Consider the following 56,278-nt stretch of genomic DNA (forward strand, 5'->3'; position numbering starts at 1 on the left):
TAGCAAATGTACCCCGATCGGCGAGGGCGATCACATCTGTGAAGAGAACCCCACGTTGGTAGTACTGGAAGATTACCTGCCGGCGGAAGATTTCTTTTGGTGCGGTGGGAAATATTGGGAGGACAAACAATGAAGCCTAGTTTTGAAATTAAACATAACTTACTAACCCTGCCCAAAGAAAGAGAGACAGATGTGTATCATAAAGAATTAAATCTAATCAGCTGGTACGGGAAAGAAGAAAAACTGGATATACGGGGATGGTCTGACGACCATGAAAAAATGACTAAGGGAATCAGCCTCACAGAGGATGAATTCATAAAGATCGCCCATGCAGGGCTTGAAAAATTAGGAGGTAAATAAGATGGCACAGATCACAATAGTGTACAAAGATTTTGAAGAAATGAAAGCAGTGGCAAGAGAGATCCTAAAAGGAACAGACGCACAACCCAAAACTTTTGCGGCAGAGACACCAGATCCGAAAGAGAGTAGCCAGGCATATGGGCGGCAGACGGCATCACTTTCTTCGAATACTAATGTAGGAGTAGCTCCGGTACAGACTACTCCCGTCCAGAACCTACAGGCTCCGGTTACATCGGCAGTTCCTGTGCAGACTGCAGTCCCGACCAAGCAGCATGAGTATACAATGGACGATCTTGCAAGGGCCGCGATGACGGTGATGGATAAGGGGGGAATGGCAGATCTGCAGCAGCTTCTGGCGGGATATGGATGTGAATCTCTCCAACAGCTGCCGAAAGAGCAGTATGGAAACTTTGCAACGGCACTTCGGGGAATGGGGGCACAGATCTGATGGGGCATGAAGAAAGGGCACATGCACTGTTAAGTGCATCCAGTGCGCACAGATGGCTTTTATGTACACCAAGCGCAAAGCTGGAGGAGCAGTTTCCAGATACTACTTCGGAAGCCGCAAAAGAAGGTACTCTGGCGCATGAATTGGCTGAAATGAGAGTGCGGAATTACTTTGATCCCGGAGATGTTTCCAAGAGAAAGCTAACTTTCGCCATTAAAAGGATGAAAGAAGATACATTGTGGCAGGACGAAATGATGAGACATACGGATACCTATCTCGACTACATAAGAGATACAGCGGTTGGGCTTCCTGCAATGCCCTCTTTTCGTATCGAGCACAGAGTTGATTTTAGCGAGTATGTTCCGGAAGGTTTTGGGACGGCAGATTTACTCCTGATCCAGGGGGATCTGCTGCAGGTGATCGATTTCAAATACGGAAAAGGCGTCCCAGTGTCCGCAGAGGAAAATCCACAGATGATGCTGTATGCATTAGGAGCGTATGGATCTTATAAAGTACTTTATCCGATCAGGCGGATCAAGCTCTCCATCGTACAGCCAAGGATAGACAACATTTCTGAATGGACATGTACGATTGGCGACTTGCTTAAGTTTGGAGACTATGTCATAGAAAGGGCGGCGCTTGCTTTTGCGGGGGAAGGGGACTTTTCTCCAGGAGAAAAGCAGTGTAGGTTCTGCCGTGCGAAACATAAGTGCCGGGCCCGGGCAGAGGAAAATGTCCGTTTGGCGTTCAACCCTGATAAGGGAAAACTTCCGCCCCTCATTGGTAATGAGGAAGTAGGAAAGTACTTATCCCTGGGAGAGGACGTAAACAAATGGTTAGGTGATTTAAAAGAGTATGCCTTAAAAGAGTGTCTGGCCGGGAGAGAGGTACCAGGATGGAAAGCTGTAGAGGGCAGAGGTGTCAGGGAATGGACTGATATGGAGGCTGCCTTTGAGAAAATCACAAGATCAGGAGTGACAGAGGAGGCCCTGCTGTGGGAAAAGAAACCCCTTACACTGGCACAGGTAGAAAAACTGGTAGGAAAGAAAGACTTTCAGGATGTTGTTGGTGAATTTGTCATAAAAACACCGGGAAAACCGGCTCTTGTAAAGGAATCGGATAAAAGAGAAGCAATCACAAATAAAGTATCTGCCGCAGAGGCATTCAAGGAGGAAAAGTAAGATGGGAATTGGAGAAGCAACGAACGTAACTACGGGAAAAGCAAGATTAAGCTATGTACATTTATTTAAACCCTATGCCGCCGCGCAGGGGCAGGAAGAAAAATACAGCGTGACAGTATTGGTGCCAAAGTCTGATATGGATACCATGGCACGTATCAATGCGGCAATCGAAGCGGCGAAACAGAAAGGAACGGCCGAAAAGTGGAATGGCGTGTGCCCACCGATCGTGCCGACGCCAGTGTATGACGGCGACGGCGTACGCCCAAGTGACGGCATGCCATTTGGGGAAGAATGTAAAGGACACTGGGTGTTCACTGCAAGCGCGAAGGCAGACTATCCACCGGAAGTTGTGGATAAGATGGGGAATCCGATCATCAACCAATCAGAGGTGTACAGCGGCATGTACGGGAGGGTGAACGTGAATTTCTTCCCGTATGCGTTTGGGGGTAAGAAAGGGATCGGTTGTGGTCTGGGTCCGGTGCAGAAACTGGAAGACGGAGAGACCTTGAGCGGAGGGCGTGTGTCTGCGGCGCAAGCGTTCGGAACGCCCCAGCCGGCTGCAGCGCCAGCTGCTCCCGCATATGGAAATGCAGGAGGACAGATCAATCCGATTACCGGAATGCCAATGTAACAAGAGCAGGGAGCCTTGTGGCTCCCATCTATTTAAGAGGAGAAGATACGGATGAGGCATCATCTTTCGATAGATATAGAAACAAAAAGCAGTGTAGATATACAAAAGGCGGGGATGTACAAGTATGCACAGTCACCGGATTTCGGAATCTTATTATTCGCATATAAATGGGACGATGAACAAGTGGAACTGGTAGATCTTACTGCCGGTGAGCAGATCCCAGACTGGGTTCTGGATGAATTGGTCGATCCGGATACGATAAAGCATGCCTATAATGCGGCGTTTGAATGGTACTGTTTGAACCGTGCCGGATATGAGACCCCTCTTTCACAGTGGAGGTGCACAATGATCCATGGATTATACTGTGGGTACACTGCGGGTCTGGACGCAACTGGGCGTGCAATCGGGCTACCGCAGGATAAACGGAAACTGACAACAGGAAAAGCGCTTATCCGGTATTTTTGTGTCCCCTGTAAACCTACAAAGACAAATGGAAACCGGGTATGGAACTTACCGAAACATGCGCCGGAAAAATGGGTCCTTTTCAAAGAGTATTGTAAGCAGGATGTAGTAACGGAGCATGAGATCTTGAGAAGACTGGAACAGTATCCAGTTCCGGAAGAGGAAGAATTGTTATGGCAGATGGACATCCGGATGAATGCATTTGGCGTCCGGGTAGACGAAGAACTGATTGACGGCGCACTGTCCATCGATGAAATTTGTACAGAAAAACTGACAAACGAGGCAGCCGGGATCACAGGATTGGCAAATCCCAACAGCCCGGCGCAGTTAAAAACGTGGATTGAAAAAGAAATTTCTGGAGAAATTCCGGGGCTGACAAAGGAGAATGTAACAGAGCTGTTAGCTCGAAATGATATATCGGATGAAGTGAGAAGAGTGCTGCGGATACGCCAGCAGCTGGGAAAGACTTCCATCAAGAAATATGTGGCCATGAAGACCGCAGAAGGGGAAGGCGAGCGAGTACGGGGGCTGACACAGTTCTATGGCGCCAACCGGACCGGGAGATGGGCAGGACGTTTGGTGCAAATGCAGAATCTTCCGAGAAACTATCTAAAGACACTGGACGAGGCAAGAAAGCTGGTAAAGGCGAAAAATTATGAAGGCGTCCGTCTTATATATGGAAATGTTCCGGATACGCTTTCCCAGCTGATACGGACAGCTTTCATTCCATCAATGAATCACAAATTTGTGGTCACAGATTTCTCTGCGATCGAAGCGCGGGTGATCGCCTGGCTGGCAGGAGAGCAGTGGGTGAATGAGGTGTTTGCAACACATGGAAAGATTTATGAGGCCACAGCGTCCCAGATGTTCCATGTGCCGATCGAAAAGATCATAAAAGGGAACCCTGAATACAGCCTGCGGCAGAAAGGAAAGGTCGCGACCCTTGCATTGGGATACCAGGGCGGACCTAACGCACTGATCGCAATGGGAGCCCTGAACATGGGACTGACGGAGGAAGAACTTCCGGATATCGTTCAGAGATGGAGAAATGCTAATCCACGGATCCGGGATCTGTGGTATGCGGTGGAGGAAGCGTCGATCCAGACAATGATCACAGCACAGCCGCATGCGATCTATGGATTGATCTTTGCATTGGAAAGTGACCTTGTATATGGACAGCATTTCCTTACTGTACGGCTGCCGAGTGGACGGAAACTGTTTTATCCGAAACCATTTCTGGAGGAGAATCAGTTCGGAAAAGTGGCGATCCATTACTATACAGTGGGACAGCAGACGAGAAAATGGGAGGTTACATCCACTTATGGTGGGAAAATGACGGAGAATATCGTACAGGCCATAGCAAGAGACTGTCTTGCAGAAACCTTGCGGCGGATCGAGAAAAAAGGACTGCAGGTGGTATTCCACGTGCATGATGAGGTGATCATAGATGCACCAATGGGTGTGACAGTGGACGAGATCTGTGATCTGATGGCGGAGCCTATATCATGGGCACCGGGATTGATCTTAAAAGGCGCAGGCTTCGAAAGCCGATATTATATGAAAGATTAGAGGGATGACGGATGCAGCACAACAAGAAATTACACATCAGTACCGCAGGGACGAGAAAGACAAAACACTGGCCGGAATCAGAAGTGCTATGGTCTGAATTTGTGGACCGGGTGAAAAACCCTGTACGCAGTGCAGAGACAATGGAGGAATATCTGGCATACCCAAAGCACCAACAGGATGGGCTGAAAGATGTAGGCGGTTTTGTGGGAGGTACGTTTGAGAATAATATCCGGAAGGCGGCTTATGTGAAGGGGCGTGACCTGTTGACACTGGATCTGGATAATATTCCAGCCGGTGGCGCAGGGGATGTTGTGAGAAGGGTGTCCGGCTTGGGATGCGCCGCAGTAGTCTACAGTACAAGAAAACATGCCGGATATGCTCCCAGGCTTCGTGTGATCGTTCCTCTGGATAAAACTGCGACTGTGGACGAATATGAACCGGCTGCGAGGAAACTTGCGGCCCTGGTCGGGATGGAGTTCTGTGACCCGACTACATTTGATGCGGCGAGATTGATGTACTGGCCAAGCTGTTGTAAGGACGGGGAATATATATATGAAGTATTTGATCATCCGTTTTGTAGTCTGGACGGACTTCTGCGGATGTATGGGGATTGGACGGATATTTCACAGTGGCCGCAGGTGCCGGGAACAGCCGCGACCGAAAAGAGGAGGCTTGCGAAACAGGAGGATCCTACTACTAAGAGGGGGATCATCGGGGCGTTCTGCCGGACATATACAATTTCGCAGGCTATGGAAAAATTTATCCCGGGAATGTACGAGCCTACAGACGTGGAAGGCCGTTACACCTATACAGGTGGTTCTACGGTAGGTGGTGCGGTTGTCTATGACGGGGATCTGTTTCTGTATTCTCATCATGCAACGGATCCGTGCTCTGGGCTGCTTGTTAATGCTTTTGACCTTGTGCGTCTGCATATGTATGGGGATAAGGATCAGGAAGCAAAAGACGGGACCCCGGTAAATAAGCTGCCTTCTTTTACGGCCATGAGCCATTTGGCGGTTGAGGATAAGGAAGTTTCTGACCTGCTGGCAAAAGAGAAGATGGAACAAGCAAGGCAGGCATTTCAGGAAGAAGGGGGACAACCTGTACCGGAGGATGATCTGTCCTGGATATCCCGGCTCACACACGACGGAAACGGAAAGATTGAAAAGACGATCAATAATGCGGTGATCATCTTACAGAATGACCCGCTTTTAAAGGGAAAGATCGTGACGGATGAGTTTGCAAGCTGCGGCTTGATCCTGGGAAAAATTCCGTGGAGTAAGGACACGGAAAAACGGAGATGGAAGGATGAGGATGACGCAGGTTTCTATAATTATATGGAATTGTTTTATGGGATTACAGGCAGGGAAAAACTGGACAATGCCCTTCTGATCGTGAGCAGCCAGAACCGTATCAACGATGTAAAGGAGTACCTGAAATCCTTAAAATGGGACGGGCAGAAACGTCTGGATACACTTTTGAGCGTATATCTGGGCGCCGAGGATAATGGATATACAAGAGCGGTCATGCGGAAATCTTTATGCGCGGCAGTCGCGCGTGCCGTGACTGGCGGAGTGAAATATGATTACATGCCGATCTTTACAGGGCCGCAGGGGATCGGAAAGAGTACGTTCCTGCGGATCTTGGGGAAGGACTGGTTTTCAGATTCCCTGACAAGTTTTGAAGGGAAAGAAGCGGCAGAGCTTATACAGGGAACCTGGATCAACGAGGTAGGGGAACTGACGGCCATGACAAAGCAGGAGACGAATGCCGTCAAGCAGTTTTTAAGCAAGACAGATGATATTTATCGCGCCGCATATGGGCGCAGAACGAATAAATATCCCCGGCGGTGCGTATTTTTTGGGACTAGCAATGAAGAGGAATTTTTAAAGGATATGACCGGGAACAGAAGGTTCTGGCCAGTGGATGTAGGTGTGCATCCGGCAAAGAGATCTGTATGGCAGGAGTTGCCGGCAGAAGTGGATCAAATATGGGCGGAGGCATATACATACTGGATGTTAGGAGAGCCTCTATACATGTCAAAGGAAGAAGAACAGCTGGCAGAAGAGATGCAGGAAAGCCATAGAGAGGCGTCGGGGAAAGAGGGGTTGATACGTGAATTCCTGGACAGGCTGATCCCTCCAAACTGGGACTCTTTAAGCCTGTCGCAACGCAGGCAGTACTTCGCTGGAGGACTCCATCTACCGGAGGGGACAGATCTGACGGTACGGGATAAGGTGTGCGCCGTCGAAATATGGACGGAATGTTTTAACGGGGATGTGAAGCATTTAAAAAAAACGGATAGTATGGAGATCAATAGTATTTTGGCCTCCATGAAAGGATGGAAACGGAATAAAAGCATGAGACGGTATGGCCCGCATGGGGCGCAAAAAGGTTTCGAAAGGGTGTAAACCAAGTACGTAAACCTTTTAAGATAGTTGGTTTACGGACAAAAAAATCGGGTGTAAACCATGTAAACGATAAATCTTTAAAAGTTTACATACTTAGTTTACAGAGAAACCCCGTAAAATCAAAGGTTTTCTATTATATGTAAACCATGTAAACCAACTTTCTATAGTAAAGAAAAAATATATAAATTAGATATAGGGGGCACGTACCTAACACGCCTAATACGGGTACATATACGCGCGCGAGAGAGAGTTTACGGAGAAGAGGAGCAGATATGAGAGAAAAAGAGATCGAAAAAATCTTAACGGCAGAAATAAGAGAGCTGGGAGGCAGGACGTATAAATGGGTGAGTCCGGGAAATGCAGGGGTGCCTGACCGGATCGTGTTTCTTCCTGGCATACACCCGGTGTTCGTGGAACTGAAAACGGATAAAGGCCAACTTACGGAGCTACAAAAGATACAGATCAACAGGCTAAAGAAACTAGGGCAGGATGTAAGAGTCGTGTATGGGATAGACGGGCTGAGCCAATTTTTCCAGGACATGGGTTATGAGGAGGTCAGTAAAGCGTTGGATTGCCGGTATGAACTGTAGGAGGAGAGAAGGATGATATTTAAGCCACACGGGTACCAGGCGTACTGCATCAGCAAGATCATGGAGATTAAAAAGATCGGATTGTTCCTGGATATGGGACTTGGGAAGACAGTTACAACACTGACTGCAATCCGGGAGTTGAAGTACAATCAGTTCCAGGTCAGAAAGGTCCTGGTGATCGCGCCGAAGAAGGTGGCAGAGGGTACCTGGACAAAAGAAAAAGATAAATGGGATCACACGAAGATCCTGAGAGTGTCCCCGGTACTGGGAAGTCAGGCAAAACGGATCCGGGCATTAAATACGCCGGCGGATATTTATATCATCAACCGGGAGAATGTCTGCTGGTTGGTGGATTATTACCGGAACAGTTGGCCGTTTGACATGGTGGTGATCGATGAGTCGAGCAGCTTTAAAAGCCACAAGGCAAAAAGGTTTAAATCTCTGTCAAGTGTGGGACCGCATATCGACCGCATTGTGGAGCTGACTGGCACGCCTTCCCCAAACGGTCTGGAGGACTTATGGGCGCAGGTGTACCTTCTGGATGGAGGGGAGCGTCTGGGACGCAGATATACACAGTTTCGGGAACGATATTTTGATCCGGGGGACAGAGGCAGAGATGTGGTATACAACTACAAGGCAAAACCGGGAACGGAAGAAAGCATCCTGCAGAAAATCTCAGACATCTGCATCTCCATGAAGGCAGAAGATTATCTGCAGCTTCCGGAAGTTACCTACCATGAGATCCCGGTGGTGCTGGATGATAAATCGAGAAAGGCCTATGCTGATCTGGAACGGAAGATGGTGTTGGAACTTCCGGAGGATGAAGAAGAGATCAGTGTGACCAGCGCTGCTGCACTTAGCAATAAGCTTCTGCAGCTTGGTAATGGGGCCATTTACGACGAGGACCGGGATTACCATGAGGTACATAACTGCAAGATCGAGGCATTCATGGAGCTGATCGAGTCCCTTCAGGGAAAGCCGGCACTGGTATTTTATAATTTTCAGCATGACAGGATCCGGTTGTTGAGAGCGTTGGAAAAGTCAAAGCTGCGGATCCGGGAACTGAAAACCCCACAGGACGAGGATGATTGGAATGCAGGCAGGATCGACATCCTTTTGACACATCCGGCCAGCAGTGCCTATGGGCTAAACCTGCAACAGGGTGGAAACCACGTGGTCTGGTTTGGCCTTACCTGGAATTATGAGTTGTATACACAGGCGAACAAAAGGCTGCACAGGCAGGGCCAGAAGGAGAGGGTGATCATACACCATCTTGTCTGCACAGATACAAGAGATGAGGATGTTATGCAGGCACTGGAAAAAAAGGATGATGTGCAGAACTGGGTAATGAAGAGCTTGAAGGCAAGGATTAAAGCAATCAGGGAGAAACAGATATGACGGATAAGTTGAAAAAAAAGAAACTTACAGACTATTGGGAATGGAACCATCCAGTAATCTGTCCGGGGTGTGGAAAAGAGATCAGACCGGATGATGACATGAGCAAAGTGGAGTATGTGAGAACAAAGAGAAAAACAGAGATATTTTTTCATACCGCGTGTATGGATAAGGTGTGGAGGTGAGGATGTATGTTTACGGGAGTAGATATCGATCAGGCTATTAAATACTGGAAAAAAGGTAAAGAGGTCATTGTGATCGATCGGACGATACGATCACAGTCGGGCGGGTACGAAACATATTCATTGGAGTCGCTGTTCCAGAACTTGGAGCTATTAGTCGATGTACCGGCAGTAGAAAGACCAGAGTTTAACCAGGAAGTTATGGGGATGATCCAAAACAGCGTATCGGATCGGGAAGGAAAAGGGGAAAACTAATCCCCCCAGTGAGGCCGGAGTCGGAGACGGTTCCGGCCAGAAAGAAGAGAAATGGTAACCAGGAGAAGGCGCGGGACATGGCCGCAAGAGGAATGAAAGCACCGGAAATTGCTAAGGAGCTGGGGCTTAAATATAACACAGTATATTATTACCTGCACCCAGAAAAATGCAGCAGGAAAAAGACAAAAGCAGTAAAGCCGGATGAAAAGATAGCCACCGGTTGGAACGCTGATCGGCATGCCTGCAAGAGCTGCCAATATCGGGCTGAAAAGAAGGGTTGTGATTATTATCTTATCACAGACAAAGAGCGTGGCTGTGATCCGGCGGACTGTGACAAGTACGTTGAAGGGAAATAGGATAAACAAGAGAAAACAAACGAAGGGAGAAAGCCATGAGTTGGGCAGAAAAAGAACTAAAAAGGGCTAAGCTGAAAAAGAAGATTGATGAAGTTATGAAAAGCCCTGAGTACAAGAAAAGAGAGCAGGAACAGAATCTGCGGGTATTTTTGATCTACTGTATCATTTCTGTAGATTACCTGTACAGACAGGAAAAGTACGGTACGAAACGGATAAAGAGATTTTTAGATTTTGTAAAACAGCAAATGAAGTACATATCCGAAGATGAAGAATATGATTTTAAGTTGCTGAATGATGAACTGGAAAAGGAGACAGGTGTAAACGTAATGAAATATATGGGTTTTGGGGAGGACTGACAATGAAAATCACAATTGAAATTCCAGAGGAAGAGATAAAGGATAGACTGTTAGATGTAATAGCACGGCAATATTACGGGGATTACTCATCGGACAGAAATAATGTAAATAGAGTTACAGCGGAATGCGTGCGGCGGGTAATTTACGAGGATAAAGATCGGATTACAGACCGCATCGTTTCACAAGCAAGCAGTCACTTAAAAAACGTGGCATTCAAGAAAATGATGGAAAAAATGACGGAGGACTGACATGCAGGAAAAGAAGATGGACGAAAAGAAAGTTAGAGAAGCAATAGAAGAATTAAAAGATGATATCAATATTTATGAATTCATGATTAGAGATAATAAAGGCTTTACATCACTATGCGTTAAATTAAAAGCAAAAATAGAAAAACTAAAAACTGCAATCGAAGCACTGGAAAAGCAGTTGCCGAAGGAATACGAGATTAAGGACAGGACTCCATATTGTCTTAGTGAAATAGAAGGCTTTGAAATGGATGATAGTGATGATAATTACGAGTGTCCTTATTGCAGAAGTAATTTTGCGCATCAAAGAGAAGTTGTGGCCGTATATAACTCTCATCCGGTTTCAAAGAATGAGAATATTTTGGAGGTGGAGTGATGAACGTATTAGAGAAGATTTTGGAAGAGATTGAAGAAGAGATTAGGGACAGCATTCCATTTTCAGAACAGCGAGCAGATGGATTACGAAAAGCGAGAGATATTATCCGCAAGCATATGGACGACCTATCTCGTGAAAATAGCCAAGAAAACGCGAGATTACCACGAGATAATGATGGTTGGATTCCGGTAGAAGAGAGATTACCAGAACCAAGCTGCGATGTATTAGTACAATGGGAGAAATACGAAAGATATACTGACACAATATATACATACATGGATAAAATGTGGTTTGACAGTATGGACGAAAATGGAAATGCAATTTTTGAAACGATAGGGGGAACACCAAACGGTAAAATTATCGCCTGGCAGCCACTTCCAGAGCCATACCGACCGGAGAAAGAAAAGTCGTCATGCAAGGAACGCATTATGAGCAGATTTATGAAAGTAGAGTAGGAGAGGGCGGTGCAGAGTAATGGGCTGGAACACAGGATACCGAATAATGGAGCAAACAGTAATCGAGGTGTATAATGCCGGAATATTGACCCCCAATTTACTAGAGAAGTTAATGGAACCTTACAAACATACGGATTGTGATAGCGGAGGCTCGCGTGATTTAAAAGCAAATGACGGGCTTGGAGTAGAAGAAATTATATACAAAGTCATGGAGCCAGAGAAGTATAAGGACGTAATCAAAAACCCGAAATACTACGAAGGTGAACCTGAAAGATGGGAAAGCAACGAAAAAGCTTATGAACTTTTTTATTCTATCTGGAATGGAAAATGGGGGATATTCTAAGAAAGGCGGTGTGGAGGAATGACAGATACAGAAAGAGAGATAAAACGACTGATAAGCTATATTAGGTCGTGTCGAGTAGCAAATATAGACTGTACAGTAACAATAGACAAAAATCTGACACATGGTATCTTGAATGCCCTCGAAGAAATTCAGAAGTATCGGGAAATTGGCACCGTGGAAGAATGCCGGGAGGCGATGGAAAAAGTAGATTATGACGATTACGAACACTGCCCGAAATGCGGACAGGTAATAGATTGGAGTGAGAAAAAATGAAAACCAGAAAAGAAACACACATAGAAAGCCAGGAACATTACAACAGCATGGCGGAACATCCGCCGGATCCACATGCATCGGAGTGGTTTAAACGTCCTGCAGGGGTGCGAGGACTTATACGGCAGCAGGCAGAGCAGATCGAGCATAAGACAGTGGCGGAGTACATAGCAGAGAAGTACAAGATGGGGAGCGTTGCGGATGAACAAAAAAAGACTGCGAGAAATGACCTGGGATGATTACGGCATATCAAAAAACAGATATGATGAGTTAAAAGCGTTCTGCCTGCAATACGAAGAAAAGAAAGCAAAGATACATAGAGGGATTACCAGCGGGACAAATGACGGGATGCCGAAAAGCAATTACAAACATAACCAACTGGAAAACAATGCTATACGGAATGTAACGTACCAAAAGGACTGTGAAATGATTGAACAGGCAGCAGTTGCGGCATCGGAAGAGCTATATCCATACATAATAAAAAGCGTGACAAACGACCTATCTTACAGGTTCATCGAATACGATGAGTACATAGGAAGGATACCAGTAGGAATCAATGAATTCTATGCATATAGGCGACTTTTCTATTATTATCTGGATCAATTAAAAATTGGTGACAAAATCGACCTACTTCTGTGATATTATGGTAACATGATATAACGAAGGGAAATAAGGAGCACGCGGCAGCAGGCAATAAGCAGGCTGCCGTTATTTATTGGAGGAAGCTGTATGGAAATTATATCGATAAAGCGTGGAAGCGCACTGATACTAAAAACCAATGCAAGAATGAACAAAGAGGAAGCGGAAGACTGTAGAAAATGGTTCAAAGAAGTTATGGACATAGATGTAAAGATTATTGACAGCATTTTTGAAATAGTAGGAGTAGAGGAAGATGGCTAAAGAGTTTGCGAGATCATTCTATAATTCAAAGAAATGGAAACAATGCAGAGCTGCCTACATTGCACATAGGCAGGCGATTGATGGAGGACTCTGTGAGAGCTGCCATGAAGTACCGGGATATATCGTACACCATAAGATTGAACTAGCACCGGATAATATTAATGATCCAGACATTGCGCTAGGTTTCCATAATCTGAAATACGATTGCCATGCATGCCACCAAAAAGAAAATGCAAAGGATGGACCGGCAGCAAGGCTTGTACAATATGACTTCACGCCGGATGGAGAATTGTATGTATCCCCCCCCCTCAAATTGAAAAATTTTCAGACAGCGATTGACCACGGTCCTACCTACAAGTAACACAGAGGAAACTCGCGTGAGGGGGTGTAGGTGAAAATATCAGACAATTGCTAGAAATACACACAATTTCCTATAGAGAAAAAAGAAAGAGAAAGAGGGAGAAGCGTTGAATTATGAAGGAAAAAGTAAAGAAGAAATTATAAAAGCAGAGAAAAGAAAACTTGCAGGAATTTATTTGCGGCTTGATAAAAAAACAAAAAAATCAGTAGATTCATTAGTAGAAGAGGCGGCCTTTATGGCGGCCTCTCTGTATGAATTGAGAAAAATCATAGACGAAAAGGGCTACACAGAGGAATACCAGAACGGAGCGAATCAGAAAGGCGTAAAAAAATGTTCTGAGGTTGAGATATATAATACAATGATCAAAAACTATTCTTCTGTCGTAAAACAGCTTACAGATTTGCTGCCAAAAGAACAAACCAAAGGGATTGCACCGGTAAATGATGGTTTTGAGGAATTTGTAAATGGCAGAGATGATTAGATATCCGTTTGCATATAATCCTATATTGGAATATTGGGAAAAGATACAAGCAGGCGAAATTGAAGTAAGTAATAAAGTATACCGGACTTACAAAAAAGTTGTAAATGACATACATGATCCGGGAGAATATTTTTATAGCAGCAAGCGAGCTAACCACGTATTAGAGTTTGCAGAGAATTACTGTCGACATTCCAAAGGAAAATTCGGGGGAAAGCCGGTACGGCTGGAACTTTGGGAAAAGGCACACCTGGCAGCGGTGTTTGGTTTTATCGATATCGAAGGAAATAGAAAATACCGGGAATCTCTCCTGATTGTCGGAAAGAAAAATGGTAAGTCACTGCTGGCGTCTATAGTAGGACTATATATGCTGACTGCGGATGGGGAAATGGGACCGGAAGTCTATGCAGTGGCCACAAAGAAAGATCAGAGTAAAATCATCTGGCTTGAATCAAAAAGAATGGTGCGGAAATCTCCGGTATTAACAAAAAGGGTTCGATCACTTGTGGCAGAGCTGGATACAGATTTCAATGACGGTGTATTTAAACCGTTGGCATCTGATAGTGATACACTGGATGGGTTAAATATACATTGTGTTCTAATGGATGAGATTCATCAATGGAAACAGGGGAAAGCCTTATACGACATTATGGCGGACGGTGTATCAGCCAGAGAGCAGCCTTTAGTGTACATTACTTCTACAGCCGGAACCATCCGGGAAGATATTTATGATCAGAAATATGATGAAGCAGAAATGGTTATCAATGGGTATGACGATCCAGAAGGATATAAGGATGAACATTTTATTGCTTTTATCTATGAATTAGACAACCGGAGGGAATGGACAGACGAAAAATGCTGGCAGAAGGCAAATCCAGGCCTAGGGACGATTAAAAATAGGCAAACACTAAAAGACAAGGTTGAAAAAGCTAAAAAGAACCCACTCTTAGTAAAAAATCTTCTATGCAAGGAATTTAATATAAGAGAGACATCTTCAGAGGCGTGGCTGACTTTTGAGCAGGCAAATAACACGGAGACGTTTAACATAAAGAAATTAAAGCCAAGATATGGGATTGGCGGCGTGGACTTATCTTCTACAACCGACTTGACGGCGGGAAAGGTTATTTTCAAGATTCCGAACGATGAACATATTTATGTGCTGTCTATGTACTGGATGCCGGAAGATCTCGTAGAAAAGAGGGTAGCAGAGGATAAAATACCGTACGACATATGGATAGAAAAGGGATATGTCCGAACATGCAAAGGAAATAAGATTTCATACCGGGATGTAAAGGCGTGGTTTGTGGAAATACAGGAACAGCATGACATCTATTTAAGCATGATAGGGTATGATTCCTGGAGCGCTGCCTATTTCGTGGAAGATATGCAGGAATATTTCGGGAAAACAGCCATGATACCGGTAATACAAGGGAAAAAGACATTGTCGCAGCCTATGAAAAACCTAGGCGCAGATCTGGAAAGCAATCTGATCGTGTATAATAACAATCCGGTAGATAAATGGTGCCTGTGCAATACAGCTGTGGACATCGATAAAAATGGCAATATCCAGCCGATCAAAACGAGTAAGCCACGTCGAAGAATAGACGGGACGGCGGCGTTGTTAGATGCGTATGTCGTTCTGCAAAACAATATAAACGAATATATGTCATTGATTTAAACACCTGCATAGGTGTTATTTTTATGCAATGGAGGGAAATATGGGATTATTTAGAAAAAGAGAGCCAACACACAACCAAGCAGATAGAGCAGGAGAAAGAAGTGTGTTGAAAATGGTAACAACACAAGGAGAATTCTATTATGCCTGGAATGGGAAGCTGTATGAAAGCGATATAGTACGGGCATGCATAAGACCAAAAGTAAAAGCAATCGGTAAGCTGGTAGGAAAACATATCAGAGACGATCCAACAGGAGAATTAAAAGTAAATCCAGATGCAAATATCCGGTTTTTGCTTTCGGAGCCAAATCCGTACATGACCGGGCAACAAATGCAGGAAAAAGTAGCAAATCAGTTATGCCTAAACAACAATGCATTTATATTAATAGTCCGGGATGAAAATGGAAAAGTAATGCAATTATATCCTATCCCCTGCGTAATGGCTGAAATAAAATACAGTGATGCAGGGGAAACGTTTATAAAATTTCAGTACAGAAATGGGAAAAGCGGAATCTTTCGATATTCGGATATTATCCACTTGCGGCAGGATTACAACGAAGATGATATTTTCGGAGAAAGTCCCGCACCGGCGCTTTCCTCCATGATGGAAGTAATCGGGACTATCGACAAGGGAATTGTCCGTGCGATTAAAAACAGCGGAGTAGTACGATGGCTGCTGAAATTTACTCAGTCCATGAGGGACGAAGACATTAAGAAAAATGTAGAAAAATTTGTACAAAATTATCTGGCCGTGGAAACGGATACATTTGGTGCTGCCGGTGTTGACGCCAAAGCGGATGTGCAAAGGATTGAGCCGAAAGATTATGTCCCAAACGCTGCGCAGACAGATAGAACGATAGAAAGGATCTATTCTTTTTTTAACACGAATAAAAAAATCGTACAAAGTGATTACACAGAAAACGAATGGACGGCCTACTATGAAGCCGAAGTCGAGCCGGTTGTCGTTCAAATGCACCAGACGTATACGGTGGGAATTTTTACAAGAAAAGAAAGAGGTTTTGGAAACCGGATTGTTTTCGAAGCCAACAATCTGCAGTGCGCCAGCCTTACTACTAAACTTGCCTTCCAGGCGATGGTAGATCGCGGTGCAATGACTCCAAATGAGTGGCGAGAAACTATGAACCTTGCACCGATCGCAGGCGGCGACCAGCCAATCCGAAGACTGGATACACAGGTAGTTAATATGATGGAAGATTGCCTAAATAAAATGAATGGCGAAAACTACACGCAGATTACAGCATTGATGGGGCAGATATTAGAAATATGTGGAGGAGGTGAGAAGGGTGAAACATAGAATTGACGTGCGAGGAGCGATCATACCAAATGATTATAAATGGTATTATGATTGGTTTGAAATGGACAGTACATGTCCTGCGGACGTAAGAAAAATTATGGATGCAGTCATTCCAGGGGATGAAATCGAGGTATATATCAATTCGCCGGGCGGCGTGATCGATGTCGGGTCGGAAATATACACCATGCTAAGAAGTGCGGAAAATGTAAAGATTTACATTACCGGGGAAGCATGCAGCGCAGCGTCTATTATTGCGATGGCAGGATACTGTGAAATGGCTCCAACGGCATTAATGATGGTGCATTGCGCATCTACAGGAGTACGGGGCAATCATAGCGATCTGGAGCATACGGCGGAAGTCCTGCGTACAGCAGATAAGGCACTAAGTACAGCATATATGGCGAAGACGGGAATGACAGAGGCAGAAGCACTTGACATGATGGAAAAAGAAACCTGGCTGACTGCGGCACAGGCGAAGGATAAAAAAATGATAGATGCGGTACTTTTTGAGGAAAATCAAGAACCGCAGATACTTACAGCAGGATATTTATTCCATTTACCGGGAGAAGACCAGATGGAAAAAGCAAGAAAAATGATAAAAGAAGCAGACGGACAACAGAAAAATGTTGAACAGTCTGCTTTTTTAATACAGCAAAAGCTGAATTTTTTAAGATTGAGAGGAGAAAAAAGATGAACAAGAAACAGTATGAAGAAAAAAGAAACAGCCTTATGAATGAGGCACAGGCGCTTTTAGATCAGGGACAAGTAGAAGAAGCGCAGGAAAAGATGGACGAAGTAAGGGATCTGGATGAAAAATGGGATGGAATCGCACAGGCCCAGGCAGATTTTAACGCTTTGAATACAGAACCAAAACCGGTGAATGTATTTGGACAAGAAGGGAATGTAGTAAATTTTGGAAACCTTCCAACAGAAGAAAACATCTATGATTCAGCGGAATACAGAATAGCGTTTATGAATTATGTCTTAAAGGGTACACCAATACCGGAGAAATTCAAAAACGAAAACGCCAACACAAAAACTACAGAGATCGGCTCCGTGATTTCCCCTACAGTAGTAAATCGTATTGTTGAAAAAATGGAAACAATCGGTATGATCCTTCCTCTGGTGACTAAAACGGCATTTCCGGCAGGAGCAACGGTACCGACTTCCTCTGTGAAACCGGTAGCCACATGGGTAGCAGAAGGCGGCACATCCGATAAACAAAAGAAAACAACAGGACAGATCGATATTGCCGGATATAAGTTACGCTGCGCAATTTCCATGACGTTAGAAGCGTCAGTCATGTCTTTAAAGATTTTCGAAACAATTTTTGTACAGAATGTTTCTGAGGCTATGGTAAAAGCACAGGAAAAAGCGTTTATTGAAGGTACGGGAAGCGGACAACCAAAGGGAGTCTTAAAGGAAACGGCGCCAGAAGGGCAAAATATTGATATTGCAGCAGAAAGTGATGTTACATACCAAACACTGATAGATGCGGAGGCGGCACTTCCGCTCGCATACGAAAATGGCGCAGTCTGGAATATGACAAAGAAAACATTTATGAAATTTATCGGAATGGTAGATAAGGATGGGCAGCCGATCGCTAGAGTGACCTACGGAATTAGTGGAAAACCGGAGCGGACACTTCTGGGAAGGCGGGTTGTTTTAAACGAATATATGACAAGCCTGGGGGCAACGATCAGCGCCGATACGGTTGTCGCATTTCTGTATAACTGGTCTGATTATATGTTTAACACCAACTACGCAATGCGCATAAAGACATACGAAGACAATGACACGGAAGACCAGATCACGAAGGCAGTCATGATCTGCGATGGAAAGGCGATAGATAAAAATTCTCTGGTGACGATCACAAAAAAGCATTCGGCCTAAAGTCCGCTAAATACAGTATGAACAATACAGCAGCGGAACTAAAGGCAGCAGCAAAACAGGCGGGTATAAAAGGTTACGGATCCATGACAAAGCAGAAACTTTTGGAGGCATTAAATGAGTGAGGCTGAAAAAAATATAATAGAAAAATTAAAAAGAAGAGTGCGAGCTATGTCGGACCTGGCAGACGAAGAAATCGAAGATCTGGTAAATGCCTGCAAAAAAGAAATGGAAATAACCGGGGTATACGGCGATGAAAACGATCCACTTTATTACAATGCGATTGTTTTGTATTGCAAAGCACATTACGGGTACGATGAAAATACAGAAAAATTCGAGGCAGCGTTCAAAGCTCTGCGCGATTCTATGTGCCTATCCGGGGATTACGAGAAGAAGGAGAATGGCAATGGAAGTAGTTGAACTGATATGGGAAGAAATAAAAAAGGATCCTGACGGTTTTGAGAGCCCGGTAATACATGCAGTAAAGGCATATGCGCAGGAAAAATCAGTTACACGATCTGAAAAGTATCAGTCCATGAATGCGGGCGTATCTGTAGAAACTGTATTTGAAGTACGCCAGGAAGACTGGGAAGAAACACGGCATACAGTAAATGGAAAACCGGAATATGCCCGTAAAATAAAAGCAGGCGAATGGAAATATGACATTATACGTGCCTACAAGATAGGAAAATCTAAAATCGAGGTGGTGTGTGGATAATGGGCTTCAAAACTATGGGATTCGATGAATTTGCAAAAGAACTAGAAGAACTGGGAAAGGTGGATGCATATGCACCGGAGCTGTTAAATGCGGCGGCTCCGGTTTTGGAAAAAGAACTGCGTTCCCAGGTGAAGCGAGAAGCAAACAGAGGATATGCCACAGGCAATCTTGCGGGAGCGATAGAGGCAAAAAAACCAGGGGAAAATAAATACGGTCACTATGTTATGGTAACTGCGGAAGGAAAAGACAGGAAGGGCATACGCAACAATGAAAAACTGGCGTATTTGAATTTTGGCACTTCAAAACAACAGGCACGCCCGGTTATTGCGAACTCTATTAAAAACGCAGAAGGGGATTGCCTGGAAGCTATGCAGAAAAAATTTAATGAGGTGGTGGAATGAATGTAAACCAAAAGATCGAAAATGCGTTGTCAGAGATTGCCAAGGGGAATATTTGGCCTTTGTGCTGCCCTTTTGATTCACAGCCGGATATGTATATCGTGTACAATCCAGAATTGGAAGAACCGGGTTATTATGCGGACGACGAAGATTACGAATGGACGCAGTATATGCAGGTACACCTTTACGTAAAAGGAAATTATATTGGATTACGAAAGGACATAAGACAATCCCTAAAAAGCGCCGGTTTTACCGTGACGGGTATAGAAACTTTTTACGAAAAGGACAGTAGATATTACCACCTTTGTTTTGAGTGCTATATAGAGGAGGAAGAATAATGGCATATATAGGATTGGCACGTCCCGTTATAGCAAAATATCCACAAGGCGAGGAAGGATATACGAAGGGTTTCCGGTTCGGGAAAGCGGTTAAGATCGAAATTTCTCCACAATACGAAGATATTAGCGATTACGGAGATATAAACGACACAGAAGATGAGGAGATCTTTGTATATGCCGACATAACGCTGGGAATAAGCGCCATACCACAAGAAGCAGAAGGTATAGTTTTTGGACATGAAAATACTGGAAGCGAGACAATATACCGTGATGAGGATATTTCTGGATATGTAGGTCTGGGGATCCGCACAAGAGAAGTTATTGCAGGCGCGGTAAAATATACTGCATTATGGCTATATAAAGTAAAGCTAAAAGAAGATGGACAGGCGCATACATCAAAGGGAGAGGCAATCGATTATACGACACCATCAGTAAAGGGGAAAGCGTACCCGGATAAAGACGGGATATGGAAAAAGAAGAAACTATGTAACACAGCAGAAGAAGCTGATTCCTGGCTAGATAAAATGGCGGGAATTAATAAAGAGGAGGAAGAATTATGGCATATGTAGGACTTAGAAAACCGATTATTGGAAGAATGAATGATGATGGAACCTATGGAGATCCATTTTATTTGGGAAAAGCAGTTGGGCTGCAGGTAACGCCGAACTATGCAGAAGGATCCCTGTACGCTGATGATGAACAGGCGGAGTATGATAAGGAATTTACATACGCAGAGGTTACGCTGAATACAAGCACGATCCCGATCAAAGCGCACAATGAAATGTTCGGGCATGCGGTGGACGAGGAAAAGAAAAGTGTAAAATTCAATAAAGATGATCAGAACAACAATATTGGTATGGGCTGGATATCGGTGGAAAAGGTAAATGGCATAAGATCCTTTATTGGAAATTTTTTAAGCAAAGTAAAATTTTCTGAACCATCTGAAGACTATTCCACAAAAGGCGAGTCTATTGAGTATAAAACACCATCCATCACGGGAAGGGCAAGCTCTCCAGATAATGGGAATTGGAAAGAAACAGAAAGCTTTAATACAGAGGTAGAGGCACGGAATTGGATCTATGAGAAATTCGGGAAAAGCCTAGAAAAATTGACAGTGCAAAGTGCGCAGGGAACGGAAACCGGTAAGACAAAGCTTACGGTAACACCACAAAAAACAGGGGAAAATACGTATGTTTATAAAACCGGAAAAGAGGTATCTCTTCCGGCATATAATGATGTGTGCAACCTAAAGAGCGGTTGGACAACATGGGACGGAACAGCAGACGTGGCAGCGAAAACAGGAGATAAGATCGTTGTCGCAGAAGTGACAAAAGACGATCAGGCGAAAAAGGCCGGCGAGACGACGGTTACAGCGAAAACAGAATAATAAAGGTGGGCGGGTTTACCGCCCTAAATAAAAGGAGAAGAATCATGTTTGAAAAATTAAATTACATTGAACTTTCCGGGGAAAAATACCCGTTAAAATGCGATATACTAGTGCTGGAAAAAATACAGGAGGAATATGGAGATCTGTCAAGTTTTGAAAATGGAATCAGAGGGTTTACCCCTAATGTGGACGAAAATGGGGAAATCGTCATAAATGAGGATGGATTAATGGTCGGTACGTCCGGCACACCAAACATAAAGATGATAAACAAGGCGCTTATCTGGATGATAAGAGAGGGTATAGAGATAGAAAAGGAAGACAGCCAAAAGGAATACCCGGAATTTACAGATACGGCATTGCTGCGCAAGGTGGATATGACGCCAAGGGAATTAGGGGCAGCCATCCATGCGGAATTCAACCGATGTTTCGCAAGAAAAAACGGGAAAACCACGCAGAGGGAGGAAACGGGGAAGAAACAGAAGGAATAAACTTTGCGTGGATTGTGTTTGTAGGTATGCAGATAGGATACAGAGAAAAAGAGATTGCTCACATGTATTTTGGAAAGTGGGCGGATCTTTTTAAAGAATTTAAGAAAATGCACAATTATAAAATGAAAAGAGCTGTATTTGAGGAAGAGCAAAAAGTCACTTCTCTTATGGATTTATAGGATATACTGTGATATGATAAATTCATAAGGAGAAGTGGATATGGGAAAAGCAAAGACAATAGGAAAACTATTTATGGCGATATTGACATATTTGTTTAAATACCGGCCATACATGACGGTATGGGTTGCAACTGGTATAATTGTAGGAATCAGTGAAAGCATCAAAAAGCAGAGTATAGAAAGTTTTGTCGTGTGCATATTTTTCGTTTCGATTCCGGCGCTTATAAAAAAGGCTCTCTGGTTGTTAAATGAATTAACAACACCCTGGAACGATTTGGATGCTCAAAGGTATGGGAGAGGCCCTAGAGGGAGATTTATAAACTATATTGACGAATATTTAGATAAGTAATACTATTGAGGAAATATTGAACTGATACAGTTGGAACACCTGTCATCTGATAGGTGTTCTTTTTATACAAATTTTTGAGTAAAGGCAGGTGAGGGAGTATGGCGAAGAAAAAAATAGGCGCATATATAACGCTGGACGGTGAAAAAGAATTTCGTAGTGCAACATCTGCATGCAATAAAAGTCTGGCAACGATGAAATCTGAAATGAAATTAGTTGAGGCGCAGACAGTGGGAAGTGCGAACACACTGGATACATTAAGAAAAAAGCATGATGTTCTTTCACGAACCCTGGACGAACAAGAGAAAAAAGAAGAAACAATAAGAAATGGGTTAAAACACGCAGAAGAACAGTATGAAAAAGTAGGCGGCGAACTTGATGATTACAGGAAAAAACTTGAACAGGCGCAAAGTACGCTGGATGAGATGAAAAATTCATCTGACACCACAAAGGAATCACTGGAAACGCAGCAGAATACAGTAGAACAACTAAGCCATATTGTTGAGAAAGGGGAAACGACATACCAGAAGGCAGGGGTTCGTGTACAGGGCTGGAAAAAACAGTTAAATAATGCAGAAGCGCAAACTATCCGGGCAACAAAGGCTTTGAATGAAAATGATGCGTATCTGAAAGAGGCAGAAAAGTCCTATAAAAAATGCGCAAAAAGCATTGATGAGTTTGGAAATGACACAGATACCACGATTAAAAAACTTGCAGAATTTAAGACAGTATTAAAGGCTAACTTGGCTAATACAGCAGTAGAGATAGGAAAAGACGCATTGACCAGCGCAGTACAAGGCACGCTGGAATTAGACAGTGCACAGCGGCAACTGCAAGCCAGCACAGGGGCGACCGCTGCGGAGGCAAAAGAATATAATGCAGAAATGCAATCTTTATATACCGCCGGATATGCAGACTCTATAGATGGCATTGCAAATGCAATGTCATTGGTAAAACAGTACACGAATGAAACGGATTCGTCAAAAATAAAAGAGCTTGCAGAAAATGCAATGGTGATGGAAGAAACTTTTGGTATGGATTTAAGTGAATCTATACGAGGCGCAGACGCATTGATCACTACAATGGGCGTAGATTCGGAAACTGCATTTGATCTGATGGCGAAGGGCGCACAAAACGGGTTAAATAAATCGGGTGAATTAGCGGATAATTTAGCAGAGTACGCACCTTTGTGGTCACAGGCAGGGTTTTCCGCAGAAGAAATGTTTGCCATTCTGGAAAATGGATTGGATTCCGGCGCTTATAATCTAGACAAAGTAAATGATTATGTAAAAGAGTTTGGAAACAGTCTTGCAGATGGGAGGATAGAACAAAATTTAAGTGCCTTTTCAGGCGACACGCAAAATTTGTTTTACGCATGGAAAAACGGGGAGGCAACAACAAAAGAGGTTTTCCAGTCTGTTATATCCGATCTGGCCAGTATGGAGAATCAACAGCAGGCTTTAACTATTGCAAGTAATACATGGAGCGCACTGGGCGAAGACAATGCCATGAAGGTAATTACATCTCTGAACAATGCAAATACCGCATATGCAAATGTTCATGGGACAATGGAAGAAATCAAAAACATCAAGTATGACAGCGTTACAAATCAATGGAAAGTTCTTGGACGGACATTTCAGACTGATGTTATGACGCCAATGCTGAAAGAATTTCTTCCGGTAGCAAAGAGTGGGTTAAAACTGGTTTCTAACAACATAGACGGCATAATTAAGTTAGCAAAAATAGGCGGACCTGTAATTGGCGCTATGTTCGTTGTAAAGAAAAGCAATGCGTTAGTCACAGCCTTGAAGAACACAGAAGGCGGAATCGCAAAAGTGATTACGAAAGTTACAGCGCACACTGTGGCAAAAGGAGCCGAGACTGTCGCAGAAACCGCCTCTGCGGCGGCAAAAACAGCGGAGACGGTAGCGGAAACAGCAGGGACGGCGGCTAAAGTAGGAAACACGGCAGCTACGACAGCGGGAACAGTTGCCACAACCGCACATGCTGCGGCTACAGGAATAGCCACGGCTGCACAGACAGCATTCAATGCAGTACTGGCGGCAAATCCTATCGGTTTATTGGCTGTCGGACTAACGGCAGTAGTTGGTACGGTTATTGCGTTTTCTGACGCAGAGGAAGAAGCTACGGACGTAACAGATGAATTAGCAAAGTCTGTAGAAGAAAGTGCGCAGAAGGCGGAGGAAGCTGTTAAAGGGGTGGACGAAGCTACTTCCAGTTGGGATGAGTCTATCGCATCCTTAAATGCAAAAGAAGGCGTTGCAGACAGCCTGGTGACAGAATTGTATGATCTGGAAGGACAGTCCAATAAAACCAGTGCTGAAATTGCACAAATGGATATGATCGCCGGACAGCTAAATTCCATGTTCCCGGAATTGTCGTTGTCAGTAGACAAAAATACGGGTGCATTAAATAAAAACGAACAACAAACAAAAAGTTCGATCGATACAGCCCTAAAATACGCAAAAGCCCAGGCAGCACAAGAACAGATGGCAGACATTGTAAATGAACTTGTGGAAGCTGAAATGTCAAAATATGAAGCTGAAAAGAAACTTGATGACATTGGGGATCAGCTGACGGCGCTGGACGAAGAAAGAGGCCGCATTGCAGAAGAAGCTAACAAAAAAACGAAGGAAAGTGGAACTGCCTTAGTGGAATATAAAGGCGAGATGATGGATGCGACAGATGCCATACAAATGCTGTCAACGGAAGAAACAGAACTCTTAGAGTTACAGGGAGAACAGGAAGAAACAGTTGATACCCTAGAAAAAGCGTATGAAAAGGCAAACGAGAAATACGAAACGGCCTATGAATATACACAGGGTCTGGCGGACAAAACAGGCGATTTAAACGAAGCAACAGAGGAAGAGACAGAAAAAACCAAAGAAAATACGGAGGCTAAAAAAGAAAATACAGAGGCAAATGAAGCAAATGCGGAAGCGAAAACGGCAAGCCAAGAAGCATCTGCAGCAAGCATAGAAGTAGCAGGACAGGAATTGGCAGCATACCAAAACTTATCTACTACACAGCAGCAGTTGGCGGTAGACGTTACAAATGGCGTGCTGACGATGAAAGATAATGTACAAAGTGCCCTGGAATCGCAGATGAATATGTTTGAGGCCTTTGATGGCGGTGTGCAATTGTCCACGCAAGAACTTCTTAATAACATGCAAAGCCAAATCGACGGCGTAACAACATGGGAACAAAACCTTTCTTCTTTGGCAGACAGGGGGATTAACCAAGGACTTCTTCAGAAACTTGCAGCGATGGGGCCAGAAGGGGCGGGATACGTACAGACATTTGTAAATATGTCAGATGCGGAATTATCGCAGGCTAACGAACTGTGGGGGCAGAGTGTTGACATACAGAGTATGACTAACGAATGGGGAGAACAGCTCCTTACATCGGGAGCAGCAAATATAGCGGGAGGAATGGACGGGCTTAATTCTTTAATGCAAGCCAGTGGCGCAAACACTGTAGCCGGATTAGTTACCGGTATGCAGTCTGCACAAACAAGTGCGACAGCAGCAGGGATGGATTTGGGAGTAAAAACCATAGAATCTATAGATTCTGGCCTAGGCGTGCAATCTCCTTCTAGAAAAACGAAACAGTCAGGAATATATCTGAACCAGGGGCTTGCAACGGGTATGACTGGAAGTAGATCAATCGTACAGGCTGCAGCGATGACAGTGGCAGAAGCGGTGATCGGCAGAATAGATAGCTCGCTTAGTCAGGCAAGATTTATATCCATAGGAATGAATGTATCATATGGGCTGGCACGGGGAATATCGCTAGGAAAATCGCAAGTGATTTCAGCGGCGTCGGAAGTGGCTTCAGCGGCAATAGAGGCGGCGAATAATAAATTGGAGATCCATTCTCCGTCACATGTTTTTGAGCGTATGGGGGATTATTCTATACAAGGGTACGTAAAAGGCGTTGCGAAAAACACAAAAGCTGTACAAAAAGCAGTGGCGGACACCATGAATTTTGACAGCTATAACGGAGGAAGGTCTTCACTGGCAGGAAATGTAGGGGCAAAAGACTACACCATGTTAAAAGAAGCGTTTATCAGCGCGGCAAGCCAAATCAAACTAGCTGTGTATCTAAATAACCGGGACGTCACGAGAGAACTATCGAATATGGGGGTGGTTTTTAATGCTTACGTATAGATCAGGCAGCTCAAAAAAAGAGATCATTCTTTCGGGCGATAAAATTAAAAGCCGTATAAAGACGGCAGGTTTCCATGAATACGAATGGGAAGTTGAAGCCGTAGAGAGAGTTATTGGAAGCTGGGTGAATGGTTTTAGGAAAAAGGCAAAACAGTACAATTTAGAAATTGATTTCGTTGGAAACAGGCAGGAAAGAGCGGAAAGCATGAATGCATTTTATGAGATCACGGAAAAAGACGTCCTGGAACTAAAGCCAGGACGCTTGATTTTGGATGAGTATTACATAGAATGTTTTGTCATAGGGGCAGAAGTGGGAAAGCTAGACAATCAATCTAGAAAAGTGCAGAGAAAAGCTAAAATATATGCCCCGTATCCGTTCTGGATCCACAAAAAAACATATAAATTCAAAAAAGGGAATATCGGAAATCAAACAGAAAGTTTTTTAGATTATCCGTATAACTACGAGTATGATTATATGGGGAATATAAAAGGTGTTGGAAGAATAGAAAACACGGAGATTGCAAGCTGCCATTTTGAGGCAATCATATACGGACCGGTTGCAAACCCGCGATTTATTATCAACGATCATGTATATGAAGTAAAGACAAAAGTGGATGAGGGGGACTATTTGGTTATTAATTCTGCAGACGGAGAGGTTGTAAGAATGAGAAAAAATGGACTGCAAGTAAATGAATTTAATAACCGAAATAAAAGTTCCTCTATATTTGAAAAAATAGCGCCAGGGAGTAATTTGGTAAGCTGGAACGGAGAATTTGGGATGGATATTAGTGTTCTGGCAGAAAGGGGAGAGCCAATATGCAAATAATATTGGCGGATAGCGATGGAAAAGAAATAGGTTTTTGGAAAAAAGAAAGGTATCTGGATGTAGATATTGGTTCCAAAAACGAATTCCAGATAGAAGTGTCGCTGGATGCCTGGAAAACAGAGAGATTTAATTATGGACACATGGTGTTTATACCGGAAACGGAATACGGGGGAATTATAGGAGACATAAAAAGCATAACGGAAACCGGGATCGTAGAAATGACAGGAGACACATGGCGGGGGATGTTGGCGAAAAAGATCATTGAGCCGCCGGCCGGACAGGACTACAAAACCATATCAGGCGAATTAAACAGCGTTATAAAAAGTTTGATAGGCAGCCAGTTTGGCAGCCTGTTTTTTGTTTCCGATAAAAATACGGGTATTTTCATACAAAGCTATAAATTCGATAGGTATTGCACACTATTAAACGGGATAGAAGATATGCTGGCGAGCGTAGGATATAGGATACAAATACGATACTTGGAAGGAGAAGCAGGGGAACCGGGGCGGGTAGAAATACAGGCAGTAAAAAAGGTGGATTATTCAGACAATATAGAATTTTCACAGGACTGTAAAGTGAATTTTATTGCACGGGACTATAGGAGGGGAATCAATCACCTCATCTGCGCTGGTACCGGAGAAGGGACAGACCGGGCGGTTTTGCATTTATATGTCCAAAAAGACGGGACGATCGGCAGCAAAAAATATTATACCGGGTTGGATGAGCGGGTAGCGCTATATTCCTACACATCTCAATCTGACGCAGAAAAGCTGAAAGAAGACGGAACAAAAAGGCTTAAAGAATTAATGAACTACAAAGAATACGAAGTGAGCGTAGAAGATGTAGATCTGGAAGTCGGAGATACAGTATCGGGAAGAGATTATGTGACAGGAATTTTGGTGCAAAAACCTATAACACAAAAAATACTAAAAATAGACGGGTACAAAGAGAAAATCGAATATAAAACAAAGGGAGATGATTAAATGGAATTGGTTACGGCAAAAAAAGGAGAAAATCACATAACATCTGAAAACGATGCAGATCTATACCGAGGTATCCTGGGAGCAGATTCATGTGTATTGCAAGTAGGGCGGGAATTAGAATGTGAATTGGTGTCGAACAATTTGTTAAAGATTTACGACGGCTGCGGCTTGATACAAGGACGGCAGTTCGTGATTCCTGCCGGGCAAAATGATGAAATTATAATTGAAAATGGTACGCAGGAAGAAAAAAGAATTGATCTGGTAGTAGTAAGATATTTAAAAAATGAAGATACAGGACTGGAGGAAGGCAAACTTATCCTGATAAAAGGCGCCCCTGCGGCGACGGATCCGGCTGTCCCTGCGTACACAAACGGGGACATCCGGGCAGGAGATCTAACGGCGGATATGCCGCTGTACGAAATCGAATTGGACGGGATAAACGTCACGGAAGTAAGGAAAGTATTTAAGATTTGCATGACAAATGCAGATTTGTCCGATAGTGTTCGTACGTTAAATGCAAATTCTATCGTGGAAACTGGTGACAAATATGTAAAATATGCCGACGGTCGATTAGTACAGTGGGGGCGCATTACAATAACATACACAGATGGATATGGAACTATAACATTTCCGGTTCCATTCGCCGGCACAAATGGAAATGATTATTTCCTGTTCGCACAACCGAAATACATTAATAGTAGTTTCCGACATGAATTGCTGTCCGCGCAAAAAATTTCTTTAAGCAAGGCAGCGTTATATTCCAATCAGGTAGACGGCAAAAAGACAGAAACCCACGTCGTTGATTGGCATGCAATTGGTCGGTGGAAATAATTATTTTGTAAAATAAACTTCGTGTACTCGGATTATCGTATCCGCCGGTATTGCCTCCATAGCTGTAATTACACCATTAGAATTAACATTAATCGGATAGTCTTTGGTACCTGTGGGTACAAATACATAAAATGCGCTTCCGGGCCAATACCCCTCTGGGATAGTGGCTATTTTAGTGCTTTTTGGAATTTGTTTAGACACTCCAAAATTTATCCATATTTCCACCATTTTTCCGCATTTTTTTATGTAACGTCCGTATGTTGTGCCATAACTTCCTATTCCCATTGTTAATTCGCCGCTAGAAATAACATTAAATTGTTCTATTTTATCGGACAAATCTGCATTTTTTAAATAAATTTAACGAAAGGATGATAAAATTATGAAAATTATATTTAATGACGCCACTGAACTACAGATTCAGCAGGCCGTTTTACACGGAGATTATCTGCTATTCAAGACCGTCTCCGCCATGCCGGAAGAACTGCGGAAGCTGTTTGAAGACCCGGTGAAAACAAAGAAAATAACCGTAGAGGAAAGAGGACAGACGGTAGCAACGTACGAAGGATACACGACATTCTACAGTACCACAGAGTACATCGGCCAGATCTACGGGGTTACGATGTACAAGCCGGACAAAACGCCGGAAGCTCAGGAGGAAAAACAGGAAGCGGCGATCATTGTTGCAAAAATACAGGCGGAATCTTTTCAGGAGGAACAGGCCCTGCAAGTAAAAGCTCTATACGATACATGGAATGGGGACGGAGTAGAGTACAAAACCGGAAAGTATCTTACATACGAAGGAGTTTTATACAAAGTAATCCAAAACCATACATCCCAATTAGACTGGACACCAGACACAGCTTCCAGTCTATATGCCAAGGTGCTTACGGATCCGTCTGGAGAAGTATTGCCGTGGGAGCAGCCACAGAGTACAAACCCATATAAAAAAGGCGATAGAGTAACCCACAAAGGCAAAACATGGGAATCTCTTGTGGATGGCAATGTTTGGGAACCGGGAGAAGTTGGAACAGAAAGCCTGTGGAAAGAAGTATAAGAAAGGAAGTTAGCCTATGGATACACCAATTGACAGAGCAGAACACCTAGAGTTTGCTAAGCGCATGGAAGACGAACATAAGCGCATTAACCATCGGCTTACAGATTTGGAGGAAACGGTCCGGCAGATAGGAGAACTGACTACCAGCGTGCACAGTTTAGCACAGAGTGTGGAGCAGTTGGTTAAGTCACAGAACAGACAGGAGAGCCGGTTAGAAGAACTAGAAAGCAGAGATGGGGATACATGGCGCAAGGTAAAGTGGTATTTATTAACATTGGCGATCGGAGCGGTGTTCGGGCTCGTAGCCGCACAAATTGGAATCTAAAAAGAAAAGGAGAATAAAATATGAGTATAGAAATTTTAATGCAATATGCAACTATGATACTTGTTGCGGTCGGCGTGCTGGCGTTTCTAACCAGCATAATTACACAGGTGATTAAGGAGATGCCGGGACTGGCCAACATACAGACCAATGCAGTGGCACTGGTCATATCCGTGATGATGACGGTTTTAGCGGTGGTTATTCTATGTATAGTATTTAAAATACAGTTATTGTGGTACTACATTGTAGGGGCGGTGATTGCGTCGTTTATAGTATATATGGTGGCTACGTCTGGCTGGGAAAAGGTCGCAGAAATGTGGCGACGGACAAAGTGGGAAGAGGTAGAAAATGATGATTCAGAGGGCGAGTAATCGTCCTCTATATTTTTGCGCCGGCGCAAATGTCGGAGAAAGGAGAAACCATGTTATTAAAAGAGATAGCAGTACAGCTAATGGAACATTTATGCAGCCACAACTGGCATGGATATAGCCAGATAAGCAGGTACGGGGACGGAGAAGGAACCTGTCCGGTAGAAATTAATGGAAAGACGTACTATTTGGAACAGGGCGACCGGGACTGCAGTTCTGCAGTGATTACAGCATTTGAAGCCGCCGGGATCAGCTGCGGAGGTGCTACATACACCGGGAACATGCGCTCCTGCATGACAGGGACAGGCAACTTTAAATGGCATCCTATGTCTGACGGATATATAGCACAGCGCGGAGATGTCTATTTGAATGAAGCAAACCACACAGCTATGTGCACGTCTGCTGTGCCGGATATGCTGGCGGAATTTAGCATATCGGAGACGGGCGGAATCGACGGAGCAGAGGGAGACCAGACTGGATACGAGTCTTACATCCATTCCTACTACGATTATCCGTGGGACGGCATTTTAGAGTGTATCTGCCCGGACACAGATGGAGAAAGCACCGGAAGCGATACAGGAACAACCTACACAGTACAGGCAGGAGATACGCTGTCAGGAATTGCGCAGCGTTTTAACACTACTTATCAGAAAATCGCATCAGACAATCAGATTTCAGATCCAAACCTGATTTATCCGGGACAGGTACTTAAAGTATAAAAAATACCCCTGGGACAATCCCAGGGGAAAGAATATTGTATCATCTTTCACGATAAAAAATATGAGTAAAATACCACATACTAGTATCGTACTAGTATCAAAATATCTGTTAAGCCTTGTATTTATGGTACTTTCTGTGTACAATTTTTAAGAAAGTTTAAAGCCGATTCCCCATACGGTTTGTATGTAGTCCGCTGTGCCGCTGGCCTTTAGTTTTGCGCGTATATTGCTGATGTGGACATTGATCGTCTTGTCTTCGATGGCATAGGCCTCTCCCCAAACAGATTCATAGATTTCTTGTTTGGTAAATACTTTGGTTGGTCTTTGCATGAGAAGGGCAAGTATGTCAAACTCATGTGCGGTAAGTTCCAGCGGTCTTGTATCTATAAGAAGGCGGCGGGAGTCCAGGTCGAGCGTCCAATCTTTGTATTCTATCCGACGCGGGGAGAAACTGTCCTTCTGGTGCCTGAGCTGTACTTGTATGCGCACGAGCAGTTCTTCTAAGGCAAAAGGCTTAGTCAGATAATCGTCGGCTCCTTTGGTGAGGAGTTCTACTTTGTCGTCCAGTGCACTTTTGGCAGACAAAATGATGACGGGAATATTGCTGATACCGCGGATCTGGGTAAGAAGGCTTTCGCCAGAAATACCGGGGAGCATCAGATCCATGAGGATAAGGCTGAAATCAAACTGCAGGTTAAGAAGCAGGCGTGCTTCTGTACCGGAGAATGCCTGCACAGCAGAAAAGGAATGTTCTGTCAAAAATTCGTAGATCATATTGTTAATATCTGTATCGTCTTCAATGATTAAAATTTTGGGCATATATGCTCACTCCCTTTGTCATATTCGTTTTATTATATCACAACAGGAGGAGTTTGTGGTATACTGTCAAAGAAGGAGTGACAGAGCCTATGCATAAGATAGAAGTGCCAAATCATCATTTCCGGATAGACCAGATCTGTGGTTCCGGACAGTGTTTTCGTCTGGACAGAGTAGAGGATAGGATCTATGAAGTCATAGCAGGAGAGAAGTATTTAAAGATAAAGCAATACCCAGATAAGACAAGCTTTTATTGTACAGAAAAAGAATATACGTGTTTTTGGAAAATGTATTTTGATCTGGACGTTTGCTATGAGACATATATAGAGTCTATTGATAAAGGGGATACATATTTGAGCAAAGCAGCAGCATTTGGGGAAGGGATCCGTATCCTTAGACAGGATGTATGGGAGATGATCGTTTCTTTTATTCTTTCGCAGCAGAACAATATTCCAAGGATCAAACAGCTTATCCGGATACTCTGTGAACAGTGCGGGGAAGAAAGAAGAAGCCCGGAAGGCAGGGTGTATTATACATTTCCGACGGCAGAGAGATTGTCTGAAGTGGGGGAAAGTACATTCCGGGAATGGAAACTGGGATACAGGAGCCGGTATTTACAAGAAACGGCGCGTGCTGTTGCGGAAGGCAAAGTACGGCTTAGCGATCTTAGCGGCATGGAATATGAAACAGCCAAAAAGGAATTGATGAAGCTGTGCGGAATCGGTGCAAAAGTGGCGGACTGCATTTGTCTGTTTGCCCTGCACAAGTTGGATGCATTTCCGGTAGATACCCATATACAGAAAGTTTTAGAAAGGGAATATAAGAAAGGTTTTCCTTTTGAACGATACAGAGGATATGCAGGAGTAATGCAGCAGTATATTTTTTATTATGATCTAAAAAACGGGGTAGCAATGAAGGAGATGTAAGAGTGAAAGAGTTGACAGAAATGACATTGACCGAACTCTGGCAGTTATTTCCGATCATATTGAAAGAATATGATCCGGCATATCCAAGATGGTACGCAGAAGAAAAATGTAGGCTGGAACAAATCTTTTCCAGTGAGTGTCTCTGCCGTATCAGTCATATAGGGAGCACGTCTGTGCCGGGACTTTTGGCAAAACCGACTATTGATATTTTAGCAGAGTTGTCTTCCATTTCAGATATATCCAGATGGAAAGCGCAGCTTACAGAACAAGGATGGATCTGCATGTCGCAGGAAAAGACACCGGAATATAAACTGGTATTTAATAAGGGATATACAAAAACCGGTTTTGCAAAGAAGGTATTTCATCTGCATGTTAGAATGTATGGGGATTGGGACGAACTGTATTTTCGGGATTATTTAAGAGAATATACAAAAAAGGCAGAAGAATATGCCGCATTGAAAAGAAAATTGAAAGAGAAATATGAATATAACCGGAATGCCTACACAGAAGGAAAGACGGAATTTATAAAGCGCAGTACAAAAGAAGCACGGAAATTGTATGGGGATCGATATGGAAAAGGAGGAAATATATGCAGGTATTGATCGTAGTAGATATGCAGAATGATTTTATTGATGGTTCTTTAGGAACGAAGGAAGCACATGCACTGACAGGTCGGCTGGCAGAGAAGATCAAAGAGTTCGACGGAATGGTCCTGGCGACAAGGGATACGCACGGAGAGGATTACTTGTCTACGCTGGAAGGAAAGAAACTTCCTGTAGTGCACTGCATTGCCGGTACAAGAGGATGGCAGCTGCATTCTTTGATCGCGCGGGCTTTGGAAGAACAAGCAGAAAAAATGTCAGAAAAAGACTGGGGCAAAACTAACAGGAGGATATTTGACAAACCCACTTTCGCAAGCCGGGAGCTTGCGCAGTACTTACTGTGGTTAAAAGAAAATAAAACAGAAATCGAAAGCATTACCTTGGCAGGTCTTTGTACGGATATATGTGTGATTTCCAATGCGCTTTTTATCAAAGCGCTTCTGCCGGAGACAGAGATCAAAGTAGACGCGTCTCTGTGCGCCGGAGTTACTGTGCATAGCCATAAAACAGCCCTGGAGGCAATGAAGGCATGTCAGATCAATATAATAAATGAAGAAAAGGAGATAGGATAGTCATGGAAAATTTTTTGTATTACACACCGACAAAAGTGGTTTTTGGCAGGGGAACTGAGAAACAGGTCGGAGATTTGGTAAAAGAACAGCATTGTACGAAAGTACTGGTACATTACGGCGGCGGGAGTGTGAAAAAAAGCGGACTTCTGGATCGGATCTATGCATCCTTGGAGGAGGCCGGGATCTCCTATGTATCTTTAGGCGGTGTTGTTCCGAATCCAAGATTGTCTCTTGTATATGAAGGGATTGGGCTGTGCAGGAAAGAAAAGGTGGATTTTATTCTTGCAGTAGGCGGAGGAAGTGTGATCGATTCGGCAAAAGCCATCGGATATGGTATGACAAATGAAGGAGATGTATGGGATTTTTATGAGAAAAAGCGTGCGCCTAAGAACTGTCTTCCAATCGGTGTAGTTCTGACGATTGCGGCAGCAGGGTCAGAGATGAGTAATTCTTCTGTTATCACGAATGAAGAGGGATGGAAGAAGCGGGGATGCAACAGCGAATACTGTCGTGCCAAGTTCGCAGTTATGGATCCAGAACTTACGATGACACTGCCGGCGTATCAGACAGCCAGCGGTTGTGTAGACATTATGATGCATACGATGGAGCGTTATTTTAACCGGGTGGATAATATGGAACTAACAGATGGTTTCAGTGAACACTTGATCCGCACGGTCATGAAGAATGCAAAGATCTTGAAAGAAGAACCGGATAATTATGAGGCAAGGGCTGAGGTTATGTGGGCAGGCAGCCTTGCACATAACGGACTGATGGGATGCGGAACGGATGGAGGAGACTGGGCGAGCCATCAGTTAGAACATGAACTTGGCGGTATGTTTGATGTGGCTCATGGAGCCGGGCTTGCTGCCGTATGGGGAAGCTGGGCACGGTATGTGCTGGATGCACGTCCAGAAAGATTTGCACAGTTTGCAGAGAAGGTCATGGGCATAGAGAAGGGAACAGATCTCTTGGAGGCCGGGAGAAAAGGGATTGAGGCGATGGAGGACTTTTATCGTTCTATCGATATGCCGGTGTCTATACATGAGCTGGGCATTGAACCGACGGAGGAACAGATAGAAAAACTGGCGGACAAATGCAGTTTTGACAGACAGCGCACGATCGGCTGTGTGAAAAAACTGGATCGGGAAGATATGTATAAGATCTATCAGGCAGCAAGATAGAAAAGGAGAAGGTAGTATTGATGGGTTTTATATTTGTAGGACTTGGCGGGGCGACAGGAGCAATGTTAAGATATGCGATCAGTCTTCTTCCGTGCAGGTCGCCTTTTCCTGTGCTTACGCTGGCGACGAATGTGCTTGGAGCATTAGCGATCGGTTTTATTGCAGGAACTGCGGTACGAAGGGAGATGCCCCAGTATCTTCTTCTATTTTTGAAAACCGGGGTGTGTGGTGGGTTTACAACATTTTCCACCTTTTCTTTGGAAGCGTATCAGCTGTTCCATGAAAAGCAGTATTTCTTGAGCGCGGCATATACCGTATGCAGCGTATTGTTCTGTTTTGCGGGAATCGTGCTGGGTATGTACGCCGCAAAAAGAGTATAGGAGGAATCTTGATAAGGGGAAAAAAGAGTTGACAAACCTCCGGTTATGAGTAAAATATAAACATAAGTAAAAGATGATATGATTAACAATAGGTACAAATGATTGGGGTTTCAGTGATGGATAAAAGAAAAAGTAGTTTTGTCATCATGGATAATTTTCGTACTCTGCCGCTTGTTGACAGTGTTGTTTTTGTGCCGTGCACAGGTAATCCCTTTGGGGTGTGTCACAGTTGAAAACAAAATAAGCAGATGAAAAAGGGTATTGTTGTACGGATCATTTGGAAACTGAGAATACAAAGGGTGGAAGTATAGCTGTATGCTTCTGCCCTTTTTGCATTTTGTATGGGCATTTCGGTTCATTTTGATCTGTGGGACAGGAAAGGAAAATGAACATGGACAGAAAAGAGATACTTAGTGGAAAGAAAAGAATTGTGATTAAGGTAGGTACAACGACGATCACATATGATGAGACAGGGAACATCAATCTGGATAAGTTGGAGAAATTTGTAAGAATACTGATTAATCTGAGAAATAAAGGCAAAGAAGTGATCGTCGTCTCCTCGGGCGCGGTAGGGATAGGAAGAAATGTGCTGGGCTTGGAACATAAACCGGAGACAGAAGCTGCGAAGCAGGCATGTGCCGCAGTCGGACAGGGCAGGCTGATGATGATCTATGAGAAATTATTTAATGAGTACAGCCAGCTGACGGCACAAGTTCTTCTGACAAAGGAGTCGATCACAAATAAAGAGTGCAGAAGGAATGCAAGGCAGGCATTTGATGAATTATTCCGTATGAAAGTCGTGCCGATCGTAAATGAAAATGATGCGATCTCTGTAGATGAACTAGCATATGGTAATTTTGGAGACAACGATACACTGGCGGCATATGTGGCAAAGTTGGTGGATGCAGATCTGTTGATCTTAATGTCTGATATAGAAGGGTTGTATACGGACGATCCAAAAAAGAATCCAAATGCACGGTTCATACATACTGTCTCCACGATCGATGGAAAGTTAGAACAGATGGCAAAAGGGGCTTCCAGCGAATATGGAACAGGCGGGATGGCAACAAAGATCAAGGCAGCGAAAATCGCCACAGGCATCGGCGCGGACATGGTGATCGCCAATGGGGATAATATTTATACGATCAATGATATTATGGCGGGAAAAAAGATAGGGACATTATTTTTATCGAAAGAGCACAGGAAAGAAATGAAGATGGAGATGTCTCCGGAAAAGGCACAGTACCGCAGGCAGGCAAAGCGGCAGAAAAAAGAGGCGGCAAAACCATTGGCTAATACAGAAAAAGTAGAGGCTTTGATAAATGCGGGGGAAGAAAAGAAACAAGTAGAAGAACAAAAAGAGCAATAAGGCCGGGAAATCTGTTATAAGGAGGAAATCAGAATGGAAAACTATATGGAGACGCTTGCAAAACGCGCGAAAGCGGCATCTGTGAAAGCAGCCAGGATAGGAGGAACCCAACGGGACAGAGGGCTTAGAGCGGCGGCAGAAGAATTACTACTGCAAAAGAAGCATATCTTAGAGGAAAATGAAAAGGATATGAAAACAGCAAGAGAGAAAGGAATCAAACAGTCTCTTTTAGACAGACTGCAACTCAACGAGAAGCGGATCGAGGATATGGCAGAAGGATTAAGACAAGTATCTGCCCTGGAAAGTCCAGTGGGAGAGGTTCTTTCTATGAAAAATCGACCAAACGGGCTTAGGATTGGCGAAAAAAGAGTGCCGATCGGTGTGGTAGGGATCATTTACGAGTCTCGACCGAATGTGACGGCAGACGCGTTCGGTCTGTGTTTTAAAACTGGAAATGCAGTTATCCTGCGTGGAGGAAGTGATGCGATTCATTCCAATCAGGCGATCGTCTCTGCGATTAAAGCGGGCCTTAGAAAAGAAAAACTGCTGCAGGATCTGATCCTTTTAGTAGAAGATACAAGCCGGGAAGTGGTGCAGGATATGATGAAGATGCACGGTCTGATCGATGTGCTGATTCCAAGAGGCGGCGCCGGTCTGATCGCGAATGTAGTGGAAAACAGCACGGTTCCGGTCATTGAGACAGGAACGGGAAATTGTCATATTTATGTCGATGAATCTGCGGACAGAAAAATGGCTGCAGACATTATTGAAAATGCAAAGACACAGCGGATGGGCGTGTGCAATGCATGCGAATCACTAGTCATTCATGCACACGCACTGGACATGCTGCCGGGTATTGTAGAACGTTTAAAGATGCATGGAGTAGAAGTGCGCGGAGACGAACGGGCATGTCTCGTCAGTGAGTCAATTATCCCGGCGTCAGAGCAGGATTGGGGGACAGAATATCTGGATGCCATTATCTCGGTGAAGGTCGTAGATTCTATTGACGAGGCGATCGCACATATCAACTTGTATAATACAGGACATTCGGAAGCAATCGTCACACAAGATTATAATCATGCGTTGAAATTTCAGGATGAGATCGATGCGGCAGCAGTATATGTGAATGCCTCTACAAGATTTACAGACGGCTTTGAATTTGGCTTTGGCGCTGAGATCGGGATCAGCACCCAAAAACTCCATGCGAGAGGGCCAATGGGTCTGAAGGCATTGACCACAACAAAATATATCATATTCGGAGACGGACAGATTAGGTCGTAGAGTATAAAGTGAAACGGCAAAGGGAACGCGCAGTATGTATAGCGCATATCCTCTTTGTCGTTTTTTGTATATTTATGGAAATAGAGGTGAAATGTGCCTATAACTCCACTGTGCATGTACGAAAATAAATACTTGCATAATATACATATAAGATGTATAATTATGCGTAAATGTAAGAGGGAGTTTCAGAAAGAAAATACTTTACTTCCTATTAAATGAGGTTTATGATTAGAAAATATAAAACAAGAAAGGGTGTTTAAAAATGATAAAAGCAGGGATCATAGGGGCGACAGGATATGCAGGCGCCGAATTAGTCCGCATTTTAAGCAGACATAAGGAAGTAGAGATCGTATGGTATGGTTCCAGAAGCTATATAGAGAAACCGTATGCCAGTGTATATAGAAATATGTTTCAGATTGTGGATGCTGCCTGTATGGATGATAATATGGAAGAACTTGCAGAGAAGGCAGATGTTATTTTTACGGCAACCCCGCAGGGCTTTTGCGCTTCACTTGTCAATGAGGAGATACTTTCCAAGACAAAGATCATTGATCTGAGTGCAGATTTTAGGATCAAAGATGTAAATACATATGAAGAATGGTATAAAATCGAACATAAGGCGCCGCAGTTTATTGAAGAAGCAGTATACGGTCTATGCGAGGTGAACAGGGCAAAGATAAAAAAGGCGCGCCTTGTAGCAAATCCGGGATGCTATACGACTTGTTCTATCCTGACTGCATATCCTCTGGCAAAAGAAGGGATGATTGATATGGATACATTGATCATTGATGCAAAATCCGGGACGTCCGGAGCAGGCAGAGGCGCTAAGACAGCGAATCTGTTTTGCGAAGTGAATGAGAATATGAAAGCCTACGGGGTGACAACACATCGGCATACTCCGGAGATAGAAGAACAATTAGGCTATGCGTCCGGGAAAAAAGTGGTATTGAATTTTACGCCTCATCTTGTTCCGATGAACAGGGGTATCCTTGTGACAGAATATGCAGATCTGAAAAAAGACATCAGCGCACAGGAAATACAAGAGATATATAACAGTTATTATGGAAAAGAAACCTTTATCCGTGTGCTCGGAGACGGGGCATACCCGGAGACAAAATGGGTGGAAGGCAGCAATTATGCAGATATTGGTTTCCAGATCGACAAAAGGACCGGCCGCATCATTATGATGGGGGCGATCGATAATCTCGTAAAAGGCGCGGCGGGACAGGCAGTACAGAATATGAACCTAGTATTTGGCCTGAAGGAAGAAGAAGGCCTCGATCTTGTCCCTATGTTCCCTTAGACAGTAGAAAGAAGAGTAGACAGGAAAGGAAAGCAGAAGCATGATACGGGAAATGAAGATAGAAGATTATGACGGGGTCTATACACTCTGGAAAAAGATCAAAGGCTTTGGGATACGCAGCATTGACGATTCTAAGAGTGGGGTAGAACGGTTCTTAAAGCGGAATCCGACGACAAGTGTGGTCGCTGTGGAGGATGGAAAGATCGTGGGAAGTATTCTCTGCGGGCATGATGGACGCAGAGGCTGCTTATATCATGTCTGTGTGGATGAAAAATATCGGCGCCGTGGGATCGGCAAAGCGATGGTCGTGCAGTCGATGCAGGCGCTTAAGGCGGAGAAGATCAATAAAGTGTCTCTGATTGCATTTACAAAAAATGATGTGGGAAATGCATTTTGGAATACCATAGGCTGGACGGAAAGATTGGATCTAAACTATTATGATTTTACATTGAATGAGAAGAATATCACGGCGTTCAATGAGCAGTAGAGGAAACATAATTTAAACAGTATATGACAAAAGAAAGGAAAAGAAATATGGAAGTGATCAAAGGCGGTGTAACCGCGGCAAAAGGTTTTGAAGCAGCTTCAGCTGCGGCAGGCATCAAATATCAAGATAGAACGGATATGGCTCTCATATATAGCCTAAAGCCGTGCAAAACAGCCGGGACTTTTACAACAAACGTGGTGAAAGCGGCGCCTGTAAAATGGGATCAAAGGATCGTAGAAGAAAAGGTGAAAGCACAGGCAGTCGTGATTAATTCCGGGATTGCCAATGCCTGTACAGGAGAAGAAGGCATGGGATACTGTGAAGAAACAGCTAAAAAAGCGGCAGATATATTAGGAGTGGATGAAAAAGGCGTTCTTCTTGGATCAACAGGAGTCATTGGCATGCAGCTTCCAATGGAAAAAGTAAAAAATGGCATTCGTATCTTAGCAGAACAAAAAGGACACACGATAGAGGACGGAACTCATGCGGCAAAGGCGATCATGACAACGGATACATGTGAGAAGGAGATCGCGGTTACTATTGAGATCGGCGGAAAAAAAGTGACGATCGGCGGTATGGCTAAAGGCTCTGGTATGATACATCCTAATATGTGCACTATGCTTGCTTTTCTTACCACAGATGCTGTAATCTCCAGAAAGGCGATGAAGGCAGCTTTAAGCGCGGATGTATCAGATACGTACAATATGATCTCCGTAGATGGAGATACTTCTACCAATGATACAGTCCTTTTGCTTGCAAACGGCATGGCGGACAATAAGAAGATAAAGCTGGATACGAAAGAATATGAGGAATTTAAAGAAGCACTGCATTATGTCAATGAATATCTGGCAAAGAAGATTGCCGGGGACGGAGAGGGTGCAACAGCGCTTTTGGAGGCAAAGGTAATAGGAGCAAAGACGAAGGAGCAGGCGAAGACACTTGCAAAATCAGTTGTGTGCTCTAATCTGACAAAAGCGGCGATCGCAGGACATGACGCGAACTGGGGAAGGATCCTCTGTGCAATGGGATATGCAGGGACGGCGTTTGACCCTGAAAAAGTAGACCTTGTATTTGAAAGTGCAGCTGGAAAGATCGCCATCATCCAGAACGGAAAAGCCCTTGCTTATAGTGAAGAAAAGGCGACGGAGATCTTATCCTGTCCAGAGATCACCGTGACGGCGGATGTAAAGGAAGGAAAAGAGCAGGCGTCTGCATGGGGGTGTGATCTGACGCACGGATATATCGACATCAATGCAGATTACAGAAGTTAAAAGAGAAATAGCAGGGAGAGAGGAAGTAGGAGAAAATGAATGAGAACATGCAGCAATATCTGGAAAAGGCACAGGTGTTGATCGAAGCGCTGCCCTATATCCAACGTTTCAACCGCAAGATCATCGTGGTGAAATATGGCGGAAGCGCAATGGTAGATGAGAATCTGAAAAAAAGAGTGATCGAGGATGTTACACTGCTCAAGCTAGTCGGATTTAAGCCGATCATTGTGCACGGAGGCGGTAAGGAGATCAGCAGATGGGTCGGAAAAGTAGGAATGGAACCCCATTTTGTAAACGGCCTGCGTGTGACGGACGAGGAGACAATGGAAGTAGCAGAGATGGTTCTTGGCAAAGTAAACAAGAGCCTTGTGCAGATGGTGGAACAGCTTGGCGTGCGCTCCATTGGCATCAGCGGTAAAGACGGTGCTTTACTGAAAGTAGAGAAAAAATATGCGCAGGGAGAAGACATTGGCTATGTAGGAGAAATTAAACAAGTTAATGCGGAGATCCTGTATGATCTGCTGGAAAAAGACTTTTTGCCGATTGTTTGTCCGGTTGGATTAGATGATGCGTATCATACATATAATATTAATGCGGATGATGCCGCATGTGCGATCGCACGGGCGATGCATGCGGAGAAACTGGCGTTTTTGACGGATATAGAAGGCGTATATAAAGATCCAAAAGATCCTTCTACACTGATTTCAGAACTGTGCGTGGAAGAAGCAGAAAAACTGATGGCAGAAGGATATATAGGAGGCGGCATGCTTCCAAAGCTGCAAAACTGCATAGATGCTATCAAAAATGGCGTTTCCAGGGTGCATATCCTAGACGGCAGGATTCCGCACTGCCTCCTTTTGGAGATCTTTACAAATAGAGGGATCGGGACAGCTATATTACATGAGAAAGAAAGCAGGTATTATGATGGTGAACAGTAAGATACAGGCAGCGGAAGAAAATCTAATCCACGTATATAATCGTTTTCCGATTGCCCTTGATCATGGAAAAGGCATGTATCTGTACGATACAGAGGGAAAAGAGTACTTGGACTTTGCGGCCGGATTTGCGGTATGCGGTCTGGGATACGGCAATACAGAGTTTCAGGAAGCTTTGAAAGAGCAGATCGATAAGATCTGTCATATCTCTAATTTATATTATCATGAAACGTGCGGAGAGGCGGCAAAGGAACTAAATCGTATTTCCGGCATGGATCGAGTTTTTTTTACGAACAGTGGAAGCGAAGCGAATGAAGGGGCGCTCAAAGCGGCGCGTAGATATGCCTATACAAAAAAGACAGGACGCTATGAGTTTATCGCCATGGACAATTCCTTTCACGGGCGCAGTTTCGGCGCAGTTTCCGTGACAGGGCACGAGGCTTACAGAGAGCCCTTTGAACCGGTGCTTTCCGGTGTGAAATTTGCCAGGTTTAATGATCTGGATAGTGTGAAAGAGCTTGTGAGCGAGAAAACTTGTGCGATCATACTGGAACCCCTGCAGGGAGAGGGCGGGATCAACCTTGCTACACAGGAATTTATGGAGGGAATCCGCAGGCTCTGCGATGAAAAGGGGATACTGATGATCTGTGATGAAGTGCAGTGCGGCATGGGCAGGACAGGCAGTATGTTTGCATGGCAAGGATTTGGCGTTAAGCCGGATATCCTGACAATGGCAAAAGCGATTGGAAACGGGATTCCGGTGGGCGCTTTTGCCATGACAGAAGAAGTGGCGGAATATTCTTTAAAACCAGGAGACCACGGGGCGACATATGGAGGCAATCCACTTGCCTGCACAGCGGTCAAAAAAGCAATCGAAATTTTTGAAAGAGACGATATTGTCGGCCATGTGAAAAGGACAGCGCCTTATCTTGAGAAAAGGTTAGAGGAAATCGCAGAGGAATTTGCCTTTGTGACAGGGCGCAGGGGAAAAGGCTTTATGCAGGGCTTAGTTTTTTCAAGACCGGTGTCAGAAATCAATGCAAAAACGTTGGAAGAAGGACTGCTTGTGATCCAGGCACAGGGAAATGTCATCCGTTTCCTACCGCCTTTGATAGCTGAAGAAAAGCACATTGACGAAATGGTCTGTAAACTGCGGAATGCTTTAAAACAAATACAGTAGAATGAAATACCAGCTGTTGGGAAATACTATCCGGAGAACCTAGAAGAAATAAGGAGGTATGACCAATGGCTGGTTTTTTGATCGCGCTTCTTTCAGGAGCATTGATGAGTGTGCAGGGAGTATTTAATACACAGGTGACAAAGACGACAGGAATGTGGGTCAGTAATGCTTGGGTGCAGCTGAGTGCTTTTGGCGTTTGTTTTCTTTTATGGCTGTTTAACGGACGTGACAGTATATCTGCGATCGCAAAAGTGGAGCCGAAATATATGTTGTTAGGCGGTGTCATCGGCGCAGGTATCACCTGGACAGTGATCAAGAGCATGGGAGTTTTAGGACCCGCGAAAGCTGCGCTTTTGATAGTGATCGCACAGTTGACCGTCGCATATGTGATCGAGCTGCTGGGGATTTTTGGTGTGGAGAAAGAGCCTCTGGATATGAGAAAAGTGGGAGGTCTTGCGCTTGCTTTGATCGGGATAGCCATCTTCCAATGGGAATAAAACAGAACAAGTCTGCTGTAACAAAGCTGTAACAAAAATGTAATTTATGTATTGTAATTTGGTACGGGATTCGTTACAATATGATTGTCCGGCATAAAGGGGTATTCCTTCAGTTTTACAGACTGGGAGGAAAGAGTATGCAAGACAGACAAAAAAGAAGAACTTTTCTGTGGATCGCGGCAGCAGTATGCGCAGGCATTTTAGTATCCGGCTGCAAAGGGAAAGAAACAGCTCCTTTGCAGGAGGCGGATATAAAGGCAGCTGCAGAGGAGACAGAAGAGAACGATACGGATACGGGAGAAGGACAAGAGGCAGACCAAGAGAAAGAAATCGGTCGGGAAGCAGACACGGTTTTTGTCTATGTATGCGGAGCGGTTGTGTCTCCGGGAGTATATGAATTAGACAGCGGCGCGCGCGTATATGAAGCGCTCGAAGCTGCAGGCGGCATGAAGGAAGAAGCGGCGCAGGAGATCTTAAACCAGGCAGGAAAGATCGAGGACGGCGGGCGTATCTATGTGCCCACAAAAGAAGAAGCTGCAGAGGGCTTGCTTGAAAATGCGGCGGATTCGGACGGGGTTGTGGAAGGAACGGCAGGTTCGGATAACAGTGAGCAGGGAAAGATAAATATGAATACGGCTGGACTGGAGGAACTCAAAACTTTAAGCGGAATCGGTGATGCAAAGGCTCAAAGTATCATAAGATACAGAGAGGAAAACGGGGAGTTTCAAACAATCGAGGAAGTGATGAACGTTGAGGGAATCAAGGAGGGAGTATTTAATAAAATAAAAGACAAGATTACGGTATAGGTAAGGGAGATAGGACGACGAGGAGTATGAGTAAGAAAATCTTGGTAGTAGATGATGAAAAATTGATCGTGAAGGGGATACGCTTCAGCCTTGAGCAGGATGGCATGGAAGTGGACTGTGCCTATGATGGGGAAGAAGCTTTACGGTATGCAAGGAACTGTGAATATGACCTGGTGCTTCTGGATGTTATGCTTCCTAAACTGGACGGCTTCCAGGTCTGTCAGCAGATTCGTGAATTTTCAGATATGCCAGTAGTCATGCTGACGGCAAAAAGCGAAGATATGGATAAAATACTGGGGCTGGAATACGGGGCGGATGATTATATCACCAAGCCATTTAATATTTTGGAAGTGAAGGCTAGGATCAAGGCGATCATGCGCAGGACGTCCAAGAAAAAAGAAACACCTAACAGCACAATACTCGTAAAAGGCGCTATGCGCATTGACTGTGAGAGCAGGCGGGTATTCATTGGTGAGAAAGAGATCAATCTGACGGCAAAAGAATTTGACGTGCTGGAACTGTTGGCGATGAATCCAAATAAGGTCTACAGTAGAGAAAATCTCTTGAATCTGATATGGGGGTATGATTATCCAGGAGATGCAAGAACGGTAGATGTGCATATACGGCGTCTGCGAGAAAAGATAGAGATCAAGCCGAGTGAACCAAAATATGTACATACAAAGTGGGGAGTGGGTTATTATTTCCAGGGCTAAAGTTCGTTTCAAAATAAAAGATAAGATCATAAAGAATCTGCGGTTTCGTATCATATTGGTGATCTTCTGCGCAGGGATCCTGCCCTGTGCAGGCGCTTATCTAGGGATCACAAAGGCATATGAGGCCAGAGAGATTTCTGTGCGGACCGCAGAGATTCAAAATCAATGTACAATTCTAAGTGATCAGTTGAATCGTTATCACTATCTGACGGATCCTTCTTCCGAAGTTATCAATGCAAATTTATTACAACTTACGAATATTTATAATGGGCGTGTCATGATCGTCAATAGTGATCTAAAAGTGATCAAGGATACATACGATTTAGATGAAGGCAAGACGATCGTCTCAGAAAATGTCGTGGAATGTATGAAAGGAAACAGCATAAACATTTACGACAGCAGGAACCAGTATATTGAAGTCGCTTCTCCGATCCTGGATCCTAAAGGGAAAGAGATCACAGGAGTTATGCTGGCAAGCGTTTCTACCGATACGGTCAAAAACAATCTGAAGATCCTTAAGACAAATAGTCTTGTTATCATCGCAGGAGTGTTGATCTTTGTAGCAGCATTCGGGATCCTGATCGCGGACAGAATGGTACGTCCTTTGCACAAGATTACAAAATCCATTGAGAATGTATCAGAAGGCTATGAGGATGACGTGCTGCATGAAGATACATTTACAGAGACAAGGATGCTGAGCGAGGCGTTCAATAAAATGTTGGGCAGACTAAAACAGCTGGATGATTCCAGAGAGGAATTCGTCTCCAATGTATCTCATGAATTAAAGACACCCCTTACGTCCATGAAAGTACTGGCAGATTCGCTCCTGGCGCAAAAAGAAGTGCCGGTAGAATTATATCAGGAATTTATGGGGGATATAGCTAAAGAAATAGATCGAGAAAATGATATCATCACGGATCTTTTGTCTCTTGTAAAGATGGATAAAAAGGGAACAACCTTAAATATAACTTCCGTTCAGATCAATGAGATGTTGGAGCAGATATTAAAACGGTTGAAACCAATAGCGGAGAAAAAGAACGTAGAAGTCGTATTGGAAAGTTTTCGTCCAGTGGTGGCGGAGATTGATGAGATGAAGTTATCGCTTGCTTTTTCGAATCTGGTGGAGAATGCTTTGAAATATAATCATGAAAATGGGTGGGTACATGTATCTTTGAATGCGGATCATAAATACTTTTATGTAAAGGTAGCGGATTCTGGCATCGGTATTCCAAAAGAAGATCAAGAACATATTTTTGAGCGATTCTACCGGGTGGATAAATCCCACTCACGGGAGATGGGTGGAACAGGTCTTGGATTGTCCATTGTGAGGGGAGCGGTCATCATGCATCGTGGCTCGGTGAAAGTATACAGCAGCGAAGGGGAAGGAACGACGTTTACGGTACGGATTCCTCTGATCTATGCGGCGGTTTAAAGGAGGCAGAAAAAGCAGTGGATAAAAGGAAAAGAATTTTACAGATATTTTGTATAGTCTTTTTTATCGTACTTCTGTCTGGCTGCAATAAGCGTACGGATGTAAAAGAGGGGGATCCCTTCATTTATTGCCTGAATGAAGACAGGACGGGGCTTGTCAAAGTCACATACGAGCAGAAAAAGGCGAAAGCGGAAGAATGTGCCGAAGAAATGCTTAAAGAATTAAAGAAGCCTGCCCAGGATATTGCCTATACAACGGTTTTTCCAAAAGATGTGAAAGTGAAAGAGTGCCGGTTAAAAGGAAGCATTCTATATATTGATTTTAATAAAGAATATGCGAAGATCGACCCGGTGGAAGAAAAATTGGTGCGTGCAGCTTCCGTGCAGTCCCTTTTGGAGATAAAAGGGATAAATGGAGTATGCTTTAGTGTGGAAGGCGATCCGATCCGTGACAGCGAAGGAGAAGAAATCGGGATGATGAATGCAGATGATTTTGTACAAAATGCAGGCTCCTCTCCCAGCTCCTATCAGAGTACTTCTTTAAAATTATATTTTACAAATGAAAAGGGCGATAAATTAGTAGAACAGACAATGGATGTAAAATATAGCAGCAATATTTCCAAGGAGAAATTGATTGTTGAGAAATTGATGCAAGGACCGAAAAAGGACGGCGTTTATCCAACGATCAATCCGTCGGCGAATCTATTGGGGGTTACGATCAAAGACGGGATCTGTTATGTGAATTTCGACAGTGAATTTTTAAACAGTACGTGTGATGTGCTGCCGGAAGTCGCGGTCTATTCGATTGTAAATTCTCTCGTTGAAGGAACAGAAGCTTCAAAAGTTCAGATTACAGTAAACGGAGAATCAAACGCAGTCTATATGGAGAAGGTGGACTTGAGCAAACCGCTCAAAGCAGATATGGACTGGACATCTTAAAAAATGAAAGTATGATAAAGAGACCCTTATGTGTACTGTCACTTTTTCTTCTGGGTATTGTGACAGTACTGGCGGGAGAACTCCAAGATTCTAAAAAACAAGAGTTCTCCCGGCTAGAAAAAAGTGCTGTCCCAGGGGAGGATACAGCAATAAGTGGGACAGTATATAAGCGGGAAGAAAAAGAACATGTACAGGCGTTTTATATAAAAAATATACGAATAAGTGGAAAGTGTAAAACGCAGATCATAGAAGAATCTAAAATTCTGGTTTATCTCAAACCAAATATATCCAAAAAACAGGTAAAAATAGGAAATCAGGTATATGTACAAGGAGCAGCGGAGGTTTTTGAAACAGCGAGAAACCGCGGGAATTTTGATACTAGATTTTATTACTGTAGACAGGGGATCCACGCACTTTTATGGGCAGACAGCATAGAAGTGATCAGTGCCGATACGGCGGCAGTGAGAGAGAAACTGACAGCACTTAAATATAGGTGGAAAAATAGTCTCATCGAGATATTAGGCGGGTATTATGGAAACGGAGTCAGTGCAGTCTTGCTGGGGGAAAAGGCAGGACTTGACGAATCTATGAAGGAGGAATTCCGTAAGACAGGGATTGGACATATTTTAGCGATTTCCGGTCTGCACATGTCATTTATCGGAATGGGGCTGTATAAGATACTACGCCGTTTGGGTCTGCCTTTTGCAGTATCCGGCGCAGTATCTGCCGTTTTTATGCTGTTATATACTATGATGACAGGGGCAGGGATCTCCAGTATACGTGCGCTTCTTATGTTCGCCATACGCATGGGGGCGGAGGTGTCCGGCAGACAATATGATATGGCGACAAGCCTTTCTCTGGCGGCAGCGATTGTGGCGGTGTCTTCACCACTCAGCGTGCTGGATGCTTCCTTTTTGCTTTCTTTTGGTTCCCTTGCCGGACTGCTCCTTCTGCTTCCTATCCTGGAGAAGGGGCTAATATCCGGCGGGGAAGAAAAACGGAAAGTACAGGTAAGAGTAAAAAAGCATTGTCTTCGAGGATTGTGCGCCAGCGCAGCAGTCAATTTGGCACTTCTTGGGCCTATGCTATATTTTTATTTTGAAATCCCGCCTTATTCTATATTTTTGAATATGCTCATTATTCCGCTGATGCCGCTTTTTATGTCGGCAGGGCTTTTGGGTTCTGGGCTTCTTCTTTTTGCGAAAAGCGCAGGGAAAAAGGTGTTATTTCTGTGCAAAGGGATCCTGTTTTTTTATGACAGAGCATGTACCTTGGCAGGCAGACTGCCGGGAAGTCGTGTGGTGACAGGCAGACCGCCCCAAATATATATGCTGCTGTATTATGTCGTACTGGCAGGAATCTGCATATGGTTTTACAACAAAAAAGACAGGGATAGAAAGCAGAGTACAGACGAACAGGCAGAGAAAGACAGGCAGAGAAAAAGAGCATGGAAAGCTGTCGGAGGGTTTGCGGCGGCAGCGTTTATTTTGCCAGCTGCCTGTATGTGCAGCCACCGTATAAAAACAGGGATGGAAATAGTAGTTCTGGATGTGGGGCAAGGGGATGGGATTTTCATAAGAGGACCGAAAGGCAAGAGGTATCTGATCGACGGTGGAAGCAGCGATGTATCTATGGTGGGAAAGTACAGGATAGAGCCATATCTTTTGTCAGGAGCAGTAGACACACTGGACTATATTTTGATTTCTCATGGTGATGAAGACCACATAAATGGAACAAAAGAATTGCTGGAAAGGCAGAAGATAGGAGTCCGCATAAAAAATCTGGTTCTTCCGCCAGAGCAGGTGTGGGACGAGAAACTGACAGATCTGGCACAGATGGCAGTTCAAAATGACACAAAAGTTTTGGTGATGGGAAAAGGAGATCGACTCACAGAAGGAAAAATGAAAATTGTCTGTCTGCATCCCGACCAGGAATATGATCAGGAGAAAGGGAACGAGGCTTCTATGGTATTGGATATTTCCTATAAAAATCTGGACATTCTGCTGACAGGGGATATAGAAGGACAAAGTGAACAGACATTGGTTAAAGAGGAAATACGGGGGACTTATGAGATATTAAAAGTGGCTCATCATGGTTCCAAGGGCTCCAGTGGGCAAAGATTTTTAGAACAGGTAGATCCAGAGATCGCTCTGATCTCTGCAGGAATAGAAAACCGTTATGGGCATCCCCATGAAGAAGTACTTAAAAGACTTAAGACGCAGGGAAGTAGGGTCTATTCTACCCAGGATAATGGAGCAATCACAATAGAAAGTGACGGACAGAGTATACGGATACAAGGATATGTAAAATGAAGCACGCGCTCAGGGAACAGTCAGATAAACCTCTTGTCAAACAGGAAGAACTTCATATATAATAGAGAAGCTATGAAGAGTTTAAATGAAGATTTAAAAACAGGACAATTTAAACAAATATATCTTCTCTATGGAGAGGAAGGATATTTGAAGAAACAGTATAAGGAACGGCTTACAAAAGCAATGCTTCCAGAAGGGGATACGATGAACTATGCGTATTATGAAGGGAAGAATGTGGATGTAAAAGAGGTGATAGACCTGGCAGAGACGCTTCCTTTTTTTTCTGAGCGCAGGCTTTTGGTATTTGAAAATACCGGCTTTTTTAAGAGCGCAGGTGCGGATTTGGCAGAATATGTAAAAGAAATGCCGCAGACTTCTTTCTTCCTTTTTGTAGAAAGTGAAGTAGATAAACGCAGTAAACTGTATAAGGCAGTAAAGGCAAAAGGGCGTATTGTCGAGCTTTCTATGCAGGATGAGGGGACTTTGAAACGGTGGGTAGCAGGGCTCGTACGAAAAGAGAATAAGCAGATTTCAGAGAACTGTATCGTATATTTTCTGAATAAGATCGGAACCGATATGGAGAATATTCTGCGGGAACTTGAAAAGCTGTTTTGTTATACTATGGAACGGAACAGCATCACAAAGGAAGATATTGACGCTGTCTGTGTAACACAGATGACAAATCATATTTTTGACATGGTCAACGCAGTGGCAGAGAAGAAACAGAAAAAGGCGTTGGATCTGTATTATGAACTGCTTGCTTTAAAAGAACCGCCTATGCGGATCTTATTCCTTTTGGCAAGGCAGTACCGGATCTTATTTCATGTAAAAGAGCTGATCGGAAAGGGATATGGCAGAAAGGAAATCGCGGCAAAAGCAGGCCTCCATCCGTTCGCGGCGGGAAAATATATGGAGCAGGAGAAATATTTTAAGAGCCGGGAACTGCGCCTGATCATGGAAGATGCCGCCGACATTGAACAGAGAGTAAAAACGGGGCTTTTGACAGATCATCTGGCAGTGGAATTGTTTTTAGTGAAATATTCCGCGGGTAATCAGAAAAACTGTAAAAAATAGAGAAAAATACAGGATATAACAGGAGGAAGAGAAGTGTCCGAGATAGAACAGAGTAAAATACGAAATTTTTGTATCATCGCACATATCGATCATGGAAAGTCGACATTGGCAGATCGTATCATTGAGAAAACAGGGCTTTTGACAAGCCGGGAGATGCAGTCCCAGGTGCTGGACAATATGGATCTGGAGAGGGAGAGAGGTATCACGATCAAGGCGCAGGCGGTCAGGACTGTCTACAAGGCAAAGGATGGGGAAGAATATATTTTTAATCTGATAGACACTCCTGGGCATGTAGATTTTAATTACGAGGTATCCAGAAGTCTTGCGGCGTGCGACGGTGCCATTCTGGTCGTGGACGCGGCACAGGGGGTGGAAGCGCAGACGCTGGCGAATGTGTATCTTGCCCTGGATCATGACTTGGATGTCATGCCGGTCATCAATAAGATCGATCTGCCAAGCGCGGATCCGGATCGGGTCAAAGAAGAAATTGAAGATGTGATCGGTATCGAGGCGGATGAGGCACCGCTTATATCGGCTAAGACGGGGCTGCATGTGGAAGACGTATTGGAACAGATCATCACGAAGATTCCTGCGCCGGGCGGAGATGCGGCGGCGCCTCTAAAGGCACTGATCTTTGACTCCGTATATGACGCGTATAAGGGGGTGATCGTGTTCTGCAGGATCAAAGAAGGAACAGTAAAAAAGGGAACTCCGATCAAAATGATGGCTACAGGCGCTGTGGCGGATGTGGTGGAAGTCGGATACTTTGGTGCAGGACAGTTTATACCATGCCAGGAACTGAGCGCCGGTATGGTAGGATATATAACGGCGAGTCTTAAGAATGTAAAAGATACAAGAGTAGGTGACACGGTGACCAATGCGCAGGAACCATGTGCCGAGCCGCTTCCGGGATATAAGAAGGTCAATCCGATGGTGTATTGTGGTTTATATCCAGCGGACGGCGCAAAGTATCCGGACCTTAGAGATGCCTTGGAAAAACTACAGTTAAATGACGCTGCCCTGCAGTTTGAAGCAGAGACGTCTGTTGCGCTCGGTTTTGGATTCCGCTGCGGCTTCCTGGGACTTCTGCATTTGGAGATTATTCAGGAACGTTTAGAAAGAGAATATAATTTGGATCTGGTGACAACGGCGCCAAGTGTTATCTATAAGGTGCATAAGACAAATGGGGAAGTGATCGATCTGACGAATCCGACGAATCTGCCGGATCCGGCGGAGATTGATTATATGGAAGAACCAATGGTAAAGGCAGAGATTATGGTGACATCTGAATTTATCGGTGCGATCATGGATCTATGCCAGGAACGCCGGGGGGTATACCAGGGAATGGAGTATATTGAAGAAAAACGGGCGGTTCTTCATTATCATCTTCCGCTAAATGAGATCATCTACGATTTCTTTGATGCCTTGAAATCTCGTTCCAGAGGCTATGCTTCTTTTGATTACGAGATGTTGGGATATGAACGTTCTGAACTGGTGAAGCTGGATATTCTTATCAACAAAGAAGAAGTAGATGCACTGTCCTTCATCGTCTTTAGCGGAAGCGCATATGAACGGGGAAGAAAAATGTGTGAAAAATTAAAAGAAGAAATCCCCCGTCAGCTTTTTGAAATTCCTATCCAGGCGGCGGTCGGCAGTAAGATCATTGCCAGAGAAACTGTCCGCGCGATGCGCAAAGACGTTCTGGCCAAATGCTACGGCGGTGATATTTCCCGTAAGAAGAAACTGCTGGAGAAGCAAAAGGAAGGAAAGAAGAGAATGCGCCAGATAGGAAATGTAGAAATTCCACAGAAGGCGTTCATGAGTGTTTTAAAACTGGATGATGATTGATATGAGAAAAGAATTAGAATTGTATCTGCATATCCCATTTTGCGTCAGGAAATGTGCGTATTGTGATTTTTTGTCTGCGGCTGCGGATGAAGAGACGATACGGCGATATGTGGATGCATTGATCTGCGAGATAGAAAGGCAGCGCACATTTGCGCGGCAATATATAGTGACAACAGTTTTTATGGGCGGAGGAACTCCGTCCATTTTAGCAGGAGAAGAAACGGAGCGCATTTTCCGCGCTCTATATCAGACGTTTACATTTGCAGAGAAACCTGAGATTACGATAGAAGTGAACCCCGGCACTGTATCGGAGGAAAAATTAAGACGGTGGAAAGCGTCCGGGATCAATCGTCTGAGTATTGGACTGCAGTCGGCGGACGATCGGGAATTAAAATTTCTGGGCAGGATACACACATTTGAGGCATTTACAGATACATTTCATATGGCGCGGAGCTGTGGTTTTGAAAATATCAATGTAGATCTGATCTCTGCGATCCCGGGACAAGATCTTGAGAGCTGGGAACGGACTTTGAAAAGAACGGCAGAAGCAAAGCCGGAGCATGTCTCCGCATATAGTCTGATATTGGAGGAAGGCACGCCCTTTTATACCTGGTATGTAAACGAAGAACGACCACAGGGGAAGAAAGATCTGCCGGCGCTTCCGGGAGAGGATGCAGACAGGGAGATGTACAAAAAGACAGAGAGTATTTTAAAAGCATACGGTTACGAACGGTACGAAATCTCGAATTATGCAAAGAAGGGATATGCATGCCGGCATAATCTGGGATATTGGGAACGAAAAGAATACCTAGGCCTGGGACTTGGCGCCGCGTCTTTGATAGGGGAACGACGTTTTTCCAATACAAGCAGTTTAGGCGAGTATCTTCAGATCTTTGAGACTGGACAGCCGACTGCTTCTGCGAGAGTCGGCACGGAGATCTTAAGCATAGAGGATCAGATGGAAGAATTTATGTTTCTGGGACTCCGCAAAATGAAAGGGATCTCTTACGCGGAATTTTTTGATCGGTTTGGAAGGGAAGCATACAGCGTATATGGGGAACAGATCCAAAAGCTAAAAGAAGAGGGGCTTTTAAAAGAACAGGAGGGTTTTCTTACTCTGACAGATTTCGGCATTGATATCAGCAACTATGTATTCGAGAAGTTTCTTTTTGACAGGTAGGATAGGAAAGCATATATTTTGACTTTCTAAGATTTGACTTCCTAATCCTAAAAAATGTATAAACAGTGTTGACAAACACAAATCCTAGTGCTATCTTAATATACGTAAGGTGTTAGCACTCAAAACTAAAGAGTGCTAATAAGCTTTAGGAAGGGAGAAAAAGATGGTGACGGACACAGGTTTAAATGAAAGAAAACTGACGATACTAAAAGCAATCATCCAGAACTATCTTGAGACAGGAGAACCTGTTGGTTCAAGGACCCTTTCCAAATATACAGAACTGAATTTAAGTTCTGCGACGATCCGGAACGAGATGGCGGATCTGGAAGACTTGGGTTATATTTTCCAGCCGCATACATCTGCGGGGCGGATTCCCTCTGACAAGGGATATCGGTTATATGTCGATATGCTGATGGAGGAAAAAGAGCAGGAGATTACAGAACTGAAAAATACAATGCTTGAGAAGACGGGGAAGGTGGAGCAGGTCTTGCAGCAGGCGGCAAAGGTGCTTGCCGCAAATACCAATTATGCGACCATGGTATCGTCTCCTATGAACAACCGCAATACACTGAAGTTTATCCAGTTGTCCCAGGTGGATGAAGAACAGATCGTGGCTGTTATTGTAATGGGAGGAAATGTAATCAAGAATAAGATCATTGAAGTTGGCGAAAGCTTAAGTAATGAAAACCTTCTGAAGCTGAATATGCTGCTGAATACAACATTGAACGGGATGTCGATCGATCAGATTACACTGGGGCTGATCGCGCGGTTAAAAGAGCAGGCAGGTATCCACAGCCAGGTGATCGGAAATGTGCTGGACGCAGTGGCGGAGATCATCCATGTAGAAGATGATATGGAGATTTATACGAGCGGCGCGACGAATATTTTCAAATATCCGGAATTGAGCGATAAGCAGAGCGCCCAGGAGATCATCAGTGCATTTGAGGAAAAGCAGCAGCTAGCTGATCTGGTGACGGAGACGCTTGCCAGTGAGGACAATCATGGGATCCAGGTGTATATCGGAGACGAGACGCCTGTTAAGACGATGAAGGACTGCAGTGTAGTGACAGCAACATACGAACTGGGAGAAGGCATGAAAGGAACGATCGGTATCATCGGTCCTAAACGTATGGATTATGAACATGTCATGAAAACGCTGAAAACTTTGCAAAATGAGTTGGATGCGATTTACAGTAAAGAGTCGAAAGAATAGGAAGGTGAAAAATCAGTGGATGAAAAGATGAGCAAAGAAGATATGGTAAAAGAAGCTGTTGAAGAGGCAAAAGCAAAGGCAAGTGAAAAGCAGAAAAAAGATGAAGACAGCGTAAATGCAGAAGAGACAAAAGCAGCTGAAGCAGAAGAGACAAAAGAAGAACAGACCGAGGAAGGCACAGAGCAAGACGTAGAAGATACTGAAAGTGAAAAGCCAGAAAAGAAGAAGTTGTTTTCTAAAAAGCCGAAGAAAGACAAAAAGGATGAGAAAATAGAAGAACTTACAGATCGGCTGACGCGGCAGATGGCGGA

At 44.0% G+C, this 56,278-nt stretch carries 68 protein-coding genes (1 of these 68 cut by a window edge); 66 read left to right on the plus strand and 2 right to left on the minus strand.

Annotated elements, in window-relative coordinates; all coding sequences use genetic code 11:
* The first annotated feature begins 129 nt into the window (after positions 1-129).
* From WKT01_RS11065 to WKT01_RS11250, 39 genes are all read left to right on the plus strand, one after another.
* Positions 130-360, plus strand: coding sequence for a PC4/YdbC family ssDNA-binding protein (locus tag WKT01_RS11065; protein WP_340312351.1), 231 nt, complete (start codon positions 130-132; stop codon positions 358-360).
* A 1-nt stretch (position 361) separates the two neighbouring features.
* The gene (locus WKT01_RS11070) at positions 362-808 is read left to right on the plus strand and encodes a hypothetical protein (protein WP_340312352.1); all 447 of its coding nucleotides are present in this window, start codon (positions 362-364) and stop codon (positions 806-808) included.
* Positions 808-1,989, plus strand: coding sequence for a DUF2800 domain-containing protein (locus WKT01_RS11075; protein ID WP_340312353.1), 1,182 nt, complete (start codon positions 808-810; stop codon positions 1,987-1,989). Before WKT01_RS11070 ends, WKT01_RS11075 begins: the two co-directional genes overlap by 1 nt.
* 7 nt (positions 1,990-1,996) lie before the next feature.
* A complete protein-coding gene (locus WKT01_RS11080; RefSeq protein WP_340312416.1) occupies positions 1,997-2,620 on the plus strand; it encodes a DUF2815 family protein in 624 nt (207 codons plus the stop codon).
* Positions 2,621-2,671: 51 nt separating this feature from the next.
* A complete protein-coding gene (locus tag WKT01_RS11085; protein ID WP_340312355.1) occupies positions 2,672-4,651 on the plus strand; it encodes a DNA polymerase in 1,980 nt (659 codons plus the stop codon).
* A gap of 11 nt (positions 4,652-4,662) precedes the next feature.
* The gene (locus WKT01_RS11090; protein ID WP_340312357.1) at positions 4,663-7,062 is read left to right on the plus strand and encodes a virulence-associated E family protein; all 2,400 of its coding nucleotides are present in this window, start codon (positions 4,663-4,665) and stop codon (positions 7,060-7,062) included.
* A 272-nt stretch (positions 7,063-7,334) separates the two neighbouring features.
* A complete protein-coding gene (locus WKT01_RS11095) occupies positions 7,335-7,652 on the plus strand; it encodes a VRR-NUC domain-containing protein (protein ID WP_340312359.1) in 318 nt (105 codons plus the stop codon).
* A gap of 12 nt (positions 7,653-7,664) precedes the next feature.
* On the plus strand, positions 7,665-9,050 hold the full coding sequence (locus WKT01_RS11100) for a DEAD/DEAH box helicase (protein WP_340312360.1): 1,386 nt from the start codon (positions 7,665-7,667) through the stop codon (positions 9,048-9,050).
* On the plus strand, positions 9,047-9,232 hold the full coding sequence (locus tag WKT01_RS11105; RefSeq protein ID WP_340312361.1) for a hypothetical protein: 186 nt from the start codon (positions 9,047-9,049) through the stop codon (positions 9,230-9,232). The genes WKT01_RS11100 and WKT01_RS11105 overlap by 4 nt, the downstream gene beginning before the upstream one ends.
* A gap of 6 nt (positions 9,233-9,238) precedes the next feature.
* Positions 9,239-9,484 (plus strand): hypothetical protein, encoded by a 246-nt coding sequence (locus WKT01_RS11110; RefSeq protein ID WP_340312362.1) that lies wholly within the window; start codon positions 9,239-9,241, stop codon positions 9,482-9,484.
* An 8-nt stretch (positions 9,485-9,492) separates the two neighbouring features.
* Positions 9,493-9,840, plus strand: a complete 348-nt coding sequence (locus WKT01_RS11115) for a hypothetical protein (protein ID WP_340312364.1) — start codon at positions 9,493-9,495, stop codon at positions 9,838-9,840.
* Positions 9,841-9,875: 35 nt separating this feature from the next.
* Positions 9,876-10,196, plus strand: coding sequence for a hypothetical protein (locus WKT01_RS11120; protein ID WP_340312366.1), 321 nt, complete (start codon positions 9,876-9,878; stop codon positions 10,194-10,196).
* Between the two features lie 2 nt (positions 10,197-10,198).
* Positions 10,199-10,444: a hypothetical protein gene (locus WKT01_RS11125; RefSeq protein WP_117975381.1), complete on the plus strand. Its 246-nt coding sequence runs from the start codon at positions 10,199-10,201 to the stop codon at positions 10,442-10,444.
* 1 nt (position 10,445) lies between these two features.
* Positions 10,446-10,817 (plus strand): hypothetical protein, encoded by a 372-nt coding sequence (locus tag WKT01_RS11130; RefSeq protein WP_267303976.1) that lies wholly within the window; start codon positions 10,446-10,448, stop codon positions 10,815-10,817.
* The gene (locus tag WKT01_RS11135; RefSeq protein ID WP_267303977.1) at positions 10,817-11,272 is read left to right on the plus strand and encodes a DUF551 domain-containing protein; all 456 of its coding nucleotides are present in this window, start codon (positions 10,817-10,819) and stop codon (positions 11,270-11,272) included. Before WKT01_RS11130 ends, WKT01_RS11135 begins: the two co-directional genes overlap by 1 nt.
* A 19-nt stretch (positions 11,273-11,291) precedes the next feature.
* Positions 11,292-11,615, plus strand: a complete 324-nt coding sequence (locus tag WKT01_RS11140; protein WP_340312369.1) for a hypothetical protein — start codon at positions 11,292-11,294, stop codon at positions 11,613-11,615.
* A gap of 18 nt (positions 11,616-11,633) precedes the next feature.
* Positions 11,634-11,888: a hypothetical protein gene (locus WKT01_RS11145; protein WP_267303979.1), complete on the plus strand. Its 255-nt coding sequence runs from the start codon at positions 11,634-11,636 to the stop codon at positions 11,886-11,888.
* Positions 11,885-12,124, plus strand: a complete 240-nt coding sequence (locus tag WKT01_RS11150) for a hypothetical protein (protein WP_340312370.1) — start codon at positions 11,885-11,887, stop codon at positions 12,122-12,124. Before WKT01_RS11145 ends, WKT01_RS11150 begins: the two co-directional genes overlap by 4 nt.
* Complete coding sequence (locus WKT01_RS11155) at positions 12,087-12,524, plus strand: hypothetical protein (RefSeq protein WP_340312371.1); 438 nt, start codon at positions 12,087-12,089, stop codon at positions 12,522-12,524. The genes WKT01_RS11150 and WKT01_RS11155 overlap by 38 nt, the downstream gene beginning before the upstream one ends.
* A gap of 90 nt (positions 12,525-12,614) precedes the next feature.
* Complete coding sequence (locus WKT01_RS11160; protein ID WP_340312372.1) at positions 12,615-12,785, plus strand: hypothetical protein; 171 nt, start codon at positions 12,615-12,617, stop codon at positions 12,783-12,785.
* A complete protein-coding gene (locus WKT01_RS11165) occupies positions 12,778-13,146 on the plus strand; it encodes an HNH endonuclease (RefSeq protein WP_340312373.1) in 369 nt (122 codons plus the stop codon). The genes WKT01_RS11160 and WKT01_RS11165 overlap by 8 nt, the downstream gene beginning before the upstream one ends.
* Before the next feature lie 106 nt (positions 13,147-13,252).
* Positions 13,253-13,627, plus strand: a complete 375-nt coding sequence (locus WKT01_RS11170; protein ID WP_340312374.1) for a hypothetical protein — start codon at positions 13,253-13,255, stop codon at positions 13,625-13,627.
* Entirely contained in the window at positions 13,611-15,302 is a 1,692-nt protein-coding gene (locus tag WKT01_RS11175) for a terminase large subunit (protein ID WP_340312375.1), read from the plus strand. The genes WKT01_RS11170 and WKT01_RS11175 overlap by 17 nt, the downstream gene beginning before the upstream one ends.
* Before the next feature lie 40 nt (positions 15,303-15,342).
* Positions 15,343-16,614, plus strand: a complete 1,272-nt coding sequence (locus tag WKT01_RS11180; protein ID WP_270396237.1) for a phage portal protein — start codon at positions 15,343-15,345, stop codon at positions 16,612-16,614.
* Positions 16,604-17,308 carry a head maturation protease, ClpP-related gene (locus WKT01_RS11185; protein WP_270396235.1) on the plus strand — a complete coding sequence of 235 codons (705 nt, stop codon included), beginning with the start codon at positions 16,604-16,606 and terminating at the stop codon, positions 17,306-17,308. The genes WKT01_RS11180 and WKT01_RS11185 overlap by 11 nt, the downstream gene beginning before the upstream one ends.
* On the plus strand, positions 17,305-18,507 hold the full coding sequence (locus WKT01_RS11190; RefSeq protein WP_340312378.1) for a phage major capsid protein: 1,203 nt from the start codon (positions 17,305-17,307) through the stop codon (positions 18,505-18,507). The genes WKT01_RS11185 and WKT01_RS11190 overlap by 4 nt, the downstream gene beginning before the upstream one ends.
* 17 nt (positions 18,508-18,524) lie before the next feature.
* Positions 18,525-18,629, plus strand: coding sequence for a Rho termination factor N-terminal domain-containing protein (locus WKT01_RS13765; RefSeq protein WP_416389131.1), 105 nt, complete (start codon positions 18,525-18,527; stop codon positions 18,627-18,629).
* Positions 18,622-18,924: a phage head-tail connector protein gene (locus tag WKT01_RS11195; RefSeq protein WP_270396231.1), complete on the plus strand. Its 303-nt coding sequence runs from the start codon at positions 18,622-18,624 to the stop codon at positions 18,922-18,924. The genes WKT01_RS13765 and WKT01_RS11195 overlap by 8 nt, the downstream gene beginning before the upstream one ends.
* A complete protein-coding gene (locus WKT01_RS11200; RefSeq protein WP_270396230.1) occupies positions 18,911-19,222 on the plus strand; it encodes a hypothetical protein in 312 nt (103 codons plus the stop codon). The genes WKT01_RS11195 and WKT01_RS11200 overlap by 14 nt, the downstream gene beginning before the upstream one ends.
* A complete protein-coding gene (locus WKT01_RS11205; RefSeq protein WP_270396229.1) occupies positions 19,222-19,623 on the plus strand; it encodes an HK97-gp10 family putative phage morphogenesis protein in 402 nt (133 codons plus the stop codon). The genes WKT01_RS11200 and WKT01_RS11205 overlap by 1 nt, the downstream gene beginning before the upstream one ends.
* Positions 19,620-19,958 (plus strand): hypothetical protein, encoded by a 339-nt coding sequence (locus WKT01_RS11210; RefSeq protein WP_270396227.1) that lies wholly within the window; start codon positions 19,620-19,622, stop codon positions 19,956-19,958. Before WKT01_RS11205 ends, WKT01_RS11210 begins: the two co-directional genes overlap by 4 nt.
* Complete coding sequence (locus WKT01_RS11215; RefSeq protein WP_340312383.1) at positions 19,958-20,527, plus strand: hypothetical protein; 570 nt, start codon at positions 19,958-19,960, stop codon at positions 20,525-20,527. Before WKT01_RS11210 ends, WKT01_RS11215 begins: the two co-directional genes overlap by 1 nt.
* Positions 20,515-21,345 carry a major tail protein gene (locus WKT01_RS11220; RefSeq protein ID WP_340312384.1) on the plus strand — a complete coding sequence of 277 codons (831 nt, stop codon included), beginning with the start codon at positions 20,515-20,517 and terminating at the stop codon, positions 21,343-21,345. The genes WKT01_RS11215 and WKT01_RS11220 overlap by 13 nt, the downstream gene beginning before the upstream one ends.
* Positions 21,346-21,389: 44 nt before the next feature.
* On the plus strand, positions 21,390-21,833 hold the full coding sequence (locus WKT01_RS11225; protein ID WP_340312386.1) for a hypothetical protein: 444 nt from the start codon (positions 21,390-21,392) through the stop codon (positions 21,831-21,833).
* Positions 21,834-22,052: 219 nt separating this feature from the next.
* A complete protein-coding gene (locus WKT01_RS11230) occupies positions 22,053-22,361 on the plus strand; it encodes a hypothetical protein (protein ID WP_270396219.1) in 309 nt (102 codons plus the stop codon).
* A 98-nt stretch (positions 22,362-22,459) separates the two neighbouring features.
* Positions 22,460-26,548, plus strand: a complete 4,089-nt coding sequence (locus tag WKT01_RS11235) for a phage tail tape measure protein (RefSeq protein ID WP_340312387.1) — start codon at positions 22,460-22,462, stop codon at positions 26,546-26,548.
* Positions 26,535-27,374: a hypothetical protein gene (locus tag WKT01_RS11240; protein WP_340312388.1), complete on the plus strand. Its 840-nt coding sequence runs from the start codon at positions 26,535-26,537 to the stop codon at positions 27,372-27,374. The genes WKT01_RS11235 and WKT01_RS11240 overlap by 14 nt, the downstream gene beginning before the upstream one ends.
* On the plus strand, positions 27,365-28,357 hold the full coding sequence (locus WKT01_RS11245) for a Gp37-like protein (RefSeq protein ID WP_340312389.1): 993 nt from the start codon (positions 27,365-27,367) through the stop codon (positions 28,355-28,357). The genes WKT01_RS11240 and WKT01_RS11245 overlap by 10 nt, the downstream gene beginning before the upstream one ends.
* Positions 28,358-29,188 carry a gp53-like domain-containing protein gene (locus tag WKT01_RS11250; protein WP_340312390.1) on the plus strand — a complete coding sequence of 277 codons (831 nt, stop codon included), beginning with the start codon at positions 28,358-28,360 and terminating at the stop codon, positions 29,186-29,188.
* Here the strand turns inward: WKT01_RS11250 and WKT01_RS11255 are convergent, their stop codons facing one another.
* On the minus strand, positions 29,189-29,473 hold the full coding sequence (locus WKT01_RS11255) for a hypothetical protein (RefSeq protein WP_117975356.1): 285 nt from the start codon (positions 29,471-29,473) through the stop codon (positions 29,189-29,191).
* Between the two features lie 94 nt (positions 29,474-29,567).
* Between WKT01_RS11255 and WKT01_RS11260 the strand changes: the two genes are divergently transcribed.
* The 4 genes from WKT01_RS11260 to WKT01_RS11275 are packed head-to-tail and all read left to right on the plus strand — an operon-like array spanning position 29,568 to position 31,651.
* Positions 29,568-30,242, plus strand: coding sequence for a carbohydrate-binding protein (locus tag WKT01_RS11260; RefSeq protein WP_340312391.1), 675 nt, complete (start codon positions 29,568-29,570; stop codon positions 30,240-30,242).
* A gap of 16 nt (positions 30,243-30,258) precedes the next feature.
* Positions 30,259-30,567 (plus strand): hypothetical protein, encoded by a 309-nt coding sequence (locus WKT01_RS11265; RefSeq protein WP_340312392.1) that lies wholly within the window; start codon positions 30,259-30,261, stop codon positions 30,565-30,567.
* A gap of 38 nt (positions 30,568-30,605) precedes the next feature.
* The gene (locus WKT01_RS11270) at positions 30,606-30,935 is read left to right on the plus strand and encodes a ribonuclease (RefSeq protein ID WP_340312393.1); all 330 of its coding nucleotides are present in this window, start codon (positions 30,606-30,608) and stop codon (positions 30,933-30,935) included.
* A gap of 50 nt (positions 30,936-30,985) precedes the next feature.
* Complete coding sequence (locus tag WKT01_RS11275; RefSeq protein WP_340312394.1) at positions 30,986-31,651, plus strand: LysM peptidoglycan-binding domain-containing protein; 666 nt, start codon at positions 30,986-30,988, stop codon at positions 31,649-31,651.
* Between the two features lie 147 nt (positions 31,652-31,798).
* Here the strand turns inward: WKT01_RS11275 and WKT01_RS11280 are convergent, their stop codons facing one another.
* Positions 31,799-32,470 (minus strand): response regulator transcription factor, encoded by a 672-nt coding sequence (locus WKT01_RS11280; RefSeq protein ID WP_117974848.1) that lies wholly within the window; start codon positions 32,468-32,470, stop codon positions 31,799-31,801.
* A gap of 89 nt (positions 32,471-32,559) precedes the next feature.
* On the opposite strand from WKT01_RS11280, the gene WKT01_RS11285 reads away from it, so the two are divergent.
* From WKT01_RS11285 to grpE, 23 genes are all read left to right on the plus strand, one after another.
* Positions 32,560-33,393, plus strand: a complete 834-nt coding sequence (locus WKT01_RS11285) for a DNA-3-methyladenine glycosylase family protein (RefSeq protein ID WP_117974886.1) — start codon at positions 32,560-32,562, stop codon at positions 33,391-33,393.
* A gap of 2 nt (positions 33,394-33,395) precedes the next feature.
* Positions 33,396-33,995 (plus strand): GrpB family protein, encoded by a 600-nt coding sequence (locus WKT01_RS11290; protein WP_340312395.1) that lies wholly within the window; start codon positions 33,396-33,398, stop codon positions 33,993-33,995.
* The gene (locus tag WKT01_RS11295; RefSeq protein ID WP_117974850.1) at positions 33,983-34,567 is read left to right on the plus strand and encodes a cysteine hydrolase family protein; all 585 of its coding nucleotides are present in this window, start codon (positions 33,983-33,985) and stop codon (positions 34,565-34,567) included. The genes WKT01_RS11290 and WKT01_RS11295 overlap by 13 nt, the downstream gene beginning before the upstream one ends.
* Positions 34,568-34,569: 2 nt before the next feature.
* Complete coding sequence (locus tag WKT01_RS11300; protein WP_340312396.1) at positions 34,570-35,748, plus strand: iron-containing alcohol dehydrogenase; 1,179 nt, start codon at positions 34,570-34,572, stop codon at positions 35,746-35,748.
* Between the two features lie 20 nt (positions 35,749-35,768).
* Positions 35,769-36,128 (plus strand): fluoride efflux transporter CrcB, encoded by a 360-nt coding sequence (gene crcB, locus WKT01_RS11305; RefSeq protein ID WP_059068881.1) that lies wholly within the window; start codon positions 35,769-35,771, stop codon positions 36,126-36,128.
* 391 nt (positions 36,129-36,519) lie between these two features.
* Entirely contained in the window at positions 36,520-37,497 is a 978-nt protein-coding gene (gene proB, locus WKT01_RS11310; protein WP_059068883.1) for a glutamate 5-kinase, read from the plus strand.
* A 33-nt stretch (positions 37,498-37,530) separates the two neighbouring features.
* Complete coding sequence (locus tag WKT01_RS11315; RefSeq protein WP_117974858.1) at positions 37,531-38,778, plus strand: glutamate-5-semialdehyde dehydrogenase; 1,248 nt, start codon at positions 37,531-37,533, stop codon at positions 38,776-38,778.
* 262 nt (positions 38,779-39,040) lie between these two features.
* A complete protein-coding gene (gene argC, locus WKT01_RS11320; RefSeq protein WP_059068885.1) occupies positions 39,041-40,081 on the plus strand; it encodes an N-acetyl-gamma-glutamyl-phosphate reductase in 1,041 nt (346 codons plus the stop codon).
* A 40-nt stretch (positions 40,082-40,121) separates the two neighbouring features.
* The gene (locus WKT01_RS11325) at positions 40,122-40,568 is read left to right on the plus strand and encodes a GNAT family N-acetyltransferase (protein WP_340312400.1); all 447 of its coding nucleotides are present in this window, start codon (positions 40,122-40,124) and stop codon (positions 40,566-40,568) included.
* 47 nt (positions 40,569-40,615) lie between these two features.
* A complete protein-coding gene (gene argJ / locus WKT01_RS11330; RefSeq protein ID WP_340312402.1) occupies positions 40,616-41,839 on the plus strand; it encodes a bifunctional glutamate N-acetyltransferase/amino-acid acetyltransferase ArgJ in 1,224 nt (407 codons plus the stop codon).
* A 35-nt stretch (positions 41,840-41,874) separates the two neighbouring features.
* Positions 41,875-42,777 carry an acetylglutamate kinase gene (argB, locus tag WKT01_RS11335; RefSeq protein WP_059068890.1) on the plus strand — a complete coding sequence of 301 codons (903 nt, stop codon included), beginning with the start codon at positions 41,875-41,877 and terminating at the stop codon, positions 42,775-42,777.
* Positions 42,764-43,954, plus strand: coding sequence for an aspartate aminotransferase family protein (locus tag WKT01_RS11340; protein ID WP_340312417.1), 1,191 nt, complete (start codon positions 42,764-42,766; stop codon positions 43,952-43,954). The genes argB and WKT01_RS11340 overlap by 14 nt, the downstream gene beginning before the upstream one ends.
* A 65-nt stretch (positions 43,955-44,019) precedes the next feature.
* Positions 44,020-44,451, plus strand: coding sequence for a DMT family transporter (locus tag WKT01_RS11345; protein ID WP_059068893.1), 432 nt, complete (start codon positions 44,020-44,022; stop codon positions 44,449-44,451).
* Between the two features lie 137 nt (positions 44,452-44,588).
* Complete coding sequence (locus WKT01_RS11350) at positions 44,589-45,257, plus strand: helix-hairpin-helix domain-containing protein (RefSeq protein ID WP_340312406.1); 669 nt, start codon at positions 44,589-44,591, stop codon at positions 45,255-45,257.
* A gap of 26 nt (positions 45,258-45,283) precedes the next feature.
* Complete coding sequence (locus tag WKT01_RS11355) at positions 45,284-45,970, plus strand: response regulator transcription factor (RefSeq protein ID WP_059068897.1); 687 nt, start codon at positions 45,284-45,286, stop codon at positions 45,968-45,970.
* On the plus strand, positions 45,927-47,402 hold the full coding sequence (locus WKT01_RS11360) for a sensor histidine kinase (RefSeq protein ID WP_340312408.1): 1,476 nt from the start codon (positions 45,927-45,929) through the stop codon (positions 47,400-47,402). Before WKT01_RS11355 ends, WKT01_RS11360 begins: the two co-directional genes overlap by 44 nt.
* A 17-nt stretch (positions 47,403-47,419) precedes the next feature.
* Positions 47,420-48,340, plus strand: coding sequence for a GerMN domain-containing protein (locus WKT01_RS11365; RefSeq protein WP_117974862.1), 921 nt, complete (start codon positions 47,420-47,422; stop codon positions 48,338-48,340).
* 11 nt (positions 48,341-48,351) lie between these two features.
* Positions 48,352-50,652, plus strand: coding sequence for a ComEC/Rec2 family competence protein (locus WKT01_RS11370; RefSeq protein ID WP_340312410.1), 2,301 nt, complete (start codon positions 48,352-48,354; stop codon positions 50,650-50,652).
* Between the two features lie 72 nt (positions 50,653-50,724).
* The gene (gene holA, locus WKT01_RS11375; protein WP_059068903.1) at positions 50,725-51,726 is read left to right on the plus strand and encodes a DNA polymerase III subunit delta; all 1,002 of its coding nucleotides are present in this window, start codon (positions 50,725-50,727) and stop codon (positions 51,724-51,726) included.
* Positions 51,727-51,759: 33 nt separating this feature from the next.
* The gene (gene lepA, locus WKT01_RS11380) at positions 51,760-53,574 is read left to right on the plus strand and encodes a translation elongation factor 4 (RefSeq protein ID WP_117974866.1); all 1,815 of its coding nucleotides are present in this window, start codon (positions 51,760-51,762) and stop codon (positions 53,572-53,574) included.
* A gap of 1 nt (position 53,575) precedes the next feature.
* The gene (gene hemW / locus WKT01_RS11385) at positions 53,576-54,754 is read left to right on the plus strand and encodes a radical SAM family heme chaperone HemW (RefSeq protein ID WP_340312412.1); all 1,179 of its coding nucleotides are present in this window, start codon (positions 53,576-53,578) and stop codon (positions 54,752-54,754) included.
* Positions 54,755-54,917: 163 nt separating this feature from the next.
* Positions 54,918-55,967: a heat-inducible transcriptional repressor HrcA gene (gene hrcA, locus WKT01_RS11390; RefSeq protein ID WP_059068907.1), complete on the plus strand. Its 1,050-nt coding sequence runs from the start codon at positions 54,918-54,920 to the stop codon at positions 55,965-55,967.
* A 27-nt stretch (positions 55,968-55,994) separates the two neighbouring features.
* Positions 55,995-56,278 carry the 5' portion of a nucleotide exchange factor GrpE gene (gene grpE / locus WKT01_RS11395; RefSeq protein WP_117974894.1) on the plus strand. The gene runs 379 nt beyond the window's last position, so the window shows 284 of its 663 coding nt (coding positions 1-284); the start codon lies at positions 55,995-55,997; its stop codon lies beyond the right edge, outside the window.

Origin of the sequence: Mediterraneibacter sp. ICN-202921, assembly GCF_037890075.1 — a bacterium.
In the GTDB taxonomy this organism is placed as follows: domain Bacteria; phylum Bacillota; class Clostridia; order Lachnospirales; family Lachnospiraceae; genus Mediterraneibacter; species Mediterraneibacter massiliensis.

What these genes read in the sequence shown, in the direction of transcription:
- WKT01_RS11065 (WP_340312351.1), top strand. Translation starts at nt 130, where the DNA reads ATGAAGCCTAGTTTTGAAATTAAACATAACTTACTAACCCTGCCCAAA.
- WKT01_RS11070 (WP_340312352.1), top strand. Translation starts at nt 362, where the DNA reads ATGGCACAGATCACAATAGTGTACAAAGATTTTGAAGAAATGAAAGCA.
- WKT01_RS11075 (WP_340312353.1), top strand. Translation starts at nt 808, where the DNA reads ATGGGGCATGAAGAAAGGGCACATGCACTGTTAAGTGCATCCAGTGCG.
- WKT01_RS11085 (WP_340312355.1), top strand. Translation starts at nt 2,672, where the DNA reads ATGAGGCATCATCTTTCGATAGATATAGAAACAAAAAGCAGTGTAGAT.
- WKT01_RS11090 (WP_340312357.1), top strand. Translation starts at nt 4,663, where the DNA reads ATGCAGCACAACAAGAAATTACACATCAGTACCGCAGGGACGAGAAAG.
- WKT01_RS11095 (WP_340312359.1), top strand. Translation starts at nt 7,335, where the DNA reads ATGAGAGAAAAAGAGATCGAAAAAATCTTAACGGCAGAAATAAGAGAG.
- WKT01_RS11100 (WP_340312360.1), top strand. Translation starts at nt 7,665, where the DNA reads ATGATATTTAAGCCACACGGGTACCAGGCGTACTGCATCAGCAAGATC.
- WKT01_RS11105 (WP_340312361.1), top strand. Translation starts at nt 9,047, where the DNA reads ATGACGGATAAGTTGAAAAAAAAGAAACTTACAGACTATTGGGAATGG.
- WKT01_RS11110 (WP_340312362.1), top strand. Translation starts at nt 9,239, where the DNA reads ATGTTTACGGGAGTAGATATCGATCAGGCTATTAAATACTGGAAAAAA.
- WKT01_RS11120 (WP_340312366.1), top strand. Translation starts at nt 9,876, where the DNA reads ATGAGTTGGGCAGAAAAAGAACTAAAAAGGGCTAAGCTGAAAAAGAAG.
- WKT01_RS11125 (WP_117975381.1), top strand. Translation starts at nt 10,199, where the DNA reads ATGAAAATCACAATTGAAATTCCAGAGGAAGAGATAAAGGATAGACTG.
- WKT01_RS11130 (WP_267303976.1), top strand. Translation starts at nt 10,446, where the DNA reads ATGCAGGAAAAGAAGATGGACGAAAAGAAAGTTAGAGAAGCAATAGAA.
- WKT01_RS11135 (WP_267303977.1), top strand. Translation starts at nt 10,817, where the DNA reads ATGAACGTATTAGAGAAGATTTTGGAAGAGATTGAAGAAGAGATTAGG.
- WKT01_RS11140 (WP_340312369.1), top strand. Translation starts at nt 11,292, where the DNA reads ATGGGCTGGAACACAGGATACCGAATAATGGAGCAAACAGTAATCGAG.
- WKT01_RS11145 (WP_267303979.1), top strand. Translation starts at nt 11,634, where the DNA reads ATGACAGATACAGAAAGAGAGATAAAACGACTGATAAGCTATATTAGG.
- WKT01_RS11150 (WP_340312370.1), top strand. Translation starts at nt 11,885, where the DNA reads ATGAAAACCAGAAAAGAAACACACATAGAAAGCCAGGAACATTACAAC.
- WKT01_RS11155 (WP_340312371.1), top strand. Translation starts at nt 12,087, where the DNA reads ATGAACAAAAAAAGACTGCGAGAAATGACCTGGGATGATTACGGCATA.
- WKT01_RS11160 (WP_340312372.1), top strand. Translation starts at nt 12,615, where the DNA reads ATGGAAATTATATCGATAAAGCGTGGAAGCGCACTGATACTAAAAACC.
- WKT01_RS11165 (WP_340312373.1), top strand. Translation starts at nt 12,778, where the DNA reads ATGGCTAAAGAGTTTGCGAGATCATTCTATAATTCAAAGAAATGGAAA.
- WKT01_RS11175 (WP_340312375.1), top strand. Translation starts at nt 13,611, where the DNA reads ATGGCAGAGATGATTAGATATCCGTTTGCATATAATCCTATATTGGAA.
- WKT01_RS11180 (WP_270396237.1), top strand. Translation starts at nt 15,343, where the DNA reads ATGGGATTATTTAGAAAAAGAGAGCCAACACACAACCAAGCAGATAGA.
- WKT01_RS11190 (WP_340312378.1), top strand. Translation starts at nt 17,305, where the DNA reads ATGAACAAGAAACAGTATGAAGAAAAAAGAAACAGCCTTATGAATGAG.
- WKT01_RS13765 (WP_416389131.1), top strand. Translation starts at nt 18,525, where the DNA reads ATGAACAATACAGCAGCGGAACTAAAGGCAGCAGCAAAACAGGCGGGT.
- WKT01_RS11195 (WP_270396231.1), top strand. Translation starts at nt 18,622, where the DNA reads ATGAGTGAGGCTGAAAAAAATATAATAGAAAAATTAAAAAGAAGAGTG.
- WKT01_RS11200 (WP_270396230.1), top strand. Translation starts at nt 18,911, where the DNA reads ATGGAAGTAGTTGAACTGATATGGGAAGAAATAAAAAAGGATCCTGAC.
- WKT01_RS11205 (WP_270396229.1), top strand. Translation starts at nt 19,222, where the DNA reads ATGGGCTTCAAAACTATGGGATTCGATGAATTTGCAAAAGAACTAGAA.
- WKT01_RS11210 (WP_270396227.1), top strand. Translation starts at nt 19,620, where the DNA reads ATGAATGTAAACCAAAAGATCGAAAATGCGTTGTCAGAGATTGCCAAG.
- WKT01_RS11215 (WP_340312383.1), top strand. Translation starts at nt 19,958, where the DNA reads ATGGCATATATAGGATTGGCACGTCCCGTTATAGCAAAATATCCACAA.
- WKT01_RS11220 (WP_340312384.1), top strand. Translation starts at nt 20,515, where the DNA reads ATGGCATATGTAGGACTTAGAAAACCGATTATTGGAAGAATGAATGAT.
- WKT01_RS11225 (WP_340312386.1), top strand. Translation starts at nt 21,390, where the DNA reads ATGTTTGAAAAATTAAATTACATTGAACTTTCCGGGGAAAAATACCCG.
- WKT01_RS11230 (WP_270396219.1), top strand. Translation starts at nt 22,053, where the DNA reads ATGGGAAAAGCAAAGACAATAGGAAAACTATTTATGGCGATATTGACA.
- WKT01_RS11235 (WP_340312387.1), top strand. Translation starts at nt 22,460, where the DNA reads ATGGCGAAGAAAAAAATAGGCGCATATATAACGCTGGACGGTGAAAAA.
- WKT01_RS11240 (WP_340312388.1), top strand. Translation starts at nt 26,535, where the DNA reads ATGCTTACGTATAGATCAGGCAGCTCAAAAAAAGAGATCATTCTTTCG.
- WKT01_RS11245 (WP_340312389.1), top strand. Translation starts at nt 27,365, where the DNA reads ATGCAAATAATATTGGCGGATAGCGATGGAAAAGAAATAGGTTTTTGG.
- WKT01_RS11250 (WP_340312390.1), top strand. Translation starts at nt 28,358, where the DNA reads ATGGAATTGGTTACGGCAAAAAAAGGAGAAAATCACATAACATCTGAA.
- WKT01_RS11255 (WP_117975356.1), bottom strand. Translation starts at nt 29,473, where the DNA reads ATGGGAATAGGAAGTTATGGCACAACATACGGACGTTACATAAAAAAA.
- WKT01_RS11260 (WP_340312391.1), top strand. Translation starts at nt 29,568, where the DNA reads ATGAAAATTATATTTAATGACGCCACTGAACTACAGATTCAGCAGGCC.
- WKT01_RS11265 (WP_340312392.1), top strand. Translation starts at nt 30,259, where the DNA reads ATGGATACACCAATTGACAGAGCAGAACACCTAGAGTTTGCTAAGCGC.
- WKT01_RS11270 (WP_340312393.1), top strand. Translation starts at nt 30,606, where the DNA reads ATGCAATATGCAACTATGATACTTGTTGCGGTCGGCGTGCTGGCGTTT.
- WKT01_RS11275 (WP_340312394.1), top strand. Translation starts at nt 30,986, where the DNA reads ATGTTATTAAAAGAGATAGCAGTACAGCTAATGGAACATTTATGCAGC.
- WKT01_RS11280 (WP_117974848.1), bottom strand. Translation starts at nt 32,470, where the DNA reads ATGCCCAAAATTTTAATCATTGAAGACGATACAGATATTAACAATATG.
- WKT01_RS11285 (WP_117974886.1), top strand. Translation starts at nt 32,560, where the DNA reads ATGCATAAGATAGAAGTGCCAAATCATCATTTCCGGATAGACCAGATC.
- WKT01_RS11295 (WP_117974850.1), top strand. Translation starts at nt 33,983, where the DNA reads ATGCAGGTATTGATCGTAGTAGATATGCAGAATGATTTTATTGATGGT.
- WKT01_RS11300 (WP_340312396.1), top strand. Translation starts at nt 34,570, where the DNA reads ATGGAAAATTTTTTGTATTACACACCGACAAAAGTGGTTTTTGGCAGG.
- crcB (WP_059068881.1), top strand. Translation starts at nt 35,769, where the DNA reads ATGGGTTTTATATTTGTAGGACTTGGCGGGGCGACAGGAGCAATGTTA.
- proB (WP_059068883.1), top strand. Translation starts at nt 36,520, where the DNA reads ATGGACAGAAAAGAGATACTTAGTGGAAAGAAAAGAATTGTGATTAAG.
- WKT01_RS11315 (WP_117974858.1), top strand. Translation starts at nt 37,531, where the DNA reads ATGGAAAACTATATGGAGACGCTTGCAAAACGCGCGAAAGCGGCATCT.
- argC (WP_059068885.1), top strand. Translation starts at nt 39,041, where the DNA reads ATGATAAAAGCAGGGATCATAGGGGCGACAGGATATGCAGGCGCCGAA.
- WKT01_RS11325 (WP_340312400.1), top strand. Translation starts at nt 40,122, where the DNA reads ATGATACGGGAAATGAAGATAGAAGATTATGACGGGGTCTATACACTC.
- argJ (WP_340312402.1), top strand. Translation starts at nt 40,616, where the DNA reads ATGGAAGTGATCAAAGGCGGTGTAACCGCGGCAAAAGGTTTTGAAGCA.
- argB (WP_059068890.1), top strand. Translation starts at nt 41,875, where the DNA reads ATGAATGAGAACATGCAGCAATATCTGGAAAAGGCACAGGTGTTGATC.
- WKT01_RS11340 (WP_340312417.1), top strand. Translation starts at nt 42,764, where the DNA reads ATGGTGAACAGTAAGATACAGGCAGCGGAAGAAAATCTAATCCACGTA.
- WKT01_RS11345 (WP_059068893.1), top strand. Translation starts at nt 44,020, where the DNA reads ATGGCTGGTTTTTTGATCGCGCTTCTTTCAGGAGCATTGATGAGTGTG.
- WKT01_RS11350 (WP_340312406.1), top strand. Translation starts at nt 44,589, where the DNA reads ATGCAAGACAGACAAAAAAGAAGAACTTTTCTGTGGATCGCGGCAGCA.
- WKT01_RS11355 (WP_059068897.1), top strand. Translation starts at nt 45,284, where the DNA reads ATGAGTAAGAAAATCTTGGTAGTAGATGATGAAAAATTGATCGTGAAG.
- WKT01_RS11360 (WP_340312408.1), top strand. Translation starts at nt 45,927, where the DNA reads ATGTACATACAAAGTGGGGAGTGGGTTATTATTTCCAGGGCTAAAGTT.
- WKT01_RS11370 (WP_340312410.1), top strand. Translation starts at nt 48,352, where the DNA reads ATGATAAAGAGACCCTTATGTGTACTGTCACTTTTTCTTCTGGGTATT.
- holA (WP_059068903.1), top strand. Translation starts at nt 50,725, where the DNA reads ATGAAGAGTTTAAATGAAGATTTAAAAACAGGACAATTTAAACAAATA.
- hemW (WP_340312412.1), top strand. Translation starts at nt 53,576, where the DNA reads ATGAGAAAAGAATTAGAATTGTATCTGCATATCCCATTTTGCGTCAGG.
- hrcA (WP_059068907.1), top strand. Translation starts at nt 54,918, where the DNA reads ATGGTGACGGACACAGGTTTAAATGAAAGAAAACTGACGATACTAAAA.